This window comes from Gordonia marina (assembly GCF_052036135.1).
Taxonomy (GTDB): domain Bacteria; phylum Actinomycetota; class Actinomycetes; order Mycobacteriales; family Mycobacteriaceae; genus Gordonia.
The window spans coordinates 1-55,953 of record NZ_JBPSDN010000025.1; the positions used below are offsets into that span (position 1 = coordinate 1).

Consider the following 55,953-nt stretch of genomic DNA (forward strand, 5'->3'; position numbering starts at 1 on the left):
CCCCCCCCCCCCCCCCCCCCCCCCCCCCCCCCCCCCCCCCCCCCCCCCCCCCCCCCCCCCCCCCCCCCCCCCCCCCCCCCCCCCCCCCCCCCCCCCCCCCCCCCCCCCCCCCCCCCCCCCCCCCCCCGGTCCCGTGTCGGCGAGGGTCGGCACCGGGCCGATCGTCATGCGCGCCGCCAGCACCGCGGCACTGTCGGCCGACGACAGGATCGGGTCCAGCACGACGCCGCGGATCTCCGGAATGTCCTCCACCAGTGCCGACACCCGCAGCAGGAGATCGATCACCGCCTCGGTGTCCGACGGCGGACGCTGTCCCGCGTCGCCGGCGAGCAGTTCCGCGGAGCGCGGCTCGGCGAGCAGGTCGTGGGCGTCGTCCATGCTCAACGGCACCGCGCGGTAGCTGCGGTCGCCGAGAGTCTCGAACAGCCGCCCGGACAGCCCGAACGAGATCACCGGCCCGAACGACTGGGTGTCGACCGCCGAGATCGCCAGGCCGAGACCCTTCGGCGCCATCCGCTGGACCTGCAACGTGGATTCGCCGGTGAGCGCCTGCAGTTCGGCGAACGCGGTGATCACCGCGGTCGCATCGCCGAGATCGAGCCGGGCGCCCTCCCGATCCAGCCGGCCCACCCATTCCGGCGAGGTCGCCTTGACGGCCACCGGGAAACCGAGCTCGCGGGCCGCCGCCGACGCCTCGTGCAGGGTCTTCGCCTCGCGGAACTCCACGACGTCGATCCCGTACCAGGCCAGCACGGTCGCGGTCTCGATGGTGGAGAGTTCGCGCGGTCCGTCGCCCAGCAGCTCACGCACGTAGCTGCGCGCGTGTTCGGCGGACACCCCGCTCAACTCCACCTCGACGGCGTCCGGCCGCGCCCGCCAGCGGGCGTAGCGCCAGCTCAGCCCGAGCGCACCGGCGGCCCGTTCGGGTGTCGGATACGACGGAATGGACCCCCGCATGGGCACGCCCTGCGGGCCGGCCACCGACAGGCCCGCCGGAATGCCCTCGACCGCCAGGAACGTGGTGACGATCGGCTTGTTCCAGTGCCCCGTCGACTCGGTCGCGGCCATCAGCGCGCGGGAGTATTCGGCGGTGTCGACGGCGACCGGCGGGACGAAGACGACGATCATCGCGTCCACCCCGTCGTCGCCGAGGGCCCCGGCCACCGCCGCGGACAGTTCCTGCTCGCTGACCGCCGGGCCCAGATCGACCACGGACACCACGTCGAGCCCGGCGTTGCGCGCGGTGTGCGCGGCCAGCGAGGCGATCACCGAGGAATTGCCGATCACCGCCGTGCGCGGCCCCTCCGGCAGCGGCTGATAGGCGAGCACGGTGGCCGCGTCGAACAGATCGGCCAGCGTGTCGACCTGCAGCACACCGGCCTGCGCCAGCACCATCTGCGCGATCCGGTCGTCGACGGCCCCGTAGCGTTCGCCCTGCTCCCCCACGCGGGTCATCGCCCCGCGGCCCGACTTGATCGCGATCACCGGCTTCTTCCGGGTCACGCGCCGCGCGATCCGGCCGAACTTGCGCGGATTACCGAAGTTCTCCAGGTACAGCAGGATCACGTCGGTGGCGTCGTCGGTGTCCCAGTACTGCAGGACGTCGTTGCCGGAGACGTCGGCGCGGTTGCCGGCCGACACGAACGTCGACAGTCCGAGCTGGCGCCGCGCGGCGGTATCGAGAATGGCGATGCCGAGCGCGCCGGACTGGCAGAAGAAGCCGACCCGGCCGGGACCGGGGATGCGCGGTGCGAGAGTGGCGTTCAGCGCGATCTCCGCGTCGTTGTTCACCACTCCCAGCGCGTTCGGTCCCACCAGCCGCATCCCGTGCGCCCGTACCTGCTTCACCAGCGCCCGCTCGGAGGCCAGCCCCTCGTCGCCCAGCTCACCGAACCCGGACGAGACCACCACCAGCGTCTTGACGCCCTTGGCGAGACAGTCGTCGAGCACCTCGGTCATCCCGGCCGCGGGCACCGCGACCACCGCGAGATCGACCGGATCGGGGATGTCGCTGACCCGCTCGTAGGCGCGGATGCCGCGCACCGACCGCGCCTGGCCCGGCCCGTTCACCGGGTACACCGGGCCGGTGAAGCCGGCGGCCAGCACGTTGGCGAGCAGCACGTTGCCCACCTTCTTCGGATCGGTCGACGCACCGACCACCGCCACCGACTGCGGGCGCAGCAGATTCGCGATGCTCCGCGCCTCCGACGCGCGTTCGCGGGCGTTGCGCACCGAGGTCAGCGCGTCGGTCGGGTCGATCTCGAATTCGACGTGCACGGTGCTGCCGTCGAAGGCGCGGCTGATCTGATAGCCGGCGGCCTTGAACACCGCGACCATGGTGGGGTTCTCGGAGAGCACCTCGGCCTCGAACCGGGTGAAACCGTTCTCCGCGGCCGCCCCGGCCAGGTGCTCGAGCAGGATCGGGCCCAGGCCGCGGCCCTGGTGCTCGTCGGCGACGACGAAGGCCACCTCCGCCGAGTGCGGCTTCCCGGCCTCGGCGAGGCCCTCGTAGAGGCCCATCGCGATGATCTCCTCGCCCAGCCAGGCCAGGATCGCCACCCGGTCGTGGTAGTCGACGGTGGTCATCCGGACCACCTCGCGGGGCGGCAGCGTCGGCGTCGGGCCGAAGTAGCGCAGGTACCGGGTGCGCTCGGACAGTCCCTCGTGGAAACGCACCAGCGCGTCGGCGTCGAGCGGGGTGATCGGCCGCAGATGCACCACGCCGCCGTCGGAGGCGAGCACGTCGGCGGCCCAGTGCCGCGGGTACTTCCCGGCCGAATCGGTGGTGGGGCTGGGGTCAGTCACGGGGGTCCTCCGGATCGAGTCCATGCAGGGGCAGCACCGCGCGCCGGGTGGCGAGGATCGCGCGGTCGGTCTGTTGCTGAGCGGCATCGCTGATGCCGGTCGGCGGCGACGCGCCGGTGTCCCCGTCCCAGGGGACGAAGCCGACGTCGCCGTTGTCTCCCATCATGCCTACCGGCGGCCGGGCGTAGTCGGGATGGACCTCCGCCGAGGCCGCGACCGCCCGTTCCATCCATTCCGCGCCGATCGCGGTTCCCGGATCGATGTCGCGGTCGAGCGCGGTGGCGAGCAGGTGCGTCCAGGCGCGCGGCACCACGTTGATCACGCCGTAGCCGCCGCCGCCGACGGCGATCCACCGGCCCTCGCAGTACTTGTCGGCCAGGTCGCGCAGGGCGCGCATCGCCGCCGCCTGGCCGTCGACGGTCAGCGACAGGTCCGTCAGCGGGTCGGCGCGGTGGCTGTCCACCCCGATCTGGGTGAGGATGATCTGCGGCCGGAAGGCCGCGATCACCGACGGCACCACGGCGTGGAAGGCCCGCAGCCACAGGCGATCCTGCGTGCCCGGCATCAGTGCCAGGTTCACCGAGGTTCCGGCGGCGTCACCGTCGCCGACCTCGGTGGGCCAGCCGGTGCCCGGCCACAGGGTCGCCGGATGCTGGTGCACCGAGACCGTCATCACCCGCGGGTCGTGCTCGAACTGCGCCTGCACGCCGTCACCGTGGTGCGCGTCGATGTCGACGTAGGCGATGCGGTCGTACCCCTGGGCCAGCAGCCAGTCGATCGCGATGGCCGCGTCGTTGTAGATGCAGAAGCCGGCCGCGTGGCCGCGCATCGCATGGTGCATGCCGCCGCCGATGTTCACCGCCCGCTGCACGGCCCCGGAGTGCACCGCCTGCGCCGCCGCGAGGGTGCCGCCGACCAGCATCGATCCCGCCTCATGCATCCCGGCGAACACCGGGTTGTCCTCGCTGCCGAGGCCGAACAGCCGTTCCAGCATCGGTCCACTGAGCGACGCCATCCCGGAGCCGACCGCGCGGACCGCGTCGATGTAGCCCTGCGTGTGCACGGTGCGCAGGATGTCGTCGTCCACCGGCAGCGGCGGGGTGGTGTCCACCCCGTCGAGCACCCCGAGACCCCGCGCGAGGTCCATCGTCAGCGCGAGCCGGATCGGGCTCATCGGGTGGGTGTACGCCCACTTGTAATCGAGGAACTCCTCGCTCCAGATGACCGCTGTGTTCACCGCTGCCCCATTTCCCACATCACACCCCCAACGCTAGTGCCTCGCCTGTCACTCGATACGGGTAACCTGATGTCTGGCGAAAGGACTGAGGCACTCGTGAACGATCTTGTCGACACCACCGAGATGTACCTCCGCACGATCTACGACCTCGAAGAAGAGGGGATCGTTCCGTTGCGCGCGCGCATCGCGGAGCGACTGGAGCAGAGCGGACCGACCGTGTCCCAGACGGTGGCGCGCATGGAGCGCGACGGACTGGTCCGGGTGGCGGGCGACCGGCACCTCGAACTGACCGACGAGGGCCGCGCTCTCGCCGTGCAGGTGATGCGCAAGCATCGCCTCGCCGAGCGACTGCTGGTCGACATCATCGGTCTCCCCTGGGACGAGGTGCACGACGAGGCCTGCCGCTGGGAACACGTGATGAGCGAGAACGTCGAACGGCGTTTGCTCGAGGTGCTCGACAACCCGACCACCTCCCCGTACGGCAATCCGATTCCCGGTCTCGAAGAACTCGGTGTGCGGGTGCCGTCCCCGATCAAGGAGGCCGACCGGCTCGTCGAATTGCCGGCCGGCGAGTCCGCGGTGATCATCCGCCGGATGGCCGAACACGTCCAGGCCGACCCCGAACTGATCGCCGAGCTGCGCGAGGCCGGGGTGGTGCCGAACGCGCGCGTCAGCGTCGTCGTCAACCCGCGGTCGGTGGTGATCTCCACGCCCGGGCACGACGGCTTGACGCTGTCCTCGGAGATGGCGCACGCGATCTTCGTCGAACGCGTCTGACGTCTTAGCCGGCGGGACGGCGGGTCCGGGGCGGAAGCGTCAGGCCCAGGGCGCCGGCGAGATCGAAGGAATAGTCGACCACGTCGCCCAGGCCCGCCGGCCGCAAGCCGTGGATCAGCGCCGAATCGAGCAGTTGCGCCAGGTGGTACTCGGGGTCGAGATCCAGCGCGCGCTCGATCGCGATCGAGGCGAACGCCCCCTCACCGGCCAGGTAGTGCGAGTGGCCGAGCAGCGTGGCGGCCGCCGCGCCGGGCCGCCCGCGCAGGCTGCGCGCCAGGCGGAGCCACAGGTGTTCGGCCCGGTCGCGCAGGTCCGTCAGGGCGAGCGCGAGCAGGACGTCGCGCGTGTGCACCGAGCAGAGTGCCTCCGCCAGGCGGTTGACCCGACCGCAGCTCATCGATGCGTCGGCGCCGCGGCCGACGGCCTCCAGGACCAGTCGCACCCGCTGCGCGTCGTCCGCGCCGGGCGGTCCGGGCGGCAGCACCGGCACGACCGGGACGCAGCGCCGGTCGTCGCAGTGCGGGCGGGGATCGAGCAGGGCGATCAGATCGGACCGCCGGGACAGCACCGGCCGGCCGCCGTAGACCGCGCGTTCCAGAGCCACCGGTGACAGCAGCGGATCGCTGAGCCGCCCCGATGCGGCGATCGGTCCGCGCAGCGGTGCCGGCGGGTGATGCCGGCCGGCGCGGCGGTAGGGCTCCCACGCGGTGAACCACTCCGCCCCCACCGACAGCTCACCGATCACGAACCCCGCGCACACCCCGCCGGCCTCGCCGAAGCGCCCCTCGACCGCCCGGAACACCGCGCCGTAACGCACCAGTTCGGCGGCCGCATCGCCGCGGTCGAAGCGGTCGTCGACGACCACCGCCACCACGCCCGCCGCACCGAAACCGGCGACGATCTCACCCAGTTCCCGCAGCTGCGCGCGCATCGCGGTATCCGGGCGCCCGGTGTCGGTGAACCCGAGGTCCTGCCGCATGCTCGCGATGAGCGTCGCCGGTTCCTCGAACGCGAGGAGGACGAGTGACCGCTCCGGGATGAACCCGAGCAACCCGGGTATCGCGGCGAGCAGCCGGTCGGGATCGATGAGCACGGCCGGGCCGTCGGACGCGGGAAGCGGTAGCGATGTCATGCCCCGAGCCTCGTCCGGCGGGCTCCGCGGCGACAGGGGTGTTTCCCGCGACCTGTGGACAACGTCGTGTATCCACAGCCGGCGGCCGTCCCCTCTTCCCGCGGGGCGGCCGTCGTCGTACCATCCGCGCCGGTCAGCCACCGCCGAAGGCCCGGGCCACCGCGGTCTCGAAGAACTCCGCCGTGGTCGCCCGCGCGGCCGCGTCGGCGGCGCCGAGGTACCTCAGCTGGACCACGACCCGAACGTCGCCGCGCTGGGCGATCCACTGGTCGAGAGTGGTGACGCTTTCCGGCGCTCCCGGCGAGGCGAGCGTGCGCACGATCTGGATCCGGTCGGCCCCGCTGCGCGCCGTGGGACCGGACACGATCGCCGTGGTGACCACCTGACGACCGGTCGCGCCCCCGGTGAACGTCGCGCATTCCTTTGCGGCAGAAGCGAATGCACTGAGCGATTCGGAGGTGCGCACCACCATCTCGGTGAGCGTGCTGCCCGGCTGCGGACCGGGCCCGACCACCACCTCGGCGCTGCCGGTCTCCACGGCCGCGGGTGTGCAGCGGGCCGGATCGACGTCGCCCCGCAGCGGCCGCAGCGTGATGTCGGCCACGATCCCGGGCACCTGCGCCGGCGGCACCGCCGTCGCCCCCGGTAACGGGAACTCGGCCGCGGGCACCACCTGGCGGGACAGGTCGGCGACCGGTTTCGGGGTGCCGGATACCGAACAGCCCGCCGCCAGCACGGCGACGGCGACCGCCGCGGTCACAGAAAGAACGATTCTCACAGAAGTTCACTCTGCCACCACCAGTCACGTCCCCTCGGGAATGACCCGCGTGGGCGGGGCGTTATTAGCCAAGAGTCCCCGGATACGGGAGACTGAAGCACACCGAAAGATGAAGGGAGACGCTCGATGAACGAGCCCCAGGAGACACCCGGGCTGTACGAGCTCGAGTTCCCCGGTCCCGCCGTCACCGGACCGCACGGCGACGGGCCTGTGCTGGTGCACGCCCTCGACGGCTACGCCGACGCCGGCCATGCGGTCACCCTCGCGGCGACCCACCTGCGTGAGGCCCTCGACAGCAAGCTCGTGGCCACGTTCCACACCGACGAATTGATCGACTACCGGTCGCGCCGCCCGATGATCTCCTTCACCGGCGAGCGTTTCGACGGCATCGACATGCCGTCGATCACCATGCACGCCGTCGTCGACGACAACGGCGTGCCGTTCCTGCTGCTCGACGGCTCCGAGCCGGACCTGCGGTGGGAGCAGTTCACCACCGCGATCCTCGCCCTGGCCGAGCGCCTCGGCGTGAGCAAGGTGGTCGGGCTCAACTCGATCCCGATGGCGGTGCCGCACACGCGGCCGTCCGGCGTGATCGCCCACGGCACCGACGGCGACGCCCTCGGCGACCTGCCCCGCTGGGGCGGCGAGATGAAGCTGCCGGCCAGCGCCTCGCTGCTGCTCGAACTCCGGATGGACGAGGCCGGTTACCCCACCGCGGGGCTGTCCGCCCACGTGCCGCACTATCTGGCGCAGAACAACTACCCGGCCGCGTCGGCCGCGCTGCTCACCACGCTGGGCCAGGTGACCGGCCTGAAGCTGCCGATCACCGCGCTGGAGAACGCCGCTGACCAGGTGCGCCGCCAGGTCGATGCCGAGGTCGCGGGCAATGCCGAGATCGGCACCGTCGTCGCCGCCCTGGAGCAGCAGTACGACGCGTACATGCAGGCCAAGGCCGAACGCGAGTTGCTGTCCGCCGACGGCGACCTGCCGTCCGGAGACGAGCTCGGCGCCGAGTTCGAGAAGTTCCTGGCCGAGCACGCCGGCGAATTCGGTCCCGACGAGGACACGCCCTGACCGACGCCCCGGAACTCACGCAGACCCCGCTGACGCCCACTGGGAACGAGGACGACGCTTTCGAGCACTTCCTCGCCTGGTGGGCGTCGCGGGGTATCTCGCTGTATCCGCATCAGGAGGAGGCGCTGCTGGAGTTGATCTCCGGTGCCAACGTCATCCTGGCCACCCCGACCGGGTCGGGGAAGTCGCTGGTCGCGTCCGGTGCGATCTACTTCGCGCGCTGCCGTGGACAGCGGGCGTACTACACCGCGCCGATCAAGGCCCTGGTCAGCGAGAAGTTCTTCGACCTCTGCGCGCAGTTCGGCGCCGAGAACGTCGGCCTGCTCACCGGGGATGCCAGTGTCAACGGCGACGCCCCGATCATCTGCGCGACCGCCGAGATCGTCGCCAACCTCGCGCTGCGCGACGGCCCCGGCTCCGACGTGGGGGTGCTGGTGGCCGACGAGTTCCACTACTACGGCGAGTCCGATCGCGGCTGGGCGTGGCAGGTGCCGCTCATCGAGCTGCCGCACGCTCAGTTCCTGCTGATGTCGGCGACGCTCGGCGACGTGTCGTTCTTCACCGACGACCTGACGCGCCGCACCGGCCGGCCCACGGTCGAGGTCTCCGGCGCCCAGCGGCCGGTACCGCTCGAGTACCGGTACGCGATGACCCCGATCCACGAGACCATCGAAGAGCTGGTCACCTCCGGCCGGGCGCCGGTGTACGTGGTGCATTTCACCCAGGCCGCGGCCGTGGAACGCGCCCAGGCGCTGCTGTCGGCCAAGATCTGCTCCAAGGAGGAGAAGGCCGCGATCGCCGAGGCGATCGGCGACTTCGACTTCCGCACCGGCTTCGGTTCGACCCTCTCCAAACTGCTGCGCTCGGGGATCGGCGTCCACCACGCCGGGATGCTGCCCCGCTATCGGCGGCTCGTCGAGCGGCTGGCGCAGGCCGGTCTGCTCAAGGTGGTGGCCGGCACCGACACCCTCGGCGTGGGTATCAATGTGCCGATCCGGACGGTGCTGTTCGCGGGTCTCACCAAGTACGACGGCCACCGAGTACGCCGGCTGCGCGCACGGGAGTTCCATCAGATCGCCGGGCGCGCCGGGCGTGCGGGTTACGACACGATCGGCTACGTCGTCGCCCAGGCGCCCGAGCACGACGTGGAGAACGCACGCCTGGTCGCCAAGGCCGGTGACGACCCCAAGAAGCTCCGGAAGCTGGTGCGGCGCAAGCCGCCGGAGGGCTTCGTCGGCTGGGGCGAGCAGACCTTCTTCACGCTGGTCGACGCGCCCGACGAGGAACTGCGCTCGCACTTCCGGATGACCACCGCCATGCTGATGGAGGTCCTGGAACGCCCGGGCGACTGCTTCGCGGCCCTGCGGCACCTGCTCGAGGAGAATCACGAGCCGCGCAAGCGGCAGCTGCGGCACATCAAGCACACCATCGCGCTGTACCGGGACCTGGTCGAGACCGGGATCGTCACCCGGCTCGATGCCCCCGCCGCGGACGGCAAGCGCGTCGAGCTGTCCATCGATCTGCCGGAGAACTTCGCGCTCACCAATCCCCTCTCCGCGTTCGCGGTGGCCGCGTTCGAACTGCTCGACAGCGAGTCCGCCACGTTCGCCCTGGACGTGGTCTCGATCCTCGAATCGACGCTCGACGATCCCCGCCAGGTCCTGATGGCCCAGCGGAAGGTGGCCCGGGACGCCGCGGTGGCCGAGATGAAGGCCGACGGCATCGAGTACGAGGAGCGGATGGCCCGGCTGGAGGAGATCACCTGGCCGCAGCCGCTGGCCGAGGAGATCGGCTTCGCCTACGAGACCTACCGCCGCGGCCACCCGTGGCTGGCCGGCATGCCGCCGTCGCCGAAGTCGGTGCTGCGGTACATGCTCGAGCGGGACTTGACCTTCACCGACCTGATCAGCGAGTTCGGGCTGCAACGCAGTGAGGGCGTGGTGCTGCGCTACCTCACCGACTGCTACCGCGCCCTGCGCAGCGGCCTGCCGATGTCCGCGGTGACCGAGCAGATCGAAGACATCACCGACGACCTCGGCGAGCTGATCCGCGGCGTCGACTCCTCGCTGATCGACGAATGGGAAGAACTCACCGCGCAGCGGTGACGTCCCCCGACTCGGCGGCCAGTGCCGCGATGTCCGCGGCCAGTTCGGCGTACGCCGCCCCGCGCCCGGATGAGGTCCGGTACACCAGGCCGATCCGCCGGCCGGGGCGCGGCTTGGTGAACTCCGCGGTCGAGAGTTCCCCCGAGGCCGTCTCCACCGCGACCGCCGTGCGCGGGATCAGCGTCACCCCGAGACCACCCTCGACGCACTGCACCGCGGTGGTCAGCGAGGCCGCGCGGGTCTGCCGCAGATCCGGGTTCACCCCGGCGAGCTGGCACACGGCGAGCGCCTGATCGCGCAGGCAGTGTCCCTCGTCGAGCAGCAGGAGCGGCAGGTCGGCGAGCACCGACGGGGCGAGTCGTCTGCGCCCGGCGAGCGGGTGCCCGGCCGGGATCGCGAGCACGAAGTCCTCGTCGTACATGGCGATCTCGCCGATGCCGGGAGCGTTGGCGGGCAGCGCCAGCACGGCCGCGTCGAGCGTGCCCTCGCGGAGTTGCTCCAGCAGTCGCGCGGTCTGGTCCTCGACCACCCGCAGCTCCAGTCCGGGCCGCCGCACCGGGAGGCCGCGCAGCAGTCGCGGGAGGATGTACGGCGCGATGGTGGGGATCAATCCGAGCCGTACGGCGCCGCGCAGCGGGTCGTCCTCTCCCGCGGCGTCGGCCAGAAAGTTGTCGATCGCGTCGCACGCCGCCATCGCCGAGGGGAGCAGCCGGCGACCCTCCGCGGTGAGCATCACGCGTCGCGTTGTGCGTTCCACCAGCTGGATGCCGAGGCCCGATTCCAGCCCCGCGAGCGCCTGCGACAGCGAGGGTTGGCTTACTCCGAGATCCGTTGCCGCGGAACCGAAGTGGAGCTTCTTCGCGACCGCGACGAAGGCCCGCAGACCGCCCACCGACGGCTGATAACTCTGATCGCTCATGCCTATCAATATAGTGCGTGTCATCACGTTTCGTTTTCAGACCGTCTGCGGCAGAATGGAATTACCGCCGGGTTCGGACACCCCCGATACGCCCGGCCGAGTGATTCACCCACCACGACGAAGGAGTCATGACATGGCACTGCTCACCATCGGAGACCAGTTCCCCGCCTACAACCTGACCGCTGTCATCGGCGGCGACCTCAGCAAGGTCGACGCCCAGCAGCCGGACGACTACTTCACCACCGTGTCGAGCGACGACTACAAGGGCAAGTGGCGCGTCGTCTTCTTCTGGCCGAAGGACTTCACCTTCGTGTGCCCGACCGAGATCGCCGCGTTCGGCAAGCTGAACGACGAGTTCGCCGACCGCGACACCCAGGTGCTCGGCGCCTCGGTCGACAACGAGTTCGTGCACTTCCAGTGGCGCGCCCAGCACGAGGATCTCAAGACCCTCCCCTTCCCGATGCTCTCGGACCTCAAGCGTGAGCTGGTCGAGGCCACCGGCGTCCTGAACGCCGACGGCGTCGCCGATCGCGCCACCTTCATCGTCGACCCGAACAACGAGGTGCAGTTCGTGTCGGTCACCGCCGGCAGCGTCGGCCGCAACGTCGACGAGGTCCTCCGCGTCCTCGACGCGCTGCAGAGCGACGAGCTGTGCGCCTGCAACTGGAAGAAGGGCGACCCGACGATCGACGCCGGCGAGCTCATGAGCGCCTCGGCCTGATCGGAGGACATCGCACACGATGAGCATCGACAATCTGAAGGAAGCCCTTCCGGAGTACGCGAAGGACCTCAAGCTCAACCTCGGCTCGCTGTCGCGCACCACCGTGCTCGACGACGAGAAGCTGTGGGGCACCCTCCTCGCCTCGGCGGCCGCCACCCGTAACGCGACCGTGCTGCGCGAGATCGCCGATGAGGCGGCCGACAACCTGTCGGCCGAGGCCTACAACGCCGCCCTCGGTGCCGCGTCGATCATGGGCATGAACAACGTGTTCTACCGCGGCCGCGGGTTCCTCGGCGGCAAGTACGACGACCTGCGCCCGGGTCTGCGGATGAACATCATCGGCAACCCCGGCGTGGACAAGGCGAACTTCGAGCTGTGGTCGATGGCGGTCTCCGCCATCAACGGTTGCGAGCACTGCGTCGCCGCCCACGAGAACGTGGTGCGCGAGGCCGGTCTCGACCGCGAGCAGGTCTTCGAGGCACTCAAGGCCGCGTCGATCGTGCAGGGCGTCGGCCAGGCGATCACCATCGCCGAAACGCTCGCCTGATCGCAGCCCCCGAGCCTGTCGAAGGGCCGAATCGCCAAACGCCCCGCCGGTGATCCCGGCGGGGCGTTTCGCATCGGTCTGACGACTCAGCTCAGCGCGGCGGCGAAGCGGGCCGCCATCTCGTTCACCTCGTCGGTGGTCATCACGAACGACGGCGAGACCTGCAGCGCGCCCATGCCCGCGGCACGGCCGGCCACGCCATGCTCGCGCAGGCGGAGCACCGCGGCCGGGGCGTCGGCCGGATCGGCGAGTTGCACCGCGGTGACCGCGCCGAGTCCGGTGCGGACCTCGGCGACGGCGTCCAGGTCGGCGAGCGGCGCGAAGGCGGCGGCCAGGTCGCCCTCCAGTCGCGTGGCCTCGTCGAGCAGACCCTCGTGTTCGATGATGTCGAAGTTCGCCATGGCGGCCGCGGCGGCACCGTAGTGGCCGCCGTAGGTGTAGCCGTGACGCCACCAGGTGCCGCCGGCGAAGAACGGCTCGGCCAGATGCGGCGCCGCGATCATCGCCCCCATCGGGACGTAGCCGCTGGTGAGGCCCTTCGCCGAGGTGATGATGTCCGGGGCGAGTTCGAATCGGCTCGACGCGAACCAGTGCCCGTGCCCGATCCGGCCGTAGCCGGTCACCACCTCGTCGGCGATGAACAGCACGTCGTGGTCGCGGCAGATGTCGCGCACCTCGCGCAGGTACCCCTCGGGCGGCAGGTAGACGCCGCCGGCGCCGATGATCGGCTCGGCGATGAACGCGGCGATGTTCTCCGCGCCGACCCGCTCGATCAGGCCGAGCAGCGCCTTCGCGTCGTCCCAGTCGATGCGCTCGGTGTCGGGCACGAAGTCCGGGCCGTAGCCCTCGCGATTGCCCGGGATCCCGGCGAGCGCGGTGCCGCCGACGTGCATGCCGTGGTAGGCCTTGGTCCGCGAGACGACGATCCGCTTGTCCGGCCGCCCCGACTCGGTCCAGAACCGCCGGGCGAGTTTGACGGCGGAATCGACCGAATCGCTGCCACCGGAGGTGAACAGGACCTTGGAGCCGGGCACCGGCGCCATCGCCGCGACGCGCTCGGCCAGCGCGATCAGGGTGTCGTTGGCATAGTCGCCGAAGTTGGAATAGTGCGCCACGGTGGAGAGCTGGCGGGCCACCGCTTCGGCGATCTCGCCGCGGCCGTGGCCGACGTTGGTGAACCACAGACCGGCGGTGGCGTCGAGATATTCCTTCCCGCCGTCGTCGTAGATGCGCACCCCCTCACCGCGGGTGATGACGAACGGACCGTTGTCGTTGACGGCGCCCATATCGGCGAAGCCGTGCCACAGAGAACCCATGGCTCCCAATATGACACGTCCGGGCTTCCCCGGCGTGTCCGGGATCGTCTTCGCCCCGTCGTGGGATCGGATCTCAGCGCAGCCCGTCGACGACGGCGTCGATCCGGCGGCGCCGCGTCTCGGGACGCTTGGCACCGGTCACCGACTCGGCGCCCTCCCGGCGGCGAGTGAAGCTCAGCGCGTCGAACGCCGCCCGCAGCCCCGCGGCGTCGAGGGCGTCGGCCAGATCACCGGGTACCTCGACGGTGCGTTCGGCGGTATCGAGTTCCACGTTCGCGACGACGGCGTCGCCGATCTCGACCCCCAGTTCGGCGCGAGTCGCCTTCGAGAGCCCGATCATGTTGACGCCGCCCATCCGGGCCAGACGCAACCGGGCGGCGCGATCCCCGATGGTCACCACGACCGCCGCGCGCCGTCCGCCGCCGAGTTCGTCGACCTGGTCGTCGGACAGCACCAGGGCGGTCGCCGGTCCGTGCGGTTCGAGCATGGTGCGGATCTCCATGGGGCCGATCCAATCAGACCGGCACCGATCTGTGGACGACCGCGGGCGATCCGCGCGGCTCGGGCCTACCGGCTCATCGCACCGGCGACTCGGCTTCGGCGAGCGCGGCCAGGCGGTCGATCGACGCCCGCAGCCGGTCACCGGTGGTCGCGCGGGCGCGGGCCTCGCGCTTCTCGTCGCGCAGCGCCGTCCAGTCGTAGGTGTGCCGCACCAGCGTACCGCCGGTGGCCGGTTCCAGTTCCCAGCGCCACAGGTGTCCCGGCGGCGTCCGACCCACCTCCGACGGCCGCCAGGCGATCAGCCGGTCCTCGGCGAACTCGACGACATGGTTCTCCCGCACCTGGCCGTTGGTGAGCTCCATGAGAAAGACGTCCCCGGCGGCGCGTACCCGCTCGGCGGACTCGGCGACCCGGAGATTGTCGTTGCCGTCCCACTCCGGTTGCCGGCGCGGGTCGGCGATCAGTCCGAAGATCGTCGCGGGCCCGGCACGGACGATCCGCTCAGCGCTCACCACGCGGGGCACGTCTCCGGACATCGATGCGGTCTCCGTCGTCATGCTGCCAGCCAAGCACCCCGCGCCGCCCGCGTCGAGCGGGCGTCGTGCCTCAGCCGCGGAAACGGTCGCGCAGTCGCGGGTCCTGTTCCCACCACAGGCCGGCGGGCGGCGCGTCGTCCACCGGCGCGGCCGCCTCGGCGGCGTCCTGCGCGGCGTCGACGCGAGCCTGGGTCGCGGTGTCCTCGCGGCGGAGCGCGACCAGCAGAATCATCAGGAACGGCACGCCGATCACGTCCGCGAGGATCCACAGCATGCCGGCCCCGATGGTCTGTGACGTCCGCAGCGCGTCGGCGTCGGTGAACCCGAGCGCCGCGTAGTAGCCGGTGTACAGGACCGGCCCCAGCCACACGACGACGCCCAGGATCCCGTCACCGATCGACTCGACCAGCGTCACCAGCAGCGACAATCCCTGCGGCCACCGCCGCGGCACCGGATCGGCCTGGATCCGGGTCCAGAAGTAGAGGCCGCCGATCATCAGCAGGATCAGCCTGGTGACGGCGTCGAGAGCGCCGTTCCGCATCGCGGCGACGTTCCAGCCGGTGAAGATCAGGATCCAGGGCACGGCCAGGAGCAGGCCGGACGCCACCGCCGGATGGGTGAGCAGGTGCGCGGGCCGGCTCCGCAAGGCGGCGATTCCGCGCAGCGCCGCAGGGGCGGGCAGGGCCGCACCGATCGCGGTCAGCGGAGTTCCCGACGCCAGCGCGAGCGGCACCAGGTACAGCAGGACCGTGATCTGCAGCGCCCGCACCCAGAAGAGTTCGGTGGCGTAGTGCGTCAGCGGTCCGCAACTCAGCACGAACAGCCCCAGGCAGCCGAGATGGAAGGCGATCCGGCGCGGCACCGGAACGCCGTCGCCCCGGCGGCGCCGCCACCCGGCGACGAGGTAGCCGGCCGACGCCGCGACGGCGAGGACCCCGATCGGGTCGGCCGTCCAGTCGCTCCAGGCCGACAGGGGAACAGTGAGGCTCACTCCGGCGAGGATAGACTCGGGGTCATCATGCCGGTCCCCGTCCTCACCTTTCCGCCGGAGCTTCCGGTCAGCGCGTGCCGCGACGAGATCGCCGCCGCGATCAACGACCACCAGGTGGTGGTGATCGCCGGCGAGACCGGTTCGGGCAAGACCACCCAGTTGCCGAAGATCTGTCTCGCGCTGGGCCGCACCCGGATCGGCCACACCCAGCCGCGCCGGATCGCCGCGACGTCCGTCGCCCGGCGTATCGCCGACGAGACCGGGACACAGCTCGGCGACCTCGTCGGCTACAGCGTCCGCTTCTCCGACAAGACCAGCAAGCAGACGCAGATCAAGGTGATGACCGACGGCATCCTGCTGCGCGAGATCACCGCGGACCCGACGCTGCGCCGCTACGACACGATCATCATCGACGAGGCCCACGAGCGCAGCCTCAACATCGACTTCCTGCTCGGCTACCTCAAGCGCCTGCTCCCCCGGCGCCCGGATCTCAAGGTGATCATCACCTCGGCGACCATCGAGCCGGACCGCTTCGCCCGGCACTTCTCCACCGCCGAACCGGCCGGCCCGGCCGGTGAGGTGCCGATCATCGAGGTCTCCGGCCGTACCTACCCGGTCGAGATCCGCTACCGGCCGCTCACCAGCGACGATCCGGAGCATGCCGATCTCGATCAGATCGCCGCCATCGACGCCGCGGTGACCGAGCTCTGGTCCGGCGGCGCGGGCGACATCCTGGTCTTCCTGCCCACCGAACGCGACATCCGCGACACCGCCGACGCGCTCAAACATCGCACTGCCGCCGAGATCGTGCCGCTCTACGCGCGCCTCTCGGTGGCCGAACAGCAGAAGATCTTCACCCCGTCGAACGGGCGGCGCATCGTGCTCGCCACCAACGTCGCCGAGACCTCGCTCACCGTGCCCGGTATCCGGTACGTGATCGACACCGGCACGGCCCGCATCTCCCGCTACTCCACGCGCACCAAGGTCACGCGGCTGCCCATCGAGAAGGTCTCGCAGGCCAGTGCCCGCCAGCGTGCGGGCCGCTGCGGCCGCGTCGCCCCCGGCATCTGCATCCGGCTGTACGGCGAGGACGACTTCGACGCCCGCCCCGAGTACACCGACCCGGAGATCCTGCGCACCAACCTGGCCGCCGTCATCCTGTCGATGCTGTCGTTGCGGCTGGGCGACGTCGCCGAGTTCCCGTTCGTCCAGCCGCCGGAGGCCCGCGCGATCAAGGACGGCATGGCGCTGCTCTCCGAACTCGGCGCGGTGACCGGTCTGGACTCGGCCGACGCCCGGCTCACCGCCGTGGGACGCGACCTCGCGCGGCTGCCGATCGATCCCCGGCTGGCCCGCATGCTGGTGGCCGGGCACCAGAACGGGGTACTCGACCACGTCCTGGTGATCGCCGCGGCGCTCTCGCTCCCCGATGTGCGAGAGTTCCCCGCCGACAAGCGTGAGGCCGCCACCGCCGCCCACCGGGAGTACGCCGTGCCCGGGTCGGAGTTCCTCGGCTACCTCAAGCTCTGGGAGCATCTGCACGACCGCCGGGAAGCGCTGTCCGGCAATCAGTTCCGCCGCGAATGCGAACGCGGGTTCCTCCACTACCTGCGGATCCGCGAGTGGATGGACCTCCACCGTCAGCTCCGGCGCACGGTCAAGGATCTGCGCTGGGAGGTGCCGGCCACCGAACTCGACGCCGGGGCCATCCACCGCAGCCTGCTCACCGGGCTGCTCACCAACATCGGCGCGAAGCAGGGCGAGACGAGGGAATTCCTCGGCACCCGCGGCACCAAGTTCGCCGTCTTCCCCGGGTCGTTCCTCGCCTCGAAGCCCCCGGCCTTCGTCATGGCCGGAGAACTGGTCGAGACCTCGCGCCTGTTCGCGCACACCGTCGCGGCGATCGACCCCGAATGGGTGGAGCAGGTCGCCGGCGACCTGGTGACGAGGACCTACAGCGAGCCGGCGTGGTCGTCACGCCGCGGCGCGGTCACCGCCAGCGAGAAGGTGAGCCTCTACGGGGTACCGCTGGTCGCCGCGCGCCGAGTGAACTACGGGTCCATCGACCCCGTCGAATCGCGCGCGATCTTTCTGCAGGCCGCGCTGGTCGAGGGCCGCTGGCGGCCCCGTCACGAGTTCTGGAAACACAATCAGCGTCTCCTCGCCGAGGCCGAGGACCTCGAGCACCGCACGCGGCGCACGCTCCGGCGCAGCGACGCCGAACTCTACGACTTCTACGACGCCCGCGTGCCCGCGAACGTCGTGTCCACCCGCCACTTCGACTCCTGGTGGAAGAAGGAGAGCAAGAAGAATCCGCGCCTGCTGTACCTCGACGACGCCGACGGGGACGACGCCCGGACTCCGGCTGCCGCCGACTTCCCGCCCGCCTGGCAGCAGGGACAGACCCGTCTGGAACTGCGCTATCACTTCGCGCCGGGCGCGCCGGACGACGGCGTCACGGTCGTCGTGCCCCGCCCGCTCCTCGACCACCTCCACGGCGGCGGCTTCGACTGGCTGGTACCCGGACTGCGCAGCGAGCTGGCCACCGCGCTGATCAAGTCGCTGCCGAAAGGCCTGCGCAAGTCGATGTCGCCGGCGCAGCAGTACGCCGACCTCGCCCTCTCCCAGCTGGAGCCGCGGTCGGAGCCACTGGTGCCGGCCCTCGCCCGCGAGCTCGGCGTCATCACGCGGATCACCCTGTCCCCGAGCGACTTTCGCGTCGAGAACCTTCCTCCGCACCTCCGGATCCACTTCGCGGTCACCGGCCCGGACGGAAAGATCGTCGCCCGCAGCGATTCCCTCGACGAACTCCGCCGCGAGTTCTCCGGCCCGTCGACGACGGCCGCAGCGGCGCCGGTGCACCAGCGCTGGACCGACGACGCCATCGGCGCCCTTCCGGAGCGCATCGATGCCACCGTCGCGGGTCAGCCGGTCGTCACCTACCCGACCCTGCGCCCGGCCGGGGCCGGAGTCCGGGTGGTCGACGCGACCAGCCCCACCGCGCGGGACGCCGGGATCCGCGCCGGGGCGCAGGTGTTGCTGGAGAACGCGATCACCCCGCTGACCAAGAAGATCGCGAACACGCTGCCGCCCGGTGAACGACTTGCCCTCAGCCAGAGCCCGTACCGGCGGGCGGACGACCTGTTCGCCGACTGCACCCGCCGGGCGATCGCGGATGCCCTGGCCGGTGAACCCGGCGTGGCCGCGATCCGCACCCCCGCGGATTTCGCCGCGCTCACGCAGCGGCTGTCACCGGCCGTCCGCGCCGCCGCACCCGACTACTTCACCGTCGCCGCGGCGGCTCTCGCCGAGACCGCCCCGCTGCGCCGGGCGATCGACGCGCGCAGCGGCTCGGTCGCCGCCGACGACGTCGCCGAGCAACTGGCGCACCTGGTGTACGACGGCTTCGTCCGCGACACCGCGCTGACTCACCTGCGGCATCTGCCCCGCTATCTCAAGGCCGCTCGTGCCCGGCTGGAGGCGCTACCCGGTTCGGCGTCCCGGGACGCGACCGGTCTCGACGCCGTCGACCGGGTGATCGCGCACTGGAATCAGCGTCTCGCACAGGTCCCGGCGCACCGCCAGGATGCGCTGAACGACCTGGCGCACTGGATGATCGAAGAACTCCGCGTCAGCCTCTTCGCCCAGCAGCTGGGCACCGCGGGGCCGGTGTCGGAGAAGCGTGTGATCAAGGCGCTCGACACGTTCACCTGACCGTCGCGCGGAACCCGCGACGGCCGGATGTCAGGCGACGGGCTGCTTGCGGCCCGCGCGGAGATCGTCGATCTCGCGCTGGAAGTCGTCGGCCGACTCGAACGATCGGTACACCGACGCGAACCGCAGGTACGCGACCTCGTCGAGGTCGCGCAGCGGGCCGAGGATGGCCAGGCCGACCTCATTGCTGGGGATCTCGGCGGAACCGGATGCGCGCACCGTGTCCTCCACCGCCGCGGCGAGTTTCGCGAGCGCATCCTCGTCGACCTGGCGGCCCTGGCAGGCGCGGCGGACGCCCTTCATCACCTTCTCGCGGCTGAAGGGCTCGGATACACCGTTGCGCTTGACCACGGCGAGCACCGCCGACTCGACCGTGGTGAACCGGCGGCCGCACGCACCGCACGACCGGCGCCGCCGGATCGCCAGACCGTCGTCGGAGGCGCGCGAATCGACTACTCGGGTGTCGTCGTTCTTGCAGAACGGGCATCGCATGCCCTCAGCGTACCCGCCGCGCATCCCGATCCCACGCGCGTTCAGCGGTATGCGGGAACCACGAGCGCCTGACCCGGGCGCAGCCCGGTGCCGTCCAGCCCGTTCAGGTTCCGCACCGTGGCGATCACCGACTCGGCGGGCAGCTCGGGGGCGATCCGCTCGGCGAGCGACGACAGCGATTCCCCGCTGCGCACGTGCACGACCTGCGTCGCCGCCGGTGTCCCGGTGGCCGCGCTCTGGTAGTCGTGCCCGGCGATGCCCATCACCGCGGCGATCAGCGCCACCGCCAGCCCGGCCAGCACCCCGGCCGCCCACCGCCGACGGCTGCCGGCGGTCCGCCGCGCCGGTGCCGAGGACGGCCGCGCGGTCGTGGCCGGAGTGTTCGAACCGGCGCTCGCCACGCCCGGGACCCGGACACGTTCCCGGCGCTCCGGGATGTTCGATCGAGCGGCGGCGGGCACCGTGCGCAGCACTCCGGTGCGGCTCTGCGGGCTGCGTCCGGTCGGCCGGCACGTCGGTGCGGCCTGCACCGCACGACGGACGCGCGTACCGACGACGATCGGAACATCGCAGGTCATGGTCACAGAGGCGGCCGTTCCGGCGGCTCGGCGGTCACGGTCCTTCAGCAATCCGGTCATCGTTAACTCCCATCGTTCGTATGTTCGATGAACTCTTGTTCGACAGTTAACACCATGGGTCCGACAACCGTCCCGACACGTCGAACAATTGTTTGAGTTCTGTGACCTAGTCGACTAGATTGGGGATCACCGACGAGGAAAGGAACCTCAGATGACCGACGGACCGCAGAACACGTCGAACGTCGACCCGCTGCTGTCGACGGCGACCCTGGAGGCCTCACTGACCCAGCGCCAGCGCGAGGTCCTGGAGTACATCCGCTCGTCCGTCCGGGAGCGCGGCTACCCGCCGAGCATCCGGGAGATCGGCGAGGCCGTGGGACTCACCTCGACGTCGTCGGTCGCCCACCAACTGCGAACCCTGGAGCGGCGCGGGCTACTCAAGCGCGATCCGCACCGGCCGCGCGCGGTGAACGTCCGCGACGACCATCGTCCCCCGCCGCCGGGCGACGCGGCCGGTGACGAGCCGGGTATGCCGTCACCGGCGTTCGTTCCGGTCCTCGGCCGTATCGCCGCCGGTGGTCCGATCCTCGCCGAGCAGGCCGTCGAGGACGTCTTCCCGCTGCCCAAGGAGCTGGTCGGCGAGGGTTCCCTGTTCCTGCTGCGGGTGGTCGGCGAGTCCATGATCGACGCCGCGATCTGCGACGGCGACTGGGTGGTCGTGCGCCAGCAGAACGTGGCCGAGCAGGGCGACATCGTCGCCGCCATGATCGACGGCGAGGCCACCGTGAAGACCTTCAAGCGGGTCGACGGTCACGTCTGGCTGATGCCCCACAACGAGCACTTCGAGCCGATCCCCGGTGACGACGCCGCCATTCTCGGCAAGGTCGTGACCGTGCTGCGGCGCATCTGATCCGGACATCCACACCGCGCCCGGCCGCCGGGGTGGGGATCGCGATCCCCACTCGGGTGGCCGCGGTCCTACAGAGTGATCGACTCCCCCGTTCGGGTCCACCGCTGGTTCTCGCAGAGATTCGACCGCACGACCTTCACGTCCGCACAGCCGGGCAGCGCCGGTAGCGCGGCCTTCATCGTCTCGATCAGCCCCTCCGGCAGGAGCGGGCTCAACGAGATCCGGTTGATCCAGCCTCGCTCGATCGGCATGTGGTGCACCGGCGGCCCGTCACCGCTCCCGAGGTGGACGATGCGGAACTCGTTCTCGTCGCGAAAACCGTGCCGTTTGACGAACGGCAGATCGTCGGCCGTCAGCCGGGAGTCGCCGGCCTCTTCCTCGATCTCGTCCAGGGTGAGGTAGCGGACCGGACCGGACGCGTAGGCCGGGTCGCCTGCGATGCTCGCCAGCAGTTTCGCTTTGCTGATCTCGAGCCGCACGCCGTCCGTGCCGCCCGCGAAGACGCCCCAGTGGTGATAGGTCTCCGTGGACTGGGTGAAGCACGCGACGCTGACGCGAGACGAACCCTTCAGTGCGCAGTAGTGATCCATGAACCCGCTGTCGTTCCGGTCGACCCAGGTGCGCGGGCTGAGCAGTGTGACGCGCTCATTCAGCAGGACGTCGATCGCGTTGGAGAGCGTCGTGTACCGCTTCAGGATCGTCGGCTCGTAGACGACGTCGCTCATCGTCAGCCGAGTACCGCCCGCGCCGCCTCCCGGGCCGAGGCCGTGCTGTCGGCGGCCACCGCGGCCTGCGCGGCCGCGCGGCACTGATCCAGGGTCACCGTGCTCAGCTTGAGCCCCACCGCGGGTGCCGCGGCCGGGGCCGACGACAGCGAGGTGACGCCGAGACCCACCAGCACGCACGCGAGCAGCGGATCGGCGGCGGCCTCGCCGCACACGCCCACCTGCTTGTCCTGCTCGGTACCGGCAGCGCCCACGCGCTCGATCAGCGCGAGGACGGCGGGCTGCCAGGGGTCGGTCAGCGATGCCAGTTCCGGCGACATCCGGTCGGCGGCCATCGTGTACTGGGTCAGGTCGTTGGTGCCGATGGACACGAAGTCGACCTCGGCGAGGATCTGGCCGGCCATCACCGCGGCCGACGGCACCTCGACCATCACACCCGGGATCATCCCGCGCTCGCGCACCAGCGCCGCGAACTCGCGCGCCTCGGCCACCGTGGCGATCATCGGCGCCATCACCCACGGGACCACCGTGGTGCCCTCGGCGGCCGCGGCCAGCGCCTCCAGCTGGTGCGCGCGGATCTCCGGATTCGACAGGATGATCCGGTTGCCGCGCACCCCCATCGCCGGATTCGGCTCGTCCGGGTGCGTCACGAACTTCAGCGGCTTGTCCGAGCCGGCATCGAGCGTCCGGATCACCACCTTGTCGCCGTCGAACGCGTCGATCACCTCGCGGTAGAGCGACGTCTGCTCAGCGACCGAGGGCTCGTCCGGACGGTCCAGGAAGGCCAGTTCGGTGCGGAACAGCCCGACGCCCTCGAGCACTCCGAGGTCGGCGGCCGCCCGGGCCGACACGCCGTCGGCCACGTTGGCCAGGATCAGCACCCGGTGACCGTCTGCGGTCTGTCCGGGACCGCGCCAGGCAGCTGCCGCGGCAGCGGTCTCCTTCGACGACGCGACCGCCGCGGTGACCGCCGCCTCGTCCGGGTCGAGGCCGACCACTCCGCGCTCGCCGTCGACGAAAGCCAGTGCGCCCGTGGGGATCTCGCCGAGATCGGCGATCGCCACGACGCAGGGGATGCCGAGCTGCCGCGCGATGATCGCGGTGTGGCTCGACGGTCCGCCGAGGCGGGTCGCGAGGGCGATCACCCGCTGCGGATCGAGCCCCGCGGTGTCGGCGGGCGCCAGGTCGTCGGCGCACAGGATCGACGGCCGGTCCGGCGTCGGAATGCCCGGTTCGGGCAGGCCGAGGATCTCGGCCACCACGCGGTCACGGATGTCGTTCAGATCGGTCACCCGCTCGGCCATGAGGCCGCCGAGCTTGGTGAACATCGCCGCGATCTGCTCGATCGCCGCGACCGTGGCCGCCGCCGCCGGCGTACCGCCGGCGATGAGTTTGGTCGCCGCGCCGATCCAGGCCCGGTCCTTGGCCAGCGCGGCCGTCGCCGCGAGCACTTCGGCCGAACTGCCGGTGCTCGCCGAGGCCCGCGCCGAGAACCGTTCGGCGACGGTGTTCGCCGCGGTCGTGAACCGTTCCTCTTCGGCGGAGCGCTGGGCTTCGTCGATCACCGCCGTCGCGTCGATGTCGAACTCCGGCGTCTCGGCGGGCCGGATCACCGGACCGTACGCGAGCCCGTGCACCACGGGTGTCCCCCGCACCACCGTCGTCGCCCCGAAATCCTCCGCTGCCATCGCGTCCACCTCATTCATGTGACAGAGATTACAGAAACCGCTTGACGAGTCAACGCATACACAAGTAAACAAAGACATAACCAAACGGGATTGGGAACTCAGCCCCTCTTTCGAGGACTCTACTCAGGACGGCACGGTGTACGCGGAAGAACGCCAGCAGGCCATTGCGAGCGAAGTACGGGCGCGCGGCCGCGTCGCGGTCGCCGAGCTGGCGACCCGGTTCGACGTCACCGGCGAGACGGTGCGCCGCGACCTCGGAGTCCTCGCCGAACAGGGCGTGGTCCTGCGGGTCCACGGCGGAGCGGTGCGGCCGGACGTGATGACCGTCGGCGAGCCCGACCTCGCCCAGCGCGAGCAGTCCCGGCTCGCCGAGAAGACCGCGATCGGGGCCGCCGCGCAGCGTTTCCTCCCGCCGTCCGGCGGTTCGGTGATCTTCGACGCCGGGACCACCACGCTGCGCGCCGCGCTCGCCCTGCCCGCCGACCGCGACCTGTCGGTGGTGACCAACGCCCTGCCGCTCGCCGCCCACCTGTCGACCCTGCCGCGCTGCGACGTGACCTTCGCCGGGGGCCGCGTGCGCGGCAAGACGCAGGCGACCGTCGGCGCCACCACCATCGACTTCTTCCGCGGGCTGCGCGCCTCGCTCGCCTTCATCGGCACCAACGGCCTCAGTGTCGCCCACGGGCTGTCCACGCCCGATCCCGACGAGGCCGCCGCGAAACGGGCGATGATCGCGGCGGCCAATCAGGTGGTGGTCCTGGCCGACTCCTCGAAGTTCAATCGCGAGGATCTGGTGAGCTTCGGCGCGCTCTGCGACGTCGACGCCGTCGTCACCGATGCCGGGATCGACGACACCTTCCTCGCCGACCTGCGAGCCCTCGACATCGAAGTGGTGATCTCATGATCGTGACCGTGACGGCCAACCCCAGCGTCGACCGCACGCTCCAGCTGCCGGGACCGCTTCAGCGCGGCGAGGTGCAGCGGGTCACCTCGGTGCGCGACCAGCCGGGCGGCAAGGGCATCAACGTCGCCCGCGTCATCGGCGAGGCCGGCCTGGACGCACTCGCCCTGCTGCCCGCCCGCGCCGGCGACACGCTGCTCGGCCAGCTCGACGAGGTGGCGCTCGACTACCGGTGCGTCTCGATCGACGGCCAGGTGCGCGTCAACCTCACCCTCGCCGAGCCGGACGGCACCACCACCAAGATCAACGACGCCGGCGTCGCCCTCACCGAGGACGGACTCGCCGAGTTCGGCGCGCTCATCACCGGCGCCGCCGGCGCCGCCGAGTGGGTCGCCCTCTGCGGCTCACTGCCGCCGGGCGTCCCCGCCGACTGGTACGCCACCATGGCCGGCCGGCTGCACGCGGCAGGCCGGAAGGTGGCCGTCGACACCTCCGGGCCGCCGCTGGCCGCCGTCGCCGGCGCCCGGCCCGACCTGCTCAAACCCAATGCCTTCGAACTCGCCGAACTCACCGGGGACGACGGTGCGGCGATGGAGCAGGCGGCGCAGGACGGCGACCCGGCTCCCGCGGCCCGCGCCGCCGCCGAACTCGCGCGGCGTACCGGCGGCGCCGTCCTCACCACCCTCGGGGCGGGCGGTGCGCTACTCACCACGGCGGAGGGCACCTGGGTCGCCCGCGCCCCGCGGATCCAGGTCCGCAGCACCGTCGGCGCCGGCGACTCGTCGCTCGCCGGCTACCTGATCGCGCTGCATCGGGGCGCCGATCCCGCCGAGCGCCTGCGCTCCGCCGTCGCCTACGGGTCCGCGGCCGCCGGGCTGCCCGGCACCACACCCCCCACACCCGATCTTCTCGACCTCGCCGGCGTCGATGTCCGGCCCCTACCCTGACCGACCAGCGAAGGAAAACCCATGTCCGATCCGATCATCACGCCCGAGCTGGTCTTGCTCGACGCCGACGCGGGCGACGACGCCGAGGCGGTGATCCGCCGTCTCGCCCAGACTCTCGCCGCTGCGGGACGCTGTACCGACCCCGACGAACTCGCCGGGGCCGCCCTCGAACGCGAGGCCAAATCACCGACCGGCCTGCCCGGCGGCATCGCCATCCCGCACGCCCGCGTCGACTCCGTCGGCACCGCGTCCCTCGGCATGGCGCGACTGTCGAAGAAGGTCGACTTCGGCGGACCCGACGGTCCCGCCGACATCGTCTTCCTGATCGCCGCCCCCGGCGGTGCCGGCGCCGCGCACATGAAGCTGCTCAGCTCCCTCGCCCGCGCCCTGGTGCGCCCCGAGTTCGTCACCGCGCTGCGCGAGGCCCCGGACGCGGACGCGATCGTCGAACTGGTCGGTGAGGCCGTCGCCCCACCGCCGCAGCAACCGGCGGCCACCCCCGCGCCCGCGGCGGCGGCCGCGCCCGCCGAGAAGCCCGCCGCCACCGAGGTGACGGAGACCGCGGCGGCGCCCGCCGACGACACCCTCGTCCTGGCGATCACCGCCTGTCCCACCGGTATCGCGCACACCTACATGGCCGCCGACGCGCTGAAGCTCGCGGCCGACCGCGCCGGGGTGGAGTACCAGGTGGAGACGCAGGGCTCGTCGGGCACCACGCCGTTCACGTCGGACGCGATCGCCCGCGCCGACGCCGTGATCTTCGCGACCGACGTCGGGGTGAAGGGCCGCGAGCGTTTCGCCGGGAAGCCGGTGATCGAGTCCGGCGTCAAGCGCGCCATCAACGAGCCGGACAAGATGATCGCCGAAGCCGTCGCCGCGGCGGGCAATCCGAACGCCAAGCGCGTCCCCGCGGGCGACGGCGCCGCCGCCTCCACCGGTGGTGACGAGGGCGCGAGCATCGGCATCGGCGGCCGCCTCAAGCAGGCGCTGCTGACCGGCGTCAGCTACATGATCCCGTTCGTCGCCGCCGGCGGCCTCCTGATGGCCCTCGGCTTCCTGTTCGGCGGTTACGAGATCGCCAACGCCAAGGTGTGTGTCCCGCAATCGCTGGTCGACGGCAACGTCACCTATCCGGCGGGCTGCGCCGGCGGCATGAACGACGCCGTGTTCTACGCGCTGCACAGTTCGCTCTGGGATCTGCCGCCGGGCGGCCTCCTCCAGTACCTGGGTGCGGTCTTCTTCGCGCTCGGCAGCCTCGCGATGGCCTTCATGGTCCCCGTGCTGGCCGGCTACATCGCCTTCGCGATCGCCGACCGCCCCGGTATCGCTCCCGGCTTCGTCGCCGGTGCCGTCGCCCTCTCGGTGAGTTCGGGCTTCATCGGCGGCCTGATCGGCGGCCTGATCGCCGGCGTCGTCGCACTCTGGTTCACCAGGCTGAATCTGCCGCGCTGGGCGGCGGGCCTGATGCCGGTGGTCGTGATTCCGCTCTTCGCCTCACTGATCGTCGGCTGCATCATGTACATGCTGCTCGGCAAGCCGCTCGGCTGGCTCAACACGCAGATGATCGACGGCCTCAACAGCATGAGCGGCGGCTCCAAGATCGCCCTCGGCGTCGTCCTCGGCCTGATGATGTGCTTCGACCTCGGCGGCCCGGTGAACAAGGCGGCGTACTCGTTCGCCGCGCTCGGCCTCGGCACGGCCGGTGCCGGTCTGGCGCAGTGGCAGATCATGGCGGCCGTCATGGCCGCCGGCATGGTGCCCCCGCTGGCGCTGGCCCTCGCCTCGACGGTGCTGCGGCCGTCGTTGTTCACCGAGCCCGAGCGGGAGAACGGGAAGGCGGCCTGGCTGCTGGGCATCTCGTTCATCTCCGAGGGCGCCATCCCGTTCGCCGCCGCCGACCCGTTCCGGGTGATCCCGCCGATGATGCTCGGCGGCGCGGTGACCGGCGGCCTCTGCATGGCGATGAACGTGGAACTGCACGCCCCGCACGGCGGTGTCTTCGTGCTGTTCGCCATGGAGAACACCTGGTGGAAGTTCCTCATCGCGCTCGTCGTGGGCACCGTCGTCGGTGCCGTGAGCGTGGTCGCCACCAAGCAGATCAAGCGGACTCCGGCCGCCGAGGAGGCCCAGATCGAGGCCGCCGCAGCCGTCGCCTGACATCGCCGGCGCCGCAAACCCGGCGGCGCACCGCGACCGCGTACTAGGTTCGACTCATCACCTCCGGCGTGTCCGCGCCGGAAACCCATCGAAGACAGAAAGGCATTCCATGCCCAGCACCACCGTGACCGTCGGCTCCGCCGTCGGCCTGCACGCCCGCCCCGCCACCGTCATCGCCGAGGCCGCCAGCGCGCTCGGCGTGCCGGTCACCCTCGCCGTCGAGGGCGGCGAGCCGGTGGACGCCGGCAGCGCTCTGATGATCATGACCCTCGGCGCCGAGAAGGACGCCGTGGTGATCGTGGAGAGCGACGATCAGGCCGCCGTCGACCAGATCGCGGCCCTCGTCGCGAAGGATCTCGACGCCGAGTAACACCGGGCGCCCGCACGACGGCGGCGCCCTGGCGGGTCACCGGTCCTCGACGACCACGTGATCCTCCGGGGCGCCGCCGTCGGCGTCGTGTTGCTATTCTTCTAGTATGTCTACCATCGGTATTGCAGATCTCAGCCATCGCGGCTCCGAGCTGGTCCGCAAAGTCGAACAAGACCACGAAGAGTTCGGAGTCACTCGTCAAGGCCGGGACACCGGAGTCGTTCTCACCCATCGAAGCCGACTGCGGACGGTACCCACAGCGACCTGGAGCGACGTCGCGGACGTTCTCTCACGGAGCCGGCTCACCGAGCAGCAGATCGCTCAGCGACTGGATGAGATCGAGGCGGGTCGCGACGAGTCTGGGGACGTCCTTTGACATTGGTTCATCTCGATACGAACGTGTTGATCCGGGGATTCCCGAGCCGATCACCGATCGGCACGAACGATCAGACGCAGATCAGTTCGATCGTGTACGCAGAATTCCTGGAAGGTCTCAACTCACACGATCCCGCTGTGGTGATCGAGACCGGACGCCAGCTCACACTGCTCGATCGCTTGTACCAGGGCGGGGTGCCCTTCGACGGAGAAACCGCCAAGCTCTACCAGGTGCTGTCGGGTGTCGCCACCAGATCGGGACAGACGAGCAGGAAACGCCGGATCGACATGATGATCGCGGCATCTGCCATTCAGTACGGGGCAGCGCTCGCCACCTACAACGCGGCAGACTTCACCGCGCTCGGCAATGCCCTGCCGATCATCGATCTCTCCGTCGGCGACTGACGCTAGGCCGTGTCTCTCAAATCTTCTCCGTAGGCACCGGTGGATCCGCTGGGCGGCTGGCAAGGCGGAGGAGGGAGGCATAGCGGCGCTATGCCGACCGACGACAACGCCGCCAGGCGTTCAGCGGGCCGCCGAGGCCCGGAAAGAGATTTGGGAGACACGGCCTAGCTATCCCCCGACGACCAGGTCCGCGTATTCGGCGGCGAGCGCCTTCGGCATGCGGACCCGGACCCGGGTGCCGTCGGCGGTGTGGTCGGTGTCGAGCACGTGGGCGTGCTGGTGCAGGCGGGCGATCACCTCACCGCGGGCGAAGGGCACCGAGAGGACGGCCTCGACGTCGCCCTGTTCCACGAACTCGGTGATCCGGGTGAAGAGCTCGTCGAGCCCCTCACCGGACCGCGCGGAGACGAAGACCGCGTCGGGGAACTCGCCGCGCAGGGCGGTCATCCGGGTGGCGTCCACGGCGTCGATCTTGTTGATGACCAGCAGTTCCGGCGGCGGGCCCGCGCCGTCGCGATCCTCCTCGGCGAAGACCTCGCCGAGAACCTGCCGGACCGCCGAGATCTGCTTCCCCGGGAAGGCGTCGGCGCCGTCGACCACGTGGATCAGCAGGTCGGCGTCGACCGCCTCCTCCAGCGTCGACCGGAACGCCTCGACCAGCTGTGTCGGCAGGTGGCGGACGAAGCCGACGGTGTCGGTGAAGACCACCTCGTGGCCGTCGGCCAGCCGAGCGCGGCGGGTGGTCGGATCGAGGGTCGCGAACAGTGCGTCCTGCACCAGCACCCCGGAACCGGTCATGGCGTTGACCAGGCTCGACTTGCCCGCGTTGGTGTAGCCGACCACGGTGAGCGCGGGGACACCACCGCGTTTGCGCGCGGCCCGCTTGACGGTGCGGGCGGTCTTCATGCCCCGGATCTCCTTGCGGAGCTTGGCCATTCGCTCGCGGATGCGGCGGCGGTCGGTCTCGATCTTGGTCTCACCCGGACCGCGCAGGCCCACGCCGCCGTTGCTGCCGGCGCGGCCGCCGGCCTGCCGGGACATCGACTCGCCCCAGCCGCGCAGACGCGGCAGCATGTACTCCATCTGCGCGAGCGAGACCTGGGCTTTGCCCTCGCGGGAGGTGGCGTGCTGGGCGAAGATGTCGAGGATCAGCGCGGTGCGGTCGATCACCTTGACCTTGACGACCTTCTCCAGCGCGGTGAGCTGCGCGGGGGTCAGTTCACCGTCGCAGATCACGGTGTCGGCGCCGGTGGCGATCACCACCTCGCGGAGTTCCTCGGCCTTACCGGAACCGAGATAGGTCGACGGGTCGGGCTTGCCGCGCCGCTGGATGAGGGCGTCGAGCACCTCCGAGCCGGCCGTCTCGGCGAGCGCGGCCAACTCGGCCATGCTCGCGCGGGCCTCGGCGACGGTGCCCGAGGTCCAGACGCCGACCAGGACCACACGTTCGAGCCGCAGTTGCCGGTATTCGACCTCGGTGATGTCGGCGAGTTCGGTGGACAGTCCGGCGACACGCTGCAGACTGGCGCGGTCGTCGAGTTGGAGTTCGCCGGTCGTCGGGGTGCTGAGTTCGTACAGTTCGGTCATATGTCATCCATGATGACTGAACACGACGCCCTCGTGCATCCGGGTTTTCTCTGGGCGCAATCACGCCGGTCGGGCGGAGCCGAGATCAGCCGTCGAGGAAGCCCTCGATCAGTTCGCCGTGGGCCACCAGCCGCGACGGTCCGCGCAGGAACGCCTCGGTCGGCGTGACGGTGACGGTGACCGCTCCACCGGGCACCGCGATACGCACGACGCCCTCGGCGCGGCCGAGACCGTGCAGGGCCGCCGCCGCCCCGGCCACCAGACCGGTACCGCACGAGCGGGTCTCCCCCACACCGCGCTCGAAGACCCGCAGGTGGGACGTGAAATCGGTGTCCCCGGACGCGGGCTGCAGTGGTGTCAGCAGTTCGACGTTGGCCCCGTGCGGGAACACCGCGGCATCGAGCACCGGCGCGGCAGTCAGGTCGAGCGCCGCCAGGCCCTCCGGGGTCAGCCCGTCGACGACGCACGCCAGGTGCGGGTTGCCGACGTCGACCGCCTCACCGCGCAGCTCACGCCCGGCGATCGTGGTCGTGCTCACGCCGTCGAGCCGCGCCGGGCCCATCCCGACGGTCACCTCCGCGGCGCTCGCATCGCAGCTGTGCACGACCACCGGCCGGGCTCCCGCCCGGGAGCCGACCACGAATTCGGCCGCCTCGACCAGTCCGTGAGCACGGCAGTAGTGCGCGAAGACGCGCACGCCGTTGCCGCACATCTCGGCGATCGAACCGTCGGCGTTGCGGTAGTCCATGAACCAGTCGTCCTCGGCGATACCGGGTGCGAGGCCGTCGAGCACCCCGGCGCGCACCAGGGCACCGGCCCGGGCGACGCGCAGCAGGCCGTCGCCGCCGAGACCGCGCTGCCGGTCGCACAGGACGGTGACCAGTTCTTCGGTCAGGTCGAGCTCGGCGTCCGGGTCGGGCAGGATCACGAAGTCGTTCTGGGTGCCGTGGCCCTTGGCGAACCGCAGTCCGGAAGTCGTCGGCGCAGGAGTCGTCACGACTGCCAGGTTACCCGGCGGTCCCCGCATCGAGGACGGCGAGCGCGCGACCGGCCAGCCCCGGATCGGCGGCGTCGAGCCAGTGCACCCGGTGGTCGCGGCGGAACCACGACCGCTGCCGCCGGACGTAACGACGGGTGCCGATGAACGTCAGCTCACGGGCCTTGTCGAGGTCGTACTCGCCGTCCAGATGTGCCAGGATGTGCGCGTAGCCGATGGCCTGGGACGCGGTCTTGCCGTCGCGGAGACCTTGCCCGCAGAGCGCCACCACCTCGTCCACGAAGCCGCCGTCGAACATCGCGTCGGTGCGCCGCGCGATGCGCTCGTCGAGGGCCGTGGTCTCCCGGTCGAGCGCGAGAATCCTCGTGCCCCACCGCGGTTCGCCGATCGTCGGGGCCGATGCGGCGAACGGCTGCCCGGTCAGCTCGACCACTTCGAGCGCCCGCACGATGCGCCGCCCGTCGGTGTCGAGGATGGTCGAGGCGGCCGCCGGGTCCACCTCGGCGAGACGGCGATGCAGTGCGAGCGCACCGATCTCGGCGAGCTGCTCCTCGAACTTCGCCCGGACCCGCGGGTCGGTGGCCGGGAAGCGCCAGTCGTCGAGCAGCCCCTGGATGTACATCATCGAGCCGCCGACGATGATCGGCACCGTGCCGTCGGCCAGCAGCCGGTCGATGACGGCGGTGGCCGCCTCTTTGTATCCGGCGACCGTCGCCGTCTCGGTGACGTCGAGAACGTCGAGCAGATGGTGCGGGATGCCGCGCCGCTCGGCGACCGGCAGCTTGGCGGTGCCGATGTCCATCCCCCGGTACTGCTGCATGGCGTCGATGTTGACGATCTCGCCGCCGAGACGTTCGGCGAGGTCGAGGGCCAGGTCCGACTTGCCGCTGGCGGTCGGCCCGATGACGGCGATCGGCGCTCCGCCCATCACGCGTTCCCGGTGCCGGCAGGCCGGAACGACGCGACCGTGTAGCCCACCCCGAACGGCGCACCGCGGAAGCGCGCGTCGACATCCCACGCGGGCCGGCCGTCGAGGAGCTGCGCCAGCGCCAGCCAGGCAGCCCGTGTACCGACGCCTTCGGCGGCGCACTCCGCCTCGCCGAGGGCGGCGAGGGTCTCCCGGTCGGCGCCCACCACGGCGTCGTCGATCCGGTTCTGCAGTTCCCATGCCGAGGCGCGTTCACCGCCCCCGGGGGCCCGAGGACTGAGCGCGTTCGCGCCGTCGGCGATCACCAGGACACCGATCGGCTCATCCGAGACCGGCCGCTCCGCGAGGGAGAGCTCGCGCACGGCGAGCCGCACGACTTCCGGCCGGCAGCATGGATCGAGGACGACCGGGTCGATGCGCACCGGCCGCGGCGACACCTGCGCACCGAGCCAGCCGGCGAGCAGCATGGACAGCGGCAACGGAGCGGGCGGTTCGATCCGGTCCGGCAGCGGCGGGTGCGGCAGGCTCACCGGCACCGGCACGCCGTAGGCGCCGAAGTCGCCGGACTGCCGGCAGTCGGGGATGCGCGGATTCACCCGGCCCCGCGCGGACGTGTCGGGGCGATCGGCGACGCCGATCGCGATCCACCGCGACGCCGCGGCCGCCAGCGAGGCTCCCGCCGCGAGCACCGCGTCACGGACCGGGACGGTGTCGTCGGCGGCCGGACCGGACAGCTCCGGCACCAGCAGGGGCGCGCTCGGAATCACCGCGATCTCAGCCAACACGGCTCCGACGGTACCGGCCGCCGGGACGGCGAGACGCGCCGGATACGGCTCTGTCGGCCCCATCGACGGCACCGAACTGTTTCAATGAACAGCGAAATGAACGAATCACCGTCGGCTCTGCCGTGTCCGCCGCCCCCGCGCGGCGCCGCACGACGCCGTCACCGCGGTGATTCCGGCGGCCGTGACGCGCGGCGCGACTGACGAAGGGCGACCCATCCGATGAGCACTCCGAACGACCAGACCCCGGCCGACGACACCGGCCAGGCCACCCCCGCTCCCCGGCCGGGCCCGCGGCCCGGACCGCGCCCGAGCGCCCCGCGCCCCGGGCCGACCCCCGGACACCGCCCCGGCCCCGTCGTCCACCACATCGAGGCCGGTGATCCCACCGCCTTCGGCCGGATCGACGACGACGGCAACGTCTGGCTCACCACGCGCGACGGCGAGCGGCAGATCGGATCGTGGCAGGCCGGCACCCGCGAGGAGGGGATGGCGCACTTCGCGCGGAAGTTCGCCGACCTGGCGACCGAGACGGAGATCCTGGAGGAACGGCTCGACGCCCGGTCCGGTGACCCCCGCAAGACGCAGGCCGCCGCGCAGCATCTGCTGGACGAGCTGCCGTCCGCCCAGGCGATCGGCGACATCGACGCCCTCACCGCGCGGCTGGCGACGATCGTCGAGCGCGCCGGTGCGCTGACCGGAGAGGTCCGTGCCGAGCGCGATGCGGCGCGGGCGGCCGCCATCGCCCGCAAGGAGGAACTGGCCGCCGAGGCCGAGGCCATCGGCAGCGAGTCGACCCAGTGGAAGGCCAGCGGCGACCGGCTCCGGGTGATCCTCGACGAGTGGAAGACCATCCGCGGCGTCGACCGCAAGACCGACGACATCCTGTGGAAGCGCTACTCGCGGGCCCGCGACGCGTTCAACCGGCGGCGCGGCGCGCACTTCGCCGAACTCGACCGCGAGCGCGCCGTGGTCAAGGCCCGCAAGGAAGAGCTGATCACCGCGGCGGAGGAACTGTCGACCTCCACCGACTGGGGACCGACCGCGGCCAAGTACCGGGAGCTGCTCGCCCAGTGGAAGGCCGCCGGGCGGGCGCCGCGCGACGCCGACGACGCACTGTGGGCGCGGTTCAAGGCCGCCCAGGACGTGTTCTTCGCCGCCCGCAACGCGGTGCACTCCGAGCGGGACGCCGAGTTCGGGCAGAACGCCGAGGCCAAGTCCGCGCTGCTCAGCGAGTACGAGAAGACCATCGACCCGGGGTCCGGTCTGGAGGCCGCCCGGCGCGAGTTCCGGACGTTCCGGGAACGCTGGGAGGAGATCGGCAAGGTGCCGCGCGAGCAGATGCATGCGCTGGAGGGCCGGGCCCGCGCCCTGGAGAAGCGCATCCGCGACGCCGAGGAGGCCGACTGGTCGCGCACCGATCCGGAGGCGCTGGCGCGTGCCGCGCAGTTCGCCGAGCGCGCCGCCAAGCTGTCCGAGCAGGCCGACAAGGCCGCGGCGGCGGGCAAGGACCGGGATGCCGCGAAGCTCCGCGAGCAGGCCGCGCAGTGGACCGAGTGGGCCGAGGCCGCCAAGAGCGCCGTCGACGGCCGCTGACCGGGCCCTACCGCGACATGCGGTAGCGGAGGACCTTGGTGTTCAGCAGGCACGGCGACGGGTCGATCATCGACACGCTCAGCACTCGCCGGTGCGCGTCGTAGTCGATCCCCTCGATCTCGTAGGAGCCGGTGCAGGCAGACAGGTGCGGGACCGCGAATTCGCGGCGCACGGTGCCGCGCGCGTGTCCGGCGGGGGCGTCGTCGAGCGGGCCGTCGAGGGCGACCGAGTAGACCGCCTGCGCCGGCCGGTCGACAGCGCAGACGAGGTGCGTCGCATCGACGAAGTCGCAGCTCTGGACATCGCGCATCGGCGTATCGAGCGCGATGGTCCCGGCCAGCGGCAGCGCCGAACCGTCGGGCCGCCCGACCGGGTTGCGGAAGACGAGGAGCCGGTCCATCGTGTCCCACTCGCCGCTCACCAGGTACCGGCCGGACGGGGAGACGGTGACGAACGAGTTGTTGGCCATCTCCCCGGGCGTCAGCCGGTGGTAGTAGCGCGACAGCCGGCCGTCCGGCTCGGTGATCGTGTACAGCTTGCGGCCGGAACCGAGTTGCTCGTAGGCGTCGTACATGCGGCCGCGAAACAGGTCACCGTCGCCGATGTGGGTCCAGCCGTCGATCGCGACCTCGGGCCGGATCGTCGTGTAGCCGCGGCCGTGCAACCGGCCCGCGGCATCCCCCGCCAGCCCCTGCGTGTATTCGAGGGTGGAGACGTCATCGATGCCGAGCAGACGCCACTCCCGCGGCGCGGCGGCCGCCCAGGGTGCGGTGACGAACGCCGCGAGCAGCAGGCTGACCGCGGTCAGCGTGTACAGGGCGCGCATCGGGAGTCGGATCACTACTCCGTCGGCCGCGATTCGCCGTCGTCGCCCCGGATCTGTTCCGGATCGGGTCGTTGCGTCCGGGCCGGGGCGCCGGAGGCACGGCGGTCACGCAGGGCGCGGTTGAAGGCCTCGTGCACCGCGGCCTGTTCGCGGCGCTCCTGTTCCAGCGCCATGTGGTAGGTGCTGCGGGCCCAGACCACGCGGGCCCAGTGGAAGGTCAGCGCGATCACCGCGATCCAGCCCAGGATGAGTCCGGCACCGGCGCCGCTCGGCGGCGCCAGACCGCCGACGCCGACGGTGTTCCGGGTCCAGATCGCGAGCATGCCGGCCACCGAGTCCACCGCGCAGCCGCAGAGCGCGACCCAGGCCACCACCCAGCGCCGGGTGAGGAGCGCGAGCATCGAGAAGCCGATGCCGAAGATCGCCAGCATCCAGACGAAGATCTGCGAGGGCAGCGAGATCCGCTGCTGGTGCGCGTGCGCGGACATGGTGAGCACATCGATGCCGCTCGCGTTGCCCGCGTGCGGCAGCACCAGCGAGACCATCACCACCAGGACCAGCGCCGCGACCACCACGGCGCGACCGCCGGGATCGATCTCCCCGGCCACCTTACGTTCGGCCTGCCGCAGATCCTTTTCGTAGGCGCGCAGGGCGTCGCGGTCGCGAGCGGCCGTCGAACGGTCCTGCGGTCCGGTGCCGGCTCCGCCGCCGCGTCCCTCGCTGGTCGATTCACTCACGACTGCTCAACTCCTATTCCTCTCGGGGACGAGTGTGTCCCCTGCTGTTGTCCCCGCAGCGCGGCCTCAGCCGCACGAGCCGGACCCGCAACCGCTCGCGGCGGCGACGGGCTCCCGCCTGCCGATGGCCGGCAGGCCGAGTCCGACGCCGACCGGTTCGGTGGTCGGCGTGCTGCCCGCCTCGTAGGCGTCCCCCGCCCGGGTACGACGATGCGCGGTGACCCCGCCGTCGGCGATCAGATGGTGCGGCGCGGCCGCGGTGATCGCCGCGTGCACCACGTCGCCCGGCCGCACCCCCACCGCGTCGCCCGGCGCGAAGTGCACCAGGCGGCCGTCGCGGGCGCGTCCGGTCATCCGGCCGGTGGCCGAGCTCTTGCGGCCCTCGTCGGCCACCACGAGCAACTCGGCGTCGGTGCCGATCAACTCTTCATTGGATTCCAGACAGATCCGCTCCTGCAGCGCGATGAGACGCTGGTAGCGGTCCTTCACGACGTCCGGTGGCACCTGCTGATCCATGGTGGCCGCCGGGGTGCCCGGGCGCGGCGAGTACTGGAAGGTGAAGGCGCTGGAGAAGCGGGCCGCCTCGACCACCTCGAGCGTCTCCTGGAAGTCCTCCTCGGTCTCGCCGGGGAAACCGACGATGATGTCGGTGGTGATGGCCGCGTGCGGCATGGCCGCGCGGACCCGGTCCAGGATGCCCAGGAACTTGGTGCGCCGGTAGCTGCGGCGCATCGCCTTGAGGATGCGGTCGGAGCCGGATTGCAGCGGCATGTGCAGCTGCGGGCAGATGTTCGGGGTCTGCGCCATCGCCTCGATCACGTCGTCGGTGAACTCGGCGGGGTGCGGCGAGGTGAACCGGACGCGCTCCAGGCCGTCGATCGCGCCGCAGGCGCGCAGCAGCTCGGCGAAAGCGCCGCGGTTGCGCGGGATCTCCGGATCGGCGAACGACATGCCGTAGGCGTTGACGTTCTGGCCGAGCAGGGTCACCTCGAGGACGCCCTGGTCGACGAGCGCCTGGACCTCGGCGAGGACGTCGCCCGGCCGCCGGTCCACCTCCTTGCCGCGCAGCGACGGGACGATGCAGAAGGTGCAGGTGTTGTTGCAGCCCACCGACACCGACACCCAGCCCGCGTACGCCGACTCCCGTTTGGCCGGCAGCGTCGACGGGAACGCCTCCAGCGCGTCGAGGATCTCGACCTGGGCTTCCTCGTTATGGCGGGCCCGTTCCAGCAGCACCGGCAGCGAGCCGATGTTGTGGGTGCCGAACACCACGTCGACCCACGGCGCCTTGGCCAGCACCGTGTCCTTGTCCTTCTGCGCCAGGCAGCCGCCCACGGCGATCTGCATGCCGGGCGTGCGCTGCTTGACGGGCGCGAGATGGGACAGGTTGCCGTACAGCTTGTTGTCGGCGTTCTCCCGGATGGCGCAGGTGTTGAAGACGACCAGGTCGGCGTCGTCGCCGGACTCGGCGCGCACGTAGCCGGCATCTTCGAGAAGGCCGGAGATGCGCTCGGAATCGTGAACGTTCATCTGGCAGCCGTAGGTCCGGACCGAGTAGGAACGGGCACCGCCCCCGGCCTCGCTCGGGGCGCGTTGGTCAAGGGCGCTACTCACCCCTCCAGAATACGTGCCGGGGCAAATCGGACCGAGGTACCACATCGGCATGCGAGACAGAAGTGTCGAGCGGCCCCAGGACGGGTGGCATAGGGTGCTTGGGTATGACACAACCGAGCGAGAGTCCCATGATCGCCATGAAGGGCGTGCAGAAACACTACGGCGACCTTCACGTCCTCAAAGACATCGAGCTGGAGATCCCGAAGGGACAGGTCGTCGTCGTTCTCGGTCCGTCGGGCTCGGGCAAATCCACGCTGTGCCGGACGATCAACCGGCTCGAGCCGGTCGACACCGGCGAGATCCGTATCGGCGGCGAGGTGCTGCCGTCGGAGGGACGTGATCTCGCGCGGCTGCGCGCCGACGTCGGAATGGTGTTCCAGTCGTTCAACCTGTTCGCGCACAAGACGATTCTGGAGAACGTGACGCTCGGGCCGATCAAGGTCCGCAAGATGGGCAAGGAGGAGGCCGGCAAGCGCGCGGTCGAACTGCTCGACCGGGTCGGCGTGGCGACCCAGAAGGACAAGTATCCCGCGCAGTTGTCCGGCGGCCAGCAGCAGCGCGTGGCGATCGCCCGGTCCCTCGCCATGGCGCCGAAGGTGATGCTGTTCGACGAGCCCACCTCCGCGCTCGACCCGGAGATGGTGAGCGAGGTGCTCGACGTGATGGTGTCGCTCGCCCGCGAGGGCATGACCATGGTCGTCGTGACCCATGAGATGGGCTTCGCGCGCAAGGCCGCCGACCGGATCCTGTTCATGGCCGACGGGCAGATCGTCGAGGACACCGATCCGGAGAGCTTCTTCAACGCCCCGAAGTCCGAGCGCGCCCGCGACTTCCTGTCGAAGATCCTGGGCCACTGATATGGCCGACCATTCCCGCCCATCGAGACGTGTCCGGCCGGCTGTCGTCCTCCTCGCGGTGCTCGCGGTACTGGCCGCCCTGCTGACCGCGTGCGGCAGCAGCGGCCCGCGCAACCTGCTCGACGACATCCGCGCCGGCCACGTCGTCCTCGGCACCAAGTTCGACCAGCCCGGACTCGGCCTGCAGAATCCCGGCGGCAAGATCACCGGCTTCGACGCCTCGGTCTCGACGTTCGTGGTGAACTACCTCGCCGACCAGATGAAGGTGCCCCACCCGAAGATCACCTGGAAGGAGACGCCGTCCGCCCAGCGGGAGACGTTCATCCGCAACGGCGAGGTCGACACCATCGCGGCCACCTATTCGATCACCTCGGCCCGGATGAAGGACGTCGCGTTCGCCGGACCGTACTTCATCACCTACCAGGGACTCCTGGTCCGCAAGGACGATCACAGTCTCAACGCCCTGCAGGACCTGCCGGGCAAGAAACTGTGCTCGGTCGCCGGATCGACGCCGGCGCAGAACATCAAGAAGATGATGCCCGACGTCCAGCTGCAGGAATACGACTCCTACTCCTCCTGCGTCGAGGCGCTGCGCCGCGGCAAGGTGGACGCCCTCACCACCGACGAGGTGATCCTGGCCGGGTATTCCAACCGCTGGAAGAACGAGTTCAAGCTGGTGACGCTGGAATACGCCAAGGACGTCTGCGTCGCCGGGAAGATCGGCGGCAAGGACGCGCAGGTCCTCAAGACCACGGGCACCCCGTTCTCGTACGAGCGGTACGGCATCGGCATGGCCAAGGACTTCCCGGAGGCCGTCGCCAAGGTGAACGAGGCACTGCGGGCGATGATGGCGACCCCGCCGAGCGGCGGCCGGTCGATCTGGGAGACCGATCTCCGGGATGCGCTGGGCGATTCGACGGTAGACGCGATGATCGCGCGCGCCGACGCCCCGGGATCCAAGTTCACCTTCACTCCCGACCCCGGTGACCTCAGCTTCCTCGATTCCGCGTCGACACCGTGCCCGGAAGGAATGAAGTAGATGAGCGACCTCTGGAACGAGATGGGCCCGCAGATCTGGCCCGCCTTCTGGCTCACCATCCAACTCACCTTCTGGTCCGCCATCGGCGCCCTGATCTGGGGAGTGCTGCTGGCCGGCATGAAGGTCTCCCCCGTCCCGGCCATGCGCTGGTTCGCGACGGTGTACGTCAACGTGGTCCGGAACACCCCGCTGACGCTGATCGTCCTGCTGTGCTCGATCGGCCTCTACCAGAACCTGAGCGTGGCGCTCGCCGCCGACGGCCCGCACTTCTTCGAGAACAACAACTTCCGTCTCGCGGTGCTGGGCTTCATCCTCTACACGGCGACGTTCGTGTGCGAGACGCTCCGCTCGGGCTTCAACACCGTCCCGCTGGGCCAGGCCGAGGCGGCCCGGTCGATCGGGCTGAACTTCACGCAGGTGTTCGGGCTGATCGTCCTGCCGCAGGCGATGCGGGCGGTGATCGCGCCGATGGGCTCGGTGCTCATCGCGCTCACCAAGAACACCACGATCGCGTCGGTGATCGGGGTGGCCGAGGCCTCGCTGCTGATGAAGGAGGAGTTGGAGAACCACTCCGATCAGATCCTCGTGATCTTCGCGGTGTTCGCGATCGGATTCATGATCATCACGCTCATCGAAGGCGCGATCTTCGGGTGGGCGGCTAAGCGCTGGGCGGTGAAGCGATGAGTTCGCAGGCAACAGTTCTCTACGACGCGCCCGGCCCTCGCGCGCGACTGCGCAACCGGATCATCGCGCTGGTGTTCACCGCGGCGATCATCGCGCTCCTGGTCTGGATCGTCATCGTCCTGCAGGACAACGGGCAGCTGACCACCGAGAAGTGGAAGCCCTTCATCCAGGGCAGCACCTGGACCACCTGGCTGCTGCCCGGTCTGTGGGGCACCATCAAGGCGGCGGCGCTGTCGATCGTCTTCGCGATCATCATCGGGACCCTGCTCGGTATCGGCCGCCTGTCCGATCATCGGTGGGTTCGCGCGGTCTGCGGAGTCATCGTCGAGGTCTTCCGCGCCATCCCGGTGCTGATCCTGATCTACTTCGCGTACTTCCTGTTCGCGGCGTATTCGGTCTTCCCGTCGTCGCAGTTGGCGTTCGCGGCCGTCGTGTTCGGTCTGACCATCTACAACGGTTCGGTCCTCGCCGAGATCCTGCGGGCGGGCATCCAGTCGCTCCCGCGCGGGCAGACCGAGGCCGCCCAGTCGATCGGTCTGCGCAAGACGCAGACCATGCTGATGATCCTGTTGCCGCAGGCCGTCACCGCGATGCTGCCGGCCCTGGTGGCCCAGATGGTGATCGCGCTGAAGGATAGCGCGCTGGGTTACGCCGTCGGCTACATCGAGGTGGTGCGCTCCGGAATCAAGTCGGCATCGTACTTCGGCAACTACCTGCCGGCTCTGCTGGTCGTGGCCGCGATCATGATCGTGATCAACTTCTGCCTGACCGGTCTGGCGAACTACCTGGAACGCATGTTGCGGACCGGCCGGCGCAAGACCAGCGCGCCCGACCCGGACGTCGCGGACCTGCAGGCGATGGAGAACGTGCCCGGCTTCAGCGGCGTGGCGATGGACGAGCGTCCGAACCACCCGGACCGCCGCTTCTGAGGGTCTCCGACACGACCGAGGAGATGACGTCGGGCGGGAAGCCACGGCGGCCGAGCACACCGGCGAGGCGCCGGTAGGCCTTGGCGCGATCGCCCGGGTCGGTCAGATCGAGCGACGACGACGCGAGCTTCTTCGCGGCCAACTCGGCGGCCTGGGCGCGCTCGTCGTCGGGCTCGATCTCGGCGAGCGCCGCCTCGATGGTGTGCGCGGCGATACCCTTGGTGCGCAGTTCGCGGCGCAACGCGAGGCGGCCGCGCCCGGAGTACCGGCTGCGCGAGCCGGCCCATTCGCGGGCGAACTCGTCGTCGTCGATCAGACCGGACGCTTCGAGGCGGGCGAGGACGTCGTCGATCGTGGGCTGGTCGAAGTCCCGGCGCGCGAGGCGCTCGGCGATCTCCGCACGACTGCGGGCCCGCACCCCCAGGAGCCGCAGGGCGGCATCCCAGGCGGACGGGCCCGGCTTGTCGTCGGACATTCCGGTCAGAAGTCGACCGGGGCGGGCACCGGCGCGTCGAGGTCGGCCAGGTTCGGGCCGATGCCGAGCTTGCTCTTGATCTTGAGTTCGATCTCCGCGGCGATGTCCGGGTTCTCCAGCAGGAACTTGCGGGCGTTCTCCTTGCCCTGCCCCAGCTGGTCGCCCTCGTAGGTGAACCACGAGCCGGACTTGCGGATGAAGCCCTCAGCGACGCCGAGGTCGATCAGCGAGCCCTCGCGGCTGATGCCGTGCCCGTAGAGGATGTCGAACTCGGCCTGCTTGAACGGCGGGGCCACCTTGTTCTTGACCACCTTGACGCGGGTGCGGTTGCCGACCGCCTCGGTGCCGTCCTTGAGGGTCTCGATGCGGCGCACGTCCAGGCGCACCGAGGCGTAGAACTTGAGCGCCTTGCCGCCGGTCGTGGTCTCCGGGGAACCGAACATGACGCCGATCTTCTCGCGCAGCTGGTTGATGAAGATGGCGGTGGTGTTCGAGTTGTTCAGGCCCGAGGTCATCTTGCGGAGCGCCTGGCTCATCAGGCGGGCCTGCAGACCGACGTGGCTGTCGCCCATCTCGCCCTCGATCTCGGCCTTCGGGACCAGCGCGGCCACCGAGTCGATCACCAGGATGTCCAGGGCGCCCGACCGGATCAGCATGTCGGCGATCTCCAGCGCCTGCTCACCGGTGTCCGGCTGCGAGACCAGCAGCGCGTCGACGTCGACGCCCAGCTTGGCCGCGTACTCGGGGTCGAGGGCGTGCTCGGCGTCGATGAACGCCGCGACACCGCCGGCCGCCTGCGCGTTGGCGACCGCGTGCAGGGCGACGGTGGTCTTACCCGAGGACTCCGGGCCGTAGACCTCCACCACGCGGCCGCGCGGCAGACCGCCCACGCCGAGCGCGATGTCCAGCGCGACGCTACCGGTCGGGATCACTTCCATCGGCGGGCGGTTGTCCTCGCCCAGCCGCATCACCGAACCCTTGCCGTAGTTCTTCTCGATCTGCGCGAGGGCCAGGTCGAGTGCCTTCTCCCGATCGGATGAGAGCGCCATGTTGTTTCCTCGATTCGTCTTCTTGCCAGCCATGCCCACAAGGTAGCGGGCACCTCCGACAAACTCGGTCCGGCCATCTGCGCCCGGTTAAGGTTTAGACGCACCGGCCCGGTGTTCGGTTCCCTTCAAGGATCATCTGAACATACGTTCGATGGCAAGTCGACACGCCGAGGCGCGCACTCAGGCGGAGTCGAACCGAACGGTGAGCGTGATGTGACAGGCAGCAGCGATCCTGCTGAGTTCCTCGGTGGTCGGCGGAGTACCCGACTCGATGTCGTCGAGCTCATCCGCAGTGAGCCCCGCACGCTCGGCCAGATCATCCAGCGTGAAGCCGGCACGTCTACGCGCGTCATAGACCATCTGCGCGATCGCCGCCTCGGCGTCCGCCGCGGCGTAGCCGGCCTGAAACTCTGCCGCCTGGTCGACGGAGTAGCCCACCACCTCACGCTTGAACGTCTCGTAATCGGTCATCGGTCCTCCCCGGACAGTCGAATCAGGCAGTTGCGAGCGCGCAGGAACTCGCTTCGTTCATTATTGCGTTGTTTGCGGAACTGCGTCAGCAGCACGATCGTGCCATCCTTCGCGATCGTGTACGTGATCCGCTGATTGACGTCCGCGCACCGGAATCGCAGCTCCCAAAGTCCGGCGGAAAGCTGGCGACTGTGCGGCATCCGAAGAAGCGGCCCGGCGCCCTCGAGCCTGTCAATCGATCGCTGCGCGCGACCTCTGTCACGTGGACGCAGGCCGCACAACCACTCGGCGACTTCGTCGCTGACTTCGATAGTCCACTTGTCATCCCCCATGCCGAAAAGCATGGACGCCGCGCCGCCGTCCGGCAATCACGCTATCCACAGGCGGCCGTGACAGTGGAACTACTACCAGTGGTCCCGGGGGACGTCGAAGTCGCGGCAGAGGGCACGCCAGACGTCGCGGGGATCGACACCGTCCTCGATGGCCTGCGCCCCGGTACGACCGCCCAGTTCCAGGATGGCGTGGTCGACCAGCATGGCGTCGGCCCGCAACCGGCCGAACTCGGCGTGCATGAATTCGGTGAACTCGGTCAGGCGCACGACACTCCCCTTCTCGATTCGGTGAGGACCCGGTGCGCCAGCACCACCGGATCGGCCACGTCCCGCCCGGTCCGTCCGATCGCCCGGGCCGCCGCCGCGTACGACTCGTCGCCCAGCACCCGGCGCACGGCCGCGGCCACCGCCTCCCGGGTCACCGGGCGCACCAGTTCACCGGCCCCGGCCCGCCGCACCCGGCACGCCAGCTCCCACTGGTCGCCCCCGCCGGGCACGACGACGACCGGTACCCCCGCCGACAACGACTTCGCCAGCATCCCGTGTCCGCCCCCGCAGATCACCAGGTCGGCGTGCTCGAGCAACCGGTCCTGCCGCCCGAGCCCGGCGACCAGCCCGGCGGGCAGGCCGTCGCACCCGGCCGGCGGTTCCAGAGCCGAGTACACGACGCGCGGGCTCGCGCACCGATCGGCCGGAAGCAGCGGCCGGCCCGGCGACTCCGCACGCGGCGACGGTTCCGCGCCGCCGACCTCGCGCTGCAGATCGGCCAGGGCGCCGAGCGCGACCGGGGTCAGCTCGTCGCTGCCCGACGCGGCGGTCGACGGGCACACGACCACCAGCGGCGCGCTCCCCGGCGGGATCGTGAACTCGTCGTCGGTGGGTTCGAAGAACTGCGGGCCGATCAGGTGGGTGCGCTCCGGCCAGTCCGGACGCGGCACCTCCAGGCCGGGCAGCGTGGCCACGAACCGCGCGGCCGGCCGGCTCTGGGCGGGCAGACCGATCGAGGCGCGGGCGCGCCGGCGCTGGACCCGGCCCTTGCGCTCGGCCGGGGCGCTCAGCGCACGGAGGACGCCGTCGCGCAGCCTCCCGCGCGCGCCGCTTCCGGCGTCGAGGCCGGAGCCGATCGGCGGCAGGCCGCGCGACTGGTCGTAGAGCGGATGGGCGGAGAGTTCGATCCAGGGCAGCCCGGTCAGTTCGGCGGCCCAGCCACCGGCCAGGGTGATGGCGTCGCCGATCACCAGGTCGACGCCGTCGAGCGCGAGCCGCGGAGCCAGTTCGAGCGCCATCCGCGCGGCGCGTGTGCTCAGTTTGGCACCGGCGTCGGTGTCGTCCTCGTCGTCCCGGGCGGCCAGCCCGGGCAGTTCCCGCACCGTCAGGCCGCGGCGCAGAGCCGCCTCGCGCCAGCGGGTGCCGGTGTACACGACCGTCTGGTCCCCGGCGGCGGCGAATGCCGCGGCCAGCCCGAGAGCGGCGAAGGCGTGGCCGGCATCGGAGCCGGCCACGAAGGCCACACGGCTCAGTTCGGTGCCTGCCCCGGCTGACGCTGAGCGGCCGCGGCGTCGTTGATCTGTCCCTGCGCGGGCGGGGCCGGCAGGCTCATGCTGGCGCGGATCTCCTCCAGCCGAGCGTGCCCGGCCATCTGCACGCTGGCCTGCTCCACCTCGGCCATCCGGCCGGCGACGCTGTCCTTGGCCAGCTCGGCCGAGCCCAGCGCGTTGGCGTAGCGGCGCTCGATCTTGTCGCGCACCTGATCCAGGCTCGGGGTGTTCCCGGGGGCCGTCAGCTCGGTCATCTGGTTGAGCGAGGCGCTGACCTGCTCCTGCATCTTCGCCTGCTCCAGCTGGCTGAGCAGCTTGGAGCGCTCCTGCAGCTTGCCCTGCAGCGCCACCGCGTTGCGCTCGACGGCCTGCTTGGCCGACTGCGCCGCGGTGAGCGACTGGTCGTGCAGCACCTTCAGGTCTTCGACGTTCTGCTCGGCGGTGACCAGCTGTGCGGCGAAGGCCTCGGCGGCGTTGGTGTACTCGTTCGCCTTGCGGGTGTCCCCCGCGGCGGCGGCCTGGTCGGCGAGGGTGAGTGCCTGGCGGGTGTTGCCCTGCAGCTTCTCGATGTCCTCGAGCTGCCGGTTCAGCCGCATCTCCAGCTGACGCTGATTGCCGATGACGGCGGCGGCCTGCTTCGACAGCGCCTCGTGCTGACGCTGGGCGTCCTCGATCGCCTGCTGGATCTGGATTCGCGGATCGGCGCGCTGATCGATGGTGTCGTTGCCCCATGCGGTCATGTAGCGCCACAGCTTCACGAACGGATTCGCCATCTTCTCGATTCTTCCCTTGCGGTGAGTGCGGACAGACTTCGATACCGGGCTCAGGCCGCGGCGAGGGCTCCGGTGGCCGGGACCGGCGCCTCGGTGGGCAGCACCTCGATCACCGGCGGCGTCATGACGTGGCCGACCTGGGTGAGCACCGCGCCGACCGGAATCTCCAGCGCATCGCAGATGGCGGCCAGGAGTTCACTGGACGCCTCCTTCTGCCCGCGCTCGACCTCGGACAGGTACCCCAGCGACACCCGCGCCGAGGTCGAGACCTCGCGCAGCGTCCGTCCCTGGTCCGTCCGCAGCCGGCGCAGTTCGTCGCCGAGCGCCTCACGCAGCAACAGTGCCAACGACCACTCCTTCTCGCCTCGCATCGTCGTAGTTGCCGTCGACCCTATCCGAATTCGGCGCCGTGCGCCGCCGGGGGTCCGGCAGTCCGAACAGGTACAACTCCGATCCGGTCACCGCTATTCCCGCCCGGCCGCGACGTCCGGCGCTCAGTCCCGGGCCGTCCGCCGCAGCACCACGGCCCGCCAGACGTAGTCCAGCCCGGTCACGATCGTCACCGCGACGGCCACATACAGGATCCACAGCGCGATGTCCTGCGCCAGTCCGTGCAGCGGCAGCACCAGCAGGCCGATACCGATCGATTGCAGCAGCGTCTTGAGCTTCCCGCCCTGACTGGCCGCGATCACGCCGTGCCGCACCACCCAGAACCGCAGCAGGGTCACCCCGATCTCCCGGACCAGGATCACCGCGGTGACCCACCACGGCACCACATCCAGGATCGACAGTCCGAGCAGCGCCGCACCGATGAGCGCCTTGTCAGCGATCGGATCGGCGAGTTTGCCGAATTCGGTGACCAGACCCCAAGACCGCGCGATGCGGCCGTCGAGCTGATCGGTGAACGCCGCCACGGCGAACACCACGAACGCCGCGATGCGCCAGGCGGTCGATTGGCCGTCGGCGACGAACAGCAGCACCACGAACACCGGCACCAAGACGATCCGGAACACCGTGAGCCCGTTCGCCAGGTTGACCACGGGTACCGCCTTGAGCGGCGCCTGGGTGTGCGGCACGGGTTCGGTCACGCTCGCCAGCCTATCGGGCACGGTCGCGGCCTGTCGTCGCGGGCACGCCGGACGGCGAGGACTATCGTGGTCTGTCATGTCCACTGCGCTTCCGGCCGAGCATCCCGCCGACGACGGCGAGCCGATCGTCCGCCGTGCACGCACCTCGGACGTCCCACGCATCAAGGAACTGATCGACATCTACGCCGGCCGGATCCTCCTGGGAAAGAACCTGGTCACCCTCTACGAGTCGGTCCAGGAGTTCTGGGTGGTGGAACTGACCGGCGACGGCGGGCGCCGCGTCGTCGGCTGCGGGGCGCTGCACGTCATGTGGGATGACCTCGGCGAGGTCCGCACCGTCGCCGTCGACCCCGCCGTCGCGGGCCGGGGCATCGGCCACCGGCTGGTGGCCAAGCTGCTCGACGTCGCCCGCGACCTCGAGCTCGACCGGGTGTTCGTCCTCACCTTCGAGGTGGACTTCTTCGCCCGGCACGGGTTCGCCGAGATCGAGGGCACCCCGGTGACGCACCAGGTGTACGAGGAGATGTGCCGGTCGTACGACACCGGTGTCGCCGAGTTCCTGGACCTGAGCTTCGTCAAACCCAACACGCTCGGGAACACCCGCATGCTCGCCTATCTGTAGGCCGTAAGGTCATCCCATGCCCAAGTACGTCGCCGAATACACCTACCTGCCCGACACCGCCGCGCTGCGCGACGAGCACCGCCCCGCGCACCGGCTCTGGCTGCACGACGGCCACGAGGCCGGGATCGTCCTCGCCGTCGGTGCCTTCGCCGACGGCAGCGGCGCCCTCGTCATCGTGAACGCCGACGACGCGGAGGCCGCCGCCGAGGTGCTGGCCCACGACCCGTTCGCCCTCGTCGGTGCGATCGACGAGACCCGCGTGCGGGAGTGGAACTGCCTGTACGGCCCCTTCGCCTGATCAGGTCCGGGCGCGGCGGCGGCTGACCACCAGGCTGGCCACCGTCGTGACCAGCAGTGTGGCGCCGATGACGCCCAGGCTGAGCGGCGTGGAGATCTCCGGCACGTGCACCGGGGCACCGCCGTTGATGACACCGAGCGTGTTCTCGTGCAGGGCGTGCAGGACCAGCTTGACGCCGATGAACGCCAGGATCAGCGACAGCCCGTACGACAGGTAGATCAGCTTGTCGAGCAGGCCGCCGAGCAGGAAGTACAGCTGACGCAGGCCCATCAGGGCGAAGGCGTTGGCGGTGAACACCAGGTACGGCTGCTGGGTGAGCCCGTAGATCGCCGGGATCGAGTCGAGTGCGAAGAGCACGTCGGTGAATCCGATGACGATCAGCACCACCAGCAGGGGCGTCACATAGCGCTTGCCGTCGATCCGGGTGACCAGCTTGTCGCCGTCGTAGGTGTCGGTGGTCCGCAGGAACCGCTTGGCGAAGCGTTCGATCCGGCCCTCCCGCTCCCGCTCGTGCTCCACCGGCTCCTCGCTCTCGGTGAGGAGTTTGACGGCGGTGAGGATCAGGAACAGGCCGAACAGGTAGAACACCCAGCTGTACGCGGAGATCGCGGCCGCGCCGACGGCGATGAACGCGCCGCGCATGACCAGCGCCATCACGATGCCGAGGAGCAGCACCTTCTGCTGGTAGATCCGCGGCACCATGAACTTGGCCATGATGATGACGAAGACGAAGAGGTTGTCGACCGACAGGGCCTTCTCGGTGACGAATCCGGCGAAGTACTCACCGCCGTAGGTGCCGCCCCATCTCCACCAGACGAATCCGCCGAAGGCCAGCGCGAGGCTGATGTAGACGGCCGACCAGAACCCCGATTCGCGGAGCGTCGGTTCGTGCGGCACCCGCACGTGGGAGAAGAAATCGAAGACGAACAACCCGACGATCACCGCGCAGGTGATCACCCAGGTGAGAACAGAGACATCCATGCCGAACCTCCAGCGCGCAACACAAAGGAAGCGATGCTGGAGGTCTCTCCCGTCCGCCCGAGGCGGACCGACGTCCCGGGCGCCGCGGTTCCGGAGTGATCGGCACTCCGGGCCCACGCCGCCGTATTGACGAGAGCGTCGTGAAGGGGATACTCCCCTCCTGATCGTGAGGACCAGTCTACCTCACGTCAGAACGGGGGCTGCTCGTCGTCCTCGTCACCGCCGCCGCCGGTGATCGACGCGATCACCCCGGCCAGGTCCTCCGGCTTCACCAGCACCTCGCGCGCCTTGCTGCCCTCGCTGGGCCCGACGACGCCGCGCGTCTCCATCAGATCCATCAGGCGGCCGGCCTTGGCGAACCCGACGCGCAGCTTGCGCTGCAGCATCGAGGTCGAGCCGAACTGGCTGGACACGACGAGTTCGACGGCCTGCAGCAGGTCGTCCAGATCGTTGCCGATGTCGGCGTCGATCTCCTTCTTGTCACCGGCCTTCGCGCTGGTCACGCCCTCGACGAACTCCGGCTCGGACTGCTCCTTGGTGAACTCGACGACGTCGTTGATCTCCTCGTCGGTGATGAACGCGCCCTGCATGCGGATCGGCTTGTTCGCCCCCATCGGGAGGAACAGGCCGTCGCCCATGCCGATCAGCTTCTCCGCGCCCGGCTGATCGAGGATGACGCGCGAATCGGTCAGCGAACTCGTCGCGAACGCGAGCCTCGAGGGCACGTTGGTCTTGATCAGACCGGTGACCACGTCGACCGACGGCCGCTGGGTGGCCAGCACCAGGTGGATACCGGCGGCGCGGGCCTTCTGCGTGATGCGGACGATGGCGTCCTCGACGTCGCGCGGGGCGGTCATCATCAGGTCGGCGAGCTCGTCGACCACGGCCAGGATGTACGGATACGGCTTGTACACGCGCTCGCTGCCGAGCGGCGTGGTGATCTCGCCGGAGAGCACCTTGGCGTTGAAGTCGTTGATGTGCCGCACCCGCGAGGCCTTCATGTCCTGGTAGCGCTGCTCCATCTCCTCCACCAGCCAGGCGAGCGCGGCGGCCGCCTTCTTGGGTTCGGTGATGATCGGCGTGATCAGGTGCGGGACGCCCTCGTAAGGGGTGAGCTCCACCATCTTGGGGTCGATGAGGATCAGGCGGACCTCTTCCGGGGTGGCCCGGGTGAGCAGCGAGACCAGCATCGAGTTGACGAAGCTCGACTTGCCCGAGCCCGTCGAACCGGCCACCAGCAGGTGCGGCATCTTGGCGAGGTTCGCGCTGACGAAGTCGCCCTCGATGTCCTTGCCGAGGCCGATCAGCATCGGGCTGGGGTCGTCGGCGGTGTCCGGGTCGGTGAGCACGTCGGCCAGCCGCACCATCTCGCGGTCGGCGTTGGGCACCTCGATGCCGACCGCCGACTTGCCCGGGATGGGCGCGAGCAGGCGGACGTTGTCGGTGGCCACCGCGTAGGCGATGTTGCGCTGCAGCTGGGTGATCTTCTCCACCTTCACCGCGGGGCCGAGCTCCACCTCGTAGCGGGTGACGGTCGGGCCGCGCGTGTAACCGGTGACCGCGGCGTCGACCTTGAACTGCTCGAGCACCCCGTTGATCCGGTCGATCATGTCGTCGTTGGCGGAACTGCCGAGCTTCGGCGGATCCCCGTGGATCAGCAGATCGGTCGACGGCAGCTGGTAGTCCCCCGCGTCCACGGCGCGCGGCGCCGGGACCGGCGCGGGCCGCGGCTTCGGCGCCGGCTTGGGCGCCGCCGCCGGATTCGGCGCGGGCCGGCGGGCCGCCGGACGGCGGACCGGTTCGGCGGCCGGGGCCGGTGTCGGCGGATCGATGGGCTCGGTGACCAGCTCGGACACCGCGGCGTCGAGCAACGGCTCGGTCATCAGGTCGGCCAGATGGGCGTCGCGGTCGGCACCCGCGGTGGGTCGTGCCGGACGGCGGGCGGGCCGGGACGGTGCGGCCGGCGACTGAGCGGCCGGAGTCTGGCCGGTGGGCGCCGGGCGACGAGTACGGGCCACCGGACGGCGACGCTCGTCGGGCGGATAGTTGTCGTACGGGTCGCCCCAGTCGGCCTCGGCGTCCGGGTCGTCGTCGACGACCGAGCGCGCGCGGCGGGCCGGCCGCGGGGACCGCGCCGGGGCGGGCTCCTCGTCGGGCTCGTCGTCCTCGTACTCGTCGTAGGCGTCGTCCTCGTCGTAGTCGTCGTCCCACTCGTCTTCGAGACCGCGGTAGGCGCCGATGCCCAGGTACGACGCGGTCGCGTCGATCACCTCGCGGAGCGTCCGGCCGCTGAGCAGCAGTAGCCCACCGAGGCCGCAGAGCACGAAGAGCGGAACCGACACCCAGAGGGTGACGGCTTGGGTCAGCGGGGTGCCGACGGCGTAGCCGAAGAAGCCGGCCGCACCGCGCCGGGCCACCGACTCGGTCGGCGATCCGAGCAGCACGTGCGCCAGCCCGAGGGCCGAGAGCCCCAGCAGCAGACCGCCGCCGACGTTGCGCACCCGGCGCGACGGGTTCGGCCCGCAGCGCATCAGGGCGACCGCGATGCCGAGCAGCACCACCGGCAGCACATAGCCCAGCGACCCGATGGCCGCCCGGACCAGAACCTCCACGAAGGCACCCATCGCACCCGGCACCCCGAACCAGAAGCCGGCGATCACCACGGCAGCGACCAGGGTCAACGCGAGCGCGGCGCCATCGCGCCGGGGTGAGCGGATCGGCTCGATGAGCGAATCCGGGTCCTCCGGATCCACCTGGGGCGCCAGCCCGATGCGGGCCACGCCGCCGAGGCCGCGGGCGGTCAGATTCCAGACACCGGCGACGCCGCGGCCGATACCCCGGCCGACCGAGCCGAGCGTCGACGGCCCGCGGTGCAGATCCTGGGAGTGCTGGGTGCGGGCCGGCGCCCGGCCGCCCGCGCGGCGCTGGGCCGACGACGCCGTCTTCGGCGCTGCGCGGCGCGCTCCCCCACCGCTCCCGGCGGCGGTGGACCGGGTGCCGCGGGAGCGGGAGCCGGCACCGCCACGTCCGGATGCGGGCGCGGAGCTACGCGTGCTTGCCTGAGAAGCCATGCGCTCAGCCTAGTGCCTCTGCGCCACACCAGTCACACCCGCCTCAGGCGCGTCGGGGCCGTGTCGAAGTTGTTACTCTCGCGGCAATTGCTGCCCGGCCGACTCGACCTCCAGAACGGTCGGCACGATCATCGGCCGGCGCCGGTACTTCTGCGCCACCCAGCGGCCGACCGTGCGGCGGACGCCCTGGGCGATCCGATGCGCATCGGTCACCCCCTCGCTGGCCAGCTCGTCGAGCGCCTTGTCGACCAGTGCCGCCGCCTCGGAGAGCGCATCGGGATCGTCGGAGAATCCGCGACCGGAGATCTGCGGGGTGCTGACCGCCCGGCCGGTGTGCTCGTCGACCGCGACGGTGATCGAGATGAAGCCGCCCTCGCCGAGCACCAGGCGGTCCGAGAGCGTCGAGTCACCGACGTCACCCACCGAATTGCCGTCGACATAGACGAAGCCGACCGGCACCTTGCCCGAGATACGGGCCCGGCCGTCGATCAGGTCGACCGTGACACCGTCTTCGGCGAGCACGATCCGGTCGGACGGCACCCCGGTCGCCTCGGCGAGCGCCGCGTTGGCCCGCAGGTGCCGCCATTCGCCGTGCACCGGCATCGCGTTCGACGGCCGCACCGCGTTGTACAGGTACAGCAACTCGCCCGCCGACGCGTGACCGGAGACGTGCACCTTGGCGTTCTGCTGGGTGATCACCGTGGCTCCCCGCTTGGCCAGACCGTTGACCACGGCGAACACCGAGTTCTCGTTGCCGGGGATCAGCGACGACGCCAGCACGACGAGGTCGTCGGCGCGGATGTTGATCTGCCTGTGCTCGCCGCGCGCCATGCGCGACAGCGCCGACAGCGGTTCGCCCTGCGAGCCGGTGGTGACCAGGACGATCTTGTCGTCGGGCAGGGCCGCGGCGGTGTCGATGTCGACCTCCACGCCCTCCGGGACGTCCAGATAGCCGAGGTCCTGGGCGATCTGCATGTTGCGGACCATCGACCGCCCGACGAAGGCGACGCGGCGGCCGTGCCGGTGCGCGACGTCCACGATCTGCTGGATGCGGTGCACGTGGCTCGCGAACGACGCCACGATCACCCGCTGCTGCGCCTTGCCGATCACCGTGTCGAGCACCCCGCCGATCTCGCGCTCGGGGGTGACGAAGCCGGGGACCTCGGCGTTGGTCGAATCGACCAGGAACAGATCGACGCCCTCATCGCCGAGCCGGCTGAAGCCGGCCAGGTCGGTGAGGCGCTTGTCCAGCGGCAACTGGTCGAGTTTGATGTCGCCGGTGTGCAGCACCAGGCCCGCCGGAGTGCGGATGGCGACCGCGAGCGCGTCCGGAATCGAGTGGTTCACCGCAAAGAACTCGCAGTCGAAGGGCCCGAAGGGCTGGCGGTCGCCCTCCCGGACCTCGATCAGCTTGGGACGCAGCCGATGCTCGCGGCATTTCGCCGCGACCAGCGCGAGGGTGAACTTGGAGCCGACGACCGGGATGTCGGCGCGCAGCCGGAGCAGGAACGGCACGGCGCCGATGTGGTCCTCGTGCCCGTGGGTCAGGACGATCGCGTCGATGTCGCCGACCCGGTCCTCGATGTACCGGAAGTCCGGGAGGATCAGGTCGACACCGGGCTGCTGATCCTCCGGGAACAGCACCCCGCAGTCGACGATCAGAAGGCGCCCGTCTGCACCATCCGGCCCGCTCGCTCCGCTCCCGGCGCCGAGTTCGAAGACGGTCATGTTGCGGCCGATCTCGCCGATGCCGCCGAGCGCGACGATGCGCAGCCCGTTCGGGGCCAGCGCCGGCGGATCGGGCAGCCGCTCGATCAGGTCGCCGGTGACGCCGATGCCGGTGGCCGCCTCGGCGGCCGGGTGCGGCTTGTCCTGCGTGGGCTTCTCGGCCGCCGGGCGGGACTCGGCGGGCGGGCCCGCCTTGCGTCCGGCACGACGACGGCTGCTGCGGCCGGGACCGGTCATCAGGCGATCACCTCGGCGGCGCGCAGGTAGCCGAGGATCTGCTCGATCTGCTCGGGTGTGGCCGGCACCTGCGGCAGGCGCGGGTCGCCGACGTCGAATCCGGTGAGACGCAGCGCGGTCTTGACCATGGTCACGCCACCGACCAGACCCATCGCGTCGACCAGCGGCGCCATCGAGTCACTGAGCGAGCGGGCGGTGGCCAGGTCGCCGGCGGCCACCGCGTCGCGCAGTGCCGCCATCCGGCCGGGCACCAGGTGCCCGATCACGCTGACGAAGCCGACCGCGCCGATCGCGAGCCACGGCAGGTTGAGCGCGTCCTCGCCGCTGAGGTACTGCAGGTCGGTCTGGGTGATGATCTTGCGCGCGGCGTGCAGGTCGCTCTTGGCGTCCTTGACGGCCTTGATGTTCGGGTGCTCGGCGAGCGCCAGGATGGTCTCGGTCTCGATGGGGATCACCGAACGCGGCGGAATGTCGTACAGCATCACCGGCAGGTCGGTGGCGTCGGCGATGGTCCGGAAGTGCGCGAGCACGCCCCGCTGCGGCGGCTTGGAGTAGTACGGGGTGACGACGAGGAGCCCGTGCGCCCCGATCTCGGCGGCCTCCCGCGCGCGCAGGACCGACTCGGCGGTGTCGTAGCTGCCGACGCCCTGGGTGATCCGGGCGCGGTCGCCGACGGCGTCGAGCACCACGCGCAGCAGGTCGTTCTTCTCGGTGGGCGTCGTCGTCGGTGATTCGCCGGTGGTTCCGGAGACCACCAACGCGTCCAGGCCGCCGGTCACCAGGTGGTCCGCGAGCTCGGCGGCCTTGTCCAGATCCACCTTGCCCTCCGCATCGAACGGCGTGACCATGGCGACGGCATTGGTTCCGAAAGGCACGGTATCTCCCCCGGCAGCAGGCGAATTCATGCCGATTACGCTACCGCACCCCCACCGGCGGCGAGACCGTCAGCCCTCGAACACGAACGGCGAGGTAGCGACCTCGGAACCGTCTGCCAGTTCGCTGATCTCGAAGTCGCCGAAGGCCGTCGGCGCCAGCCCCTGCAGCGCCCGCAGACACTCCACCGCGAGCTGCCGGATCTCGACGTCCGCGTGCTCGGTGGCCCGCATCCCGATGAAGTGCCGCCACGCGCGGTAGTTGCCGGTCACCACGATCCGCGTCTCGGTGGCGTTCGGCAGCACCGACCGCGCCGCCTGCCGCGCCTGCTTGCGCCGCAGGATCGCGTTGGGCACGTCGGCGAACTTCTCCTCCAGCCCGGCCAGCAGTTCGTTGTACGCGGCCCGGCTCGCATCGGTGGCGGCGATGAAGAGCGCTTCGAGTTCGGCGTCGCCGCGGATCGCCGGCGGGGCGACCACGTCGGCGTCGCCCGACGGCACGAACCGCTGGGAGAGCTGCGAGTAGGAGAAGTGGCGGTGCCGGATCAGCTCGTGCGTGCACGACCGGGAGATACCGGTGATGTAGAAGGTCGCGCTGGCGTGCTCGAACAGCGAGGTGTGCCCCACCTCCAGCACGTGCCGCAGATAGCCGGCGTTGCTGGCCGTCCGCGGGTTCGGCTTGTCCCAGCTCTCGTAGCAGGCGCGGCCGGCGAACTCGATGAGGGCCTCGCCGCCTTCCGCGTCGGTCGCCCACGGCACGTCCGGGATGTCGAACGTGGTCGATGCGACCAGTTGCACGTTCAACGGGACCAGTTCCGCCACAGTGCGACGCCTCCTTCGTGTTCCGCCCCGGACTCGACGCGGGACCCGGGCTCATTGTCCCCGACGGCGGGCCGGCGTCGCACCGGACCCCATACCCTGAGCGCATGTCGACGATCCGGCCCTTCCTCATGTTCCAGCACGGCGTCGCCCAGGAGGCGATCGACTTCTACCTCGGCGTGTTCGACGGCGAGGTGGTCGCCGCGGTCCCGCATGCCGACCCGGCGACCGGCGTGCAGCTCGCGGAACTGGATCTGTCGGGACTCCGGGTCCTGGTCAGCGACAGCGCCGTCCCGCACGCCTTCGACTTCACCCCGTCGAT

Annotated in this window: 54 protein-coding genes (1 of these 54 only partly in view); 20 read left to right on the forward strand and 34 right to left on the reverse strand. The window is 70.6% G+C overall.

Going from position 1 to position 55,953, the window contains the following annotated elements:
• Positions 1-2,829 (reverse strand): bifunctional acetate--CoA ligase family protein/GNAT family N-acetyltransferase (locus ACSEEN_RS15205; RefSeq protein ID WP_440713634.1); only part of this gene is annotated, 2,829 nt, incomplete at its 3' end.
• Positions 2,798-4,042: an acetoin utilization protein AcuC gene (locus tag ACSEEN_RS15210; protein WP_298446679.1), complete on the reverse strand. Its 1,245-nt coding sequence runs from the start codon at positions 4,040-4,042 to the stop codon at positions 2,798-2,800. The genes ACSEEN_RS15205 and ACSEEN_RS15210, both read right to left, overlap by 32 nt.
• 96 nt (positions 4,043-4,138) lie before the next feature.
• On the opposite strand from ACSEEN_RS15210, the gene ACSEEN_RS15215 reads away from it, so the two are divergent.
• On the forward strand, positions 4,139-4,819 hold the full coding sequence (locus ACSEEN_RS15215; protein WP_247863704.1) for an iron-dependent transcriptional repressor DtxR: 681 nt from the start codon (positions 4,139-4,141) through the stop codon (positions 4,817-4,819).
• Positions 4,820-4,823: 4 nt separating this feature from the next.
• On the opposite strand, the gene ACSEEN_RS15220 is transcribed toward ACSEEN_RS15215, so the two are convergent.
• Together ACSEEN_RS15220 and ACSEEN_RS15225 are read right to left on the reverse strand one after the other, a co-directional pair.
• Positions 4,824-5,951: a DUF4192 domain-containing protein gene (locus ACSEEN_RS15220; RefSeq protein ID WP_440713635.1), complete on the reverse strand. Its 1,128-nt coding sequence runs from the start codon at positions 5,949-5,951 to the stop codon at positions 4,824-4,826.
• A gap of 133 nt (positions 5,952-6,084) precedes the next feature.
• Positions 6,085-6,711: a hypothetical protein gene (locus tag ACSEEN_RS15225; protein ID WP_440713636.1), complete on the reverse strand. Its 627-nt coding sequence runs from the start codon at positions 6,709-6,711 to the stop codon at positions 6,085-6,087.
• A gap of 144 nt (positions 6,712-6,855) precedes the next feature.
• On the opposite strand from ACSEEN_RS15225, the gene ACSEEN_RS15230 reads away from it, so the two are divergent.
• The gene (locus ACSEEN_RS15230; protein WP_247863710.1) at positions 6,856-7,803 is read left to right on the forward strand and encodes a proteasome assembly chaperone family protein; all 948 of its coding nucleotides are present in this window, start codon (positions 6,856-6,858) and stop codon (positions 7,801-7,803) included.
• A complete protein-coding gene (locus ACSEEN_RS15235) occupies positions 7,800-9,908 on the forward strand; it encodes a DEAD/DEAH box helicase (RefSeq protein ID WP_440713662.1) in 2,109 nt (702 codons plus the stop codon). The genes ACSEEN_RS15230 and ACSEEN_RS15235 overlap by 4 nt, the downstream gene beginning before the upstream one ends.
• On the opposite strand, the gene ACSEEN_RS15240 is transcribed toward ACSEEN_RS15235, so the two are convergent.
• A complete protein-coding gene (locus tag ACSEEN_RS15240; protein WP_247863712.1) occupies positions 9,892-10,827 on the reverse strand; it encodes a hydrogen peroxide-inducible genes activator in 936 nt (311 codons plus the stop codon). The two genes, ACSEEN_RS15235 and ACSEEN_RS15240, sit on opposite strands and share 17 nt — an antisense overlap.
• 133 nt (positions 10,828-10,960) lie before the next feature.
• Between ACSEEN_RS15240 and ACSEEN_RS15245 the strand changes: the two genes are divergently transcribed.
• Together ACSEEN_RS15245 and ACSEEN_RS15250 are read left to right on the forward strand one after the other, a co-directional pair.
• Entirely contained in the window at positions 10,961-11,548 is a 588-nt protein-coding gene (locus ACSEEN_RS15245) for a peroxiredoxin (protein WP_247863714.1), read from the forward strand.
• Positions 11,549-11,567: 19 nt separating this feature from the next.
• Positions 11,568-12,095 (forward strand): alkyl hydroperoxide reductase, encoded by a 528-nt coding sequence (locus ACSEEN_RS15250; RefSeq protein ID WP_247863716.1) that lies wholly within the window; start codon positions 11,568-11,570, stop codon positions 12,093-12,095.
• A gap of 86 nt (positions 12,096-12,181) precedes the next feature.
• On the opposite strand, the gene ACSEEN_RS15255 is transcribed toward ACSEEN_RS15250, so the two are convergent.
• The 4 genes from ACSEEN_RS15255 to ACSEEN_RS15270 all read right to left on the reverse strand — a co-directional run bounded on the left by ACSEEN_RS15255 (position 12,182) and on the right by ACSEEN_RS15270 (position 15,439).
• Positions 12,182-13,411 (reverse strand): aminotransferase family protein, encoded by a 1,230-nt coding sequence (locus ACSEEN_RS15255; protein ID WP_440713637.1) that lies wholly within the window; start codon positions 13,409-13,411, stop codon positions 12,182-12,184.
• Positions 13,412-13,484: 73 nt separating this feature from the next.
• Complete coding sequence (locus ACSEEN_RS15260; RefSeq protein ID WP_247863720.1) at positions 13,485-13,913, reverse strand: YdeI/OmpD-associated family protein; 429 nt, start codon at positions 13,911-13,913, stop codon at positions 13,485-13,487.
• Between the two features lie 73 nt (positions 13,914-13,986).
• Positions 13,987-14,469 carry an SRPBCC family protein gene (locus ACSEEN_RS15265; protein WP_440713638.1) on the reverse strand — a complete coding sequence of 161 codons (483 nt, stop codon included), beginning with the start codon at positions 14,467-14,469 and terminating at the stop codon, positions 13,987-13,989.
• 49 nt (positions 14,470-14,518) lie between these two features.
• Entirely contained in the window at positions 14,519-15,439 is a 921-nt protein-coding gene (locus tag ACSEEN_RS15270) for a cytochrome c oxidase assembly protein (protein WP_440713639.1), read from the reverse strand.
• A 27-nt stretch (positions 15,440-15,466) separates the two neighbouring features.
• Here ACSEEN_RS15270 and hrpA point away from each other — a divergent pair, with 27 nt between their 5' ends.
• The gene (gene hrpA, locus ACSEEN_RS15275) at positions 15,467-19,153 is read left to right on the forward strand and encodes an ATP-dependent RNA helicase HrpA (RefSeq protein ID WP_440713640.1); all 3,687 of its coding nucleotides are present in this window, start codon (positions 15,467-15,469) and stop codon (positions 19,151-19,153) included.
• A 30-nt stretch (positions 19,154-19,183) separates the two neighbouring features.
• Here hrpA and nrdR read toward each other — a convergent pair whose 3' ends face one another.
• Both nrdR and ACSEEN_RS15285 read right to left on the reverse strand, forming a co-directional pair.
• Complete coding sequence (gene nrdR, locus ACSEEN_RS15280; protein WP_247863730.1) at positions 19,184-19,645, reverse strand: transcriptional regulator NrdR; 462 nt, start codon at positions 19,643-19,645, stop codon at positions 19,184-19,186.
• 41 nt (positions 19,646-19,686) lie between these two features.
• Positions 19,687-20,283, reverse strand: coding sequence for a LysM peptidoglycan-binding domain-containing protein (locus ACSEEN_RS15285; RefSeq protein WP_440713641.1), 597 nt, complete (start codon positions 20,281-20,283; stop codon positions 19,687-19,689).
• 151 nt (positions 20,284-20,434) lie between these two features.
• On the opposite strand from ACSEEN_RS15285, the gene lexA reads away from it, so the two are divergent.
• Positions 20,435-21,133 carry a transcriptional repressor LexA gene (gene lexA, locus ACSEEN_RS15290; RefSeq protein WP_247863736.1) on the forward strand — a complete coding sequence of 233 codons (699 nt, stop codon included), beginning with the start codon at positions 20,435-20,437 and terminating at the stop codon, positions 21,131-21,133.
• A gap of 68 nt (positions 21,134-21,201) precedes the next feature.
• On the opposite strand, the gene ACSEEN_RS15295 is transcribed toward lexA, so the two are convergent.
• Together ACSEEN_RS15295 and ACSEEN_RS15300 are read right to left on the reverse strand one after the other, a co-directional pair.
• Complete coding sequence (locus tag ACSEEN_RS15295; RefSeq protein ID WP_440713642.1) at positions 21,202-21,858, reverse strand: hypothetical protein; 657 nt, start codon at positions 21,856-21,858, stop codon at positions 21,202-21,204.
• A gap of 2 nt (positions 21,859-21,860) precedes the next feature.
• Positions 21,861-23,564, reverse strand: coding sequence for a phosphoenolpyruvate--protein phosphotransferase (locus ACSEEN_RS15300; protein ID WP_247863739.1), 1,704 nt, complete (start codon positions 23,562-23,564; stop codon positions 21,861-21,863).
• Between the two features lie 118 nt (positions 23,565-23,682).
• Here ACSEEN_RS15300 and ACSEEN_RS15305 point away from each other — a divergent pair, with 118 nt between their 5' ends.
• From ACSEEN_RS15305 to ACSEEN_RS15325, 5 genes are all read left to right on the forward strand, one after another.
• Positions 23,683-24,450: a DeoR/GlpR family DNA-binding transcription regulator gene (locus ACSEEN_RS15305; protein WP_440713643.1), complete on the forward strand. Its 768-nt coding sequence runs from the start codon at positions 23,683-23,685 to the stop codon at positions 24,448-24,450.
• On the forward strand, positions 24,447-25,394 hold the full coding sequence (locus tag ACSEEN_RS15310; RefSeq protein ID WP_440713644.1) for a 1-phosphofructokinase family hexose kinase: 948 nt from the start codon (positions 24,447-24,449) through the stop codon (positions 25,392-25,394). Before ACSEEN_RS15305 ends, ACSEEN_RS15310 begins: the two co-directional genes overlap by 4 nt.
• 21 nt (positions 25,395-25,415) lie before the next feature.
• Positions 25,416-27,551, forward strand: coding sequence for a PTS fructose transporter subunit IIABC (locus ACSEEN_RS15315; protein WP_440713645.1), 2,136 nt, complete (start codon positions 25,416-25,418; stop codon positions 27,549-27,551).
• A 109-nt stretch (positions 27,552-27,660) separates the two neighbouring features.
• Positions 27,661-27,921 carry an HPr family phosphocarrier protein gene (locus ACSEEN_RS15320; protein WP_247863746.1) on the forward strand — a complete coding sequence of 87 codons (261 nt, stop codon included), beginning with the start codon at positions 27,661-27,663 and terminating at the stop codon, positions 27,919-27,921.
• Positions 27,922-28,320: 399 nt separating this feature from the next.
• Positions 28,321-28,701, forward strand: coding sequence for a PIN domain-containing protein (locus tag ACSEEN_RS15325; protein WP_440713663.1), 381 nt, complete (start codon positions 28,321-28,323; stop codon positions 28,699-28,701).
• 168 nt (positions 28,702-28,869) lie between these two features.
• Here the strand turns inward: ACSEEN_RS15325 and hflX are convergent, their stop codons facing one another.
• The 4 genes from hflX to ACSEEN_RS15345 form a co-directional block, all read right to left on the reverse strand.
• Entirely contained in the window at positions 28,870-30,288 is a 1,419-nt protein-coding gene (hflX, locus tag ACSEEN_RS15330; RefSeq protein ID WP_440713646.1) for a GTPase HflX, read from the reverse strand.
• Between the two features lie 85 nt (positions 30,289-30,373).
• Positions 30,374-31,315, reverse strand: a complete 942-nt coding sequence (dapF, locus tag ACSEEN_RS15335) for a diaminopimelate epimerase (RefSeq protein ID WP_440713647.1) — start codon at positions 31,313-31,315, stop codon at positions 30,374-30,376.
• Positions 31,296-32,213, reverse strand: coding sequence for a tRNA (adenosine(37)-N6)-dimethylallyltransferase MiaA (miaA, locus tag ACSEEN_RS15340; RefSeq protein WP_298444190.1), 918 nt, complete (start codon positions 32,211-32,213; stop codon positions 31,296-31,298). Before miaA ends, dapF begins: the two co-directional genes overlap by 20 nt.
• Positions 32,213-32,998 carry a class III extradiol ring-cleavage dioxygenase family protein gene (locus ACSEEN_RS15345; RefSeq protein ID WP_247863752.1) on the reverse strand — a complete coding sequence of 262 codons (786 nt, stop codon included), beginning with the start codon at positions 32,996-32,998 and terminating at the stop codon, positions 32,213-32,215. Before ACSEEN_RS15345 ends, miaA begins: the two co-directional genes overlap by 1 nt.
• A 219-nt stretch (positions 32,999-33,217) precedes the next feature.
• Here ACSEEN_RS15345 and ACSEEN_RS15350 point away from each other — a divergent pair, with 219 nt between their 5' ends.
• On the forward strand, positions 33,218-34,591 hold the full coding sequence (locus tag ACSEEN_RS15350) for a DUF349 domain-containing protein (RefSeq protein WP_298444187.1): 1,374 nt from the start codon (positions 33,218-33,220) through the stop codon (positions 34,589-34,591).
• A 7-nt stretch (positions 34,592-34,598) separates the two neighbouring features.
• On the opposite strand, the gene ACSEEN_RS15355 is transcribed toward ACSEEN_RS15350, so the two are convergent.
• The 3 genes from ACSEEN_RS15355 to miaB form a co-directional block, all read right to left on the reverse strand.
• Positions 34,599-35,432 (reverse strand): hypothetical protein, encoded by an 834-nt coding sequence (locus tag ACSEEN_RS15355; RefSeq protein ID WP_298444185.1) that lies wholly within the window; start codon positions 35,430-35,432, stop codon positions 34,599-34,601.
• Positions 35,432-36,154, reverse strand: a complete 723-nt coding sequence (locus ACSEEN_RS15360; protein ID WP_371307733.1) for an Rv2732c family membrane protein — start codon at positions 36,152-36,154, stop codon at positions 35,432-35,434. The genes ACSEEN_RS15355 and ACSEEN_RS15360 overlap by 1 nt, the downstream gene beginning before the upstream one ends.
• A 66-nt stretch (positions 36,155-36,220) precedes the next feature.
• Complete coding sequence (miaB, locus tag ACSEEN_RS15365) at positions 36,221-37,819, reverse strand: tRNA (N6-isopentenyl adenosine(37)-C2)-methylthiotransferase MiaB (RefSeq protein WP_440713648.1); 1,599 nt, start codon at positions 37,817-37,819, stop codon at positions 36,221-36,223.
• Between the two features lie 77 nt (positions 37,820-37,896).
• On the opposite strand from miaB, the gene ACSEEN_RS15370 reads away from it, so the two are divergent.
• The 4 genes from ACSEEN_RS15370 to ACSEEN_RS15385 are packed head-to-tail and all read left to right on the forward strand — an operon-like array spanning position 37,897 to position 41,277.
• A complete protein-coding gene (locus ACSEEN_RS15370) occupies positions 37,897-38,625 on the forward strand; it encodes an amino acid ABC transporter ATP-binding protein (RefSeq protein ID WP_247863760.1) in 729 nt (242 codons plus the stop codon).
• Position 38,626: 1 nt separating this feature from the next.
• A complete protein-coding gene (locus tag ACSEEN_RS15375; RefSeq protein WP_440713649.1) occupies positions 38,627-39,664 on the forward strand; it encodes a glutamate ABC transporter substrate-binding protein in 1,038 nt (345 codons plus the stop codon).
• The gene (locus tag ACSEEN_RS15380; protein WP_440713650.1) at positions 39,665-40,348 is read left to right on the forward strand and encodes an amino acid ABC transporter permease; all 684 of its coding nucleotides are present in this window, start codon (positions 39,665-39,667) and stop codon (positions 40,346-40,348) included.
• A complete protein-coding gene (locus ACSEEN_RS15385) occupies positions 40,345-41,277 on the forward strand; it encodes an amino acid ABC transporter permease (RefSeq protein ID WP_440713651.1) in 933 nt (310 codons plus the stop codon). The genes ACSEEN_RS15380 and ACSEEN_RS15385 overlap by 4 nt, the downstream gene beginning before the upstream one ends.
• Here the strand turns inward: ACSEEN_RS15385 and ACSEEN_RS15390 are convergent.
• The 9 genes from ACSEEN_RS15390 to pgsA all read right to left on the reverse strand — a co-directional run bounded on the left by ACSEEN_RS15390 (position 41,225) and on the right by pgsA (position 47,003).
• The gene (locus tag ACSEEN_RS15390; RefSeq protein WP_440713652.1) at positions 41,225-41,752 is read right to left on the reverse strand and encodes a regulatory protein RecX; all 528 of its coding nucleotides are present in this window, start codon (positions 41,750-41,752) and stop codon (positions 41,225-41,227) included. The genes ACSEEN_RS15385 and ACSEEN_RS15390 overlap by 53 nt on opposite strands.
• A gap of 5 nt (positions 41,753-41,757) precedes the next feature.
• On the reverse strand, positions 41,758-42,801 hold the full coding sequence (gene recA, locus ACSEEN_RS15395) for a recombinase RecA (protein WP_247863769.1): 1,044 nt from the start codon (positions 42,799-42,801) through the stop codon (positions 41,758-41,760).
• Positions 42,802-42,981: 180 nt separating this feature from the next.
• The gene (locus ACSEEN_RS15400) at positions 42,982-43,272 is read right to left on the reverse strand and encodes a helix-turn-helix domain-containing protein (protein ID WP_440713653.1); all 291 of its coding nucleotides are present in this window, start codon (positions 43,270-43,272) and stop codon (positions 42,982-42,984) included.
• Positions 43,269-43,604 (reverse strand): type II toxin-antitoxin system RelE/ParE family toxin, encoded by a 336-nt coding sequence (locus tag ACSEEN_RS15405; protein ID WP_440713654.1) that lies wholly within the window; start codon positions 43,602-43,604, stop codon positions 43,269-43,271. Before ACSEEN_RS15405 ends, ACSEEN_RS15400 begins: the two co-directional genes overlap by 4 nt.
• 72 nt (positions 43,605-43,676) lie before the next feature.
• Complete coding sequence (locus ACSEEN_RS15410; RefSeq protein WP_440713655.1) at positions 43,677-43,871, reverse strand: DUF3046 domain-containing protein; 195 nt, start codon at positions 43,869-43,871, stop codon at positions 43,677-43,679.
• Complete coding sequence (locus ACSEEN_RS15415; RefSeq protein ID WP_440713656.1) at positions 43,862-45,115, reverse strand: glycosyltransferase; 1,254 nt, start codon at positions 45,113-45,115, stop codon at positions 43,862-43,864. Before ACSEEN_RS15415 ends, ACSEEN_RS15410 begins: the two co-directional genes overlap by 10 nt.
• A gap of 5 nt (positions 45,116-45,120) precedes the next feature.
• Positions 45,121-45,915, reverse strand: a complete 795-nt coding sequence (locus ACSEEN_RS15420) for a PspA/IM30 family protein (protein ID WP_247863773.1) — start codon at positions 45,913-45,915, stop codon at positions 45,121-45,123.
• A 50-nt stretch (positions 45,916-45,965) separates the two neighbouring features.
• On the reverse strand, positions 45,966-46,262 hold the full coding sequence (locus ACSEEN_RS15425; protein ID WP_247863775.1) for a helix-turn-helix domain-containing protein: 297 nt from the start codon (positions 46,260-46,262) through the stop codon (positions 45,966-45,968).
• 147 nt (positions 46,263-46,409) lie between these two features.
• Complete coding sequence (gene pgsA, locus ACSEEN_RS15430) at positions 46,410-47,003, reverse strand: CDP-diacylglycerol--glycerol-3-phosphate 3-phosphatidyltransferase (protein WP_247863777.1); 594 nt, start codon at positions 47,001-47,003, stop codon at positions 46,410-46,412.
• Positions 47,004-47,079: 76 nt separating this feature from the next.
• Between pgsA and ACSEEN_RS15435 the strand changes: the two genes are divergently transcribed.
• Complete coding sequence (locus tag ACSEEN_RS15435; protein WP_440713657.1) at positions 47,080-47,625, forward strand: amino-acid N-acetyltransferase; 546 nt, start codon at positions 47,080-47,082, stop codon at positions 47,623-47,625.
• 16 nt (positions 47,626-47,641) lie between these two features.
• Positions 47,642-47,923 carry a YciI family protein gene (locus ACSEEN_RS15440; protein WP_247863780.1) on the forward strand — a complete coding sequence of 94 codons (282 nt, stop codon included), beginning with the start codon at positions 47,642-47,644 and terminating at the stop codon, positions 47,921-47,923.
• Here the strand turns inward: ACSEEN_RS15440 and ACSEEN_RS15445 are convergent, their stop codons facing one another.
• The 5 genes from ACSEEN_RS15445 to thyX form a co-directional block, all read right to left on the reverse strand.
• Positions 47,924-48,904 (reverse strand): TerC family protein, encoded by a 981-nt coding sequence (locus tag ACSEEN_RS15445; RefSeq protein WP_440713658.1) that lies wholly within the window; start codon positions 48,902-48,904, stop codon positions 47,924-47,926. It abuts the gene before it with no gap.
• 188 nt (positions 48,905-49,092) lie between these two features.
• Entirely contained in the window at positions 49,093-51,975 is a 2,883-nt protein-coding gene (locus tag ACSEEN_RS15450; RefSeq protein ID WP_440713659.1) for a DNA translocase FtsK, read from the reverse strand.
• Between the two features lie 72 nt (positions 51,976-52,047).
• On the reverse strand, positions 52,048-53,940 hold the full coding sequence (locus tag ACSEEN_RS15455; protein WP_298441417.1) for a ribonuclease J: 1,893 nt from the start codon (positions 53,938-53,940) through the stop codon (positions 52,048-52,050).
• Positions 53,940-54,845 (reverse strand): 4-hydroxy-tetrahydrodipicolinate synthase, encoded by a 906-nt coding sequence (gene dapA, locus ACSEEN_RS15460; RefSeq protein ID WP_440713660.1) that lies wholly within the window; start codon positions 54,843-54,845, stop codon positions 53,940-53,942. The genes ACSEEN_RS15455 and dapA overlap by 1 nt, the downstream gene beginning before the upstream one ends.
• Before the next feature lie 39 nt (positions 54,846-54,884).
• Positions 54,885-55,634, reverse strand: a complete 750-nt coding sequence (gene thyX, locus ACSEEN_RS15465; RefSeq protein WP_247863797.1) for an FAD-dependent thymidylate synthase — start codon at positions 55,632-55,634, stop codon at positions 54,885-54,887.
• A gap of 104 nt (positions 55,635-55,738) precedes the next feature.
• Between thyX and ACSEEN_RS15470 the strand changes: the two genes are divergently transcribed.
• Positions 55,739-55,953, forward strand: partial view of a VOC family protein gene (locus ACSEEN_RS15470; RefSeq protein WP_247863798.1) — the 5' portion only. The gene runs 166 nt beyond the window's last position; only the first 215 of its 381 coding nucleotides appear in the window; its start codon is at positions 55,739-55,741; the stop codon falls past the right edge of the window.

What these genes read in the sequence shown, in the direction of transcription:
- ACSEEN_RS15350 (WP_298444187.1), top strand. Translation starts at nt 33,218, where the DNA reads ATGAGCACTCCGAACGACCAGACCCCGGCCGACGACACCGGCCAGGCC.
- lexA (WP_247863736.1), top strand. Translation starts at nt 20,435, where the DNA reads ATGACCGACGGACCGCAGAACACGTCGAACGTCGACCCGCTGCTGTCG.
- ACSEEN_RS15400 (WP_440713653.1), bottom strand. Translation starts at nt 43,272, where the DNA reads ATGACCGATTACGAGACGTTCAAGCGTGAGGTGGTGGGCTACTCCGTC.
- ACSEEN_RS15370 (WP_247863760.1), top strand. Translation starts at nt 37,897, where the DNA reads ATGATCGCCATGAAGGGCGTGCAGAAACACTACGGCGACCTTCACGTC.
- ACSEEN_RS15390 (WP_440713652.1), bottom strand. Translation starts at nt 41,752, where the DNA reads ATGTCCGACGACAAGCCGGGCCCGTCCGCCTGGGATGCCGCCCTGCGG.
- ACSEEN_RS15435 (WP_440713657.1), top strand. Translation starts at nt 47,080, where the DNA reads ATGTCCACTGCGCTTCCGGCCGAGCATCCCGCCGACGACGGCGAGCCG.
- ACSEEN_RS15260 (WP_247863720.1), bottom strand. Translation starts at nt 13,913, where the DNA reads ATGGAGATCCGCACCATGCTCGAACCGCACGGACCGGCGACCGCCCTG.
- ACSEEN_RS15455 (WP_298441417.1), bottom strand. Translation starts at nt 53,940, where the DNA reads ATGACCGGTCCCGGCCGCAGCAGCCGTCGTCGTGCCGGACGCAAGGCG.
- ACSEEN_RS15310 (WP_440713644.1), top strand. Translation starts at nt 24,447, where the DNA reads ATGATCGTGACCGTGACGGCCAACCCCAGCGTCGACCGCACGCTCCAG.
- miaA (WP_298444190.1), bottom strand. Translation starts at nt 32,213, where the DNA reads ATGGGCGGAGCGCCGATCGCCGTCATCGGGCCGACCGCCAGCGGCAAG.
- miaB (WP_440713648.1), bottom strand. Translation starts at nt 37,819, where the DNA reads ATGCCGATGTGGTACCTCGGTCCGATTTGCCCCGGCACGTATTCTGGA.
- ACSEEN_RS15385 (WP_440713651.1), top strand. Translation starts at nt 40,345, where the DNA reads ATGAGTTCGCAGGCAACAGTTCTCTACGACGCGCCCGGCCCTCGCGCG.
- ACSEEN_RS15375 (WP_440713649.1), top strand. Translation starts at nt 38,627, where the DNA reads ATGGCCGACCATTCCCGCCCATCGAGACGTGTCCGGCCGGCTGTCGTC.
- ACSEEN_RS15300 (WP_247863739.1), bottom strand. Translation starts at nt 23,564, where the DNA reads ATGAATGAGGTGGACGCGATGGCAGCGGAGGATTTCGGGGCGACGACG.
- ACSEEN_RS15450 (WP_440713659.1), bottom strand. Translation starts at nt 51,975, where the DNA reads ATGGCTTCTCAGGCAAGCACGCGTAGCTCCGCGCCCGCATCCGGACGT.
- ACSEEN_RS15445 (WP_440713658.1), bottom strand. Translation starts at nt 48,904, where the DNA reads ATGGATGTCTCTGTTCTCACCTGGGTGATCACCTGCGCGGTGATCGTC.
- ACSEEN_RS15320 (WP_247863746.1), top strand. Translation starts at nt 27,661, where the DNA reads ATGCCCAGCACCACCGTGACCGTCGGCTCCGCCGTCGGCCTGCACGCC.
- ACSEEN_RS15285 (WP_440713641.1), bottom strand. Translation starts at nt 20,283, where the DNA reads ATGACCGGATTGCTGAAGGACCGTGACCGCCGAGCCGCCGGAACGGCC.
- ACSEEN_RS15380 (WP_440713650.1), top strand. Translation starts at nt 39,665, where the DNA reads ATGAGCGACCTCTGGAACGAGATGGGCCCGCAGATCTGGCCCGCCTTC.
- recA (WP_247863769.1), bottom strand. Translation starts at nt 42,801, where the DNA reads ATGGCGCTCTCATCCGATCGGGAGAAGGCACTCGACCTGGCCCTCGCG.
- ACSEEN_RS15240 (WP_247863712.1), bottom strand. Translation starts at nt 10,827, where the DNA reads ATGAGCGATCAGAGTTATCAGCCGTCGGTGGGCGGTCTGCGGGCCTTC.
- hrpA (WP_440713640.1), top strand. Translation starts at nt 15,467, where the DNA reads ATGCCGGTCCCCGTCCTCACCTTTCCGCCGGAGCTTCCGGTCAGCGCG.
- ACSEEN_RS15420 (WP_247863773.1), bottom strand. Translation starts at nt 45,915, where the DNA reads ATGGCGAATCCGTTCGTGAAGCTGTGGCGCTACATGACCGCATGGGGC.
- hflX (WP_440713646.1), bottom strand. Translation starts at nt 30,288, where the DNA reads ATGACCGAACTGTACGAACTCAGCACCCCGACGACCGGCGAACTCCAA.
- ACSEEN_RS15315 (WP_440713645.1), top strand. Translation starts at nt 25,416, where the DNA reads ATGTCCGATCCGATCATCACGCCCGAGCTGGTCTTGCTCGACGCCGAC.
- dapA (WP_440713660.1), bottom strand. Translation starts at nt 54,845, where the DNA reads ATGAATTCGCCTGCTGCCGGGGGAGATACCGTGCCTTTCGGAACCAAT.
- ACSEEN_RS15440 (WP_247863780.1), top strand. Translation starts at nt 47,642, where the DNA reads ATGCCCAAGTACGTCGCCGAATACACCTACCTGCCCGACACCGCCGCG.
- ACSEEN_RS15250 (WP_247863716.1), top strand. Translation starts at nt 11,568, where the DNA reads ATGAGCATCGACAATCTGAAGGAAGCCCTTCCGGAGTACGCGAAGGAC.
- ACSEEN_RS15295 (WP_440713642.1), bottom strand. Translation starts at nt 21,858, where the DNA reads ATGAGCGACGTCGTCTACGAGCCGACGATCCTGAAGCGGTACACGACG.
- dapF (WP_440713647.1), bottom strand. Translation starts at nt 31,315, where the DNA reads ATGCGGGGACCGCCGGGTAACCTGGCAGTCGTGACGACTCCTGCGCCG.
- ACSEEN_RS15255 (WP_440713637.1), bottom strand. Translation starts at nt 13,411, where the DNA reads ATGGGTTCTCTGTGGCACGGCTTCGCCGATATGGGCGCCGTCAACGAC.
- ACSEEN_RS15245 (WP_247863714.1), top strand. Translation starts at nt 10,961, where the DNA reads ATGGCACTGCTCACCATCGGAGACCAGTTCCCCGCCTACAACCTGACC.
- ACSEEN_RS15265 (WP_440713638.1), bottom strand. Translation starts at nt 14,469, where the DNA reads ATGACGACGGAGACCGCATCGATGTCCGGAGACGTGCCCCGCGTGGTG.
- ACSEEN_RS15220 (WP_440713635.1), bottom strand. Translation starts at nt 5,951, where the DNA reads ATGACATCGCTACCGCTTCCCGCGTCCGACGGCCCGGCCGTGCTCATC.
- ACSEEN_RS15230 (WP_247863710.1), top strand. Translation starts at nt 6,856, where the DNA reads ATGAACGAGCCCCAGGAGACACCCGGGCTGTACGAGCTCGAGTTCCCC.
- ACSEEN_RS15405 (WP_440713654.1), bottom strand. Translation starts at nt 43,604, where the DNA reads ATGGGGGATGACAAGTGGACTATCGAAGTCAGCGACGAAGTCGCCGAG.
- nrdR (WP_247863730.1), bottom strand. Translation starts at nt 19,645, where the DNA reads ATGCGATGCCCGTTCTGCAAGAACGACGACACCCGAGTAGTCGATTCG.